General features: G+C 29.1%; 50 protein-coding genes and 1 tRNA gene (2 of these 51 cut by a window edge). 19 read left to right on the forward strand and 32 right to left on the reverse strand.

All coding sequences use genetic code 11. The features are described 5' to 3' along the window. The 8 genes from Q0731_RS07335 to Q0731_RS07370 all read right to left on the reverse strand — a co-directional run. Positions 1-126 carry the 5' end (the start) of a cryptochrome/deoxyribodipyrimidine photo-lyase family protein gene (locus tag Q0731_RS07335; RefSeq protein ID WP_299061983.1) on the reverse strand. It extends 1,365 nt beyond the left edge of the window, so the window shows 126 of its 1,491 coding nt (coding positions 1-126); it begins with the start codon at positions 124-126; its stop codon lies beyond the left edge, outside the window. Then, positions 116-1,648 (reverse strand): cryptochrome/photolyase family protein, encoded by a 1,533-nt coding sequence (locus tag Q0731_RS07340; RefSeq protein WP_299061985.1) that lies wholly within the window; start codon positions 1,646-1,648, stop codon positions 116-118. Before Q0731_RS07340 ends, Q0731_RS07335 begins: the two co-directional genes overlap by 11 nt. Positions 1,649-1,746: 98 nt before the next feature. Beyond that, entirely contained in the window at positions 1,747-3,057 is a 1,311-nt protein-coding gene (locus Q0731_RS07345) for a DASH family cryptochrome (RefSeq protein WP_299061987.1), read from the reverse strand. Next, positions 3,027-3,167 (reverse strand): DUF2256 domain-containing protein, encoded by a 141-nt coding sequence (locus Q0731_RS07350; protein WP_299061989.1) that lies wholly within the window; start codon positions 3,165-3,167, stop codon positions 3,027-3,029. Before Q0731_RS07350 ends, Q0731_RS07345 begins: the two co-directional genes overlap by 31 nt. Positions 3,168-3,169: 2 nt before the next feature. Next, positions 3,170-4,591 carry an SDR family oxidoreductase gene (locus tag Q0731_RS07355; RefSeq protein ID WP_299061991.1) on the reverse strand — a complete coding sequence of 474 codons (1,422 nt, stop codon included), beginning with the start codon at positions 4,589-4,591 and terminating at the stop codon, positions 3,170-3,172. 9 nt (positions 4,592-4,600) lie between these two features. Next, positions 4,601-5,221, reverse strand: a complete 621-nt coding sequence (locus tag Q0731_RS07360) for a flavin reductase (protein WP_299061993.1) — start codon at positions 5,219-5,221, stop codon at positions 4,601-4,603. Further along, positions 5,221-6,525 (reverse strand): AarF/ABC1/UbiB kinase family protein, encoded by a 1,305-nt coding sequence (locus Q0731_RS07365; RefSeq protein ID WP_299061995.1) that lies wholly within the window; start codon positions 6,523-6,525, stop codon positions 5,221-5,223. Before Q0731_RS07365 ends, Q0731_RS07360 begins: the two co-directional genes overlap by 1 nt. A 28-nt stretch (positions 6,526-6,553) precedes the next feature. Then, the gene (locus tag Q0731_RS07370) at positions 6,554-7,210 is read right to left on the reverse strand and encodes a TetR family transcriptional regulator C-terminal domain-containing protein (protein WP_299061997.1); all 657 of its coding nucleotides are present in this window, start codon (positions 7,208-7,210) and stop codon (positions 6,554-6,556) included. A gap of 152 nt (positions 7,211-7,362) precedes the next feature. On the opposite strand from Q0731_RS07370, the gene Q0731_RS07375 reads away from it, so the two are divergent. Further along, positions 7,363-8,451, forward strand: coding sequence for a formylglycine-generating enzyme family protein (locus tag Q0731_RS07375; RefSeq protein ID WP_299061999.1), 1,089 nt, complete (start codon positions 7,363-7,365; stop codon positions 8,449-8,451). Between the two features lie 7 nt (positions 8,452-8,458). On the opposite strand, the gene Q0731_RS07380 is transcribed toward Q0731_RS07375, so the two are convergent. The 4 genes from Q0731_RS07380 to kduI all read right to left on the reverse strand — a co-directional run bounded on the left by Q0731_RS07380 (position 8,459) and on the right by kduI (position 12,933). Then, a complete protein-coding gene (locus Q0731_RS07380) occupies positions 8,459-9,763 on the reverse strand; it encodes a sugar MFS transporter (protein ID WP_299062001.1) in 1,305 nt (434 codons plus the stop codon). Positions 9,764-9,980: 217 nt separating this feature from the next. After that, entirely contained in the window at positions 9,981-11,156 is a 1,176-nt protein-coding gene (locus Q0731_RS07385) for a DUF4861 family protein (protein WP_299062004.1), read from the reverse strand. 122 nt (positions 11,157-11,278) lie between these two features. After that, a complete protein-coding gene (locus Q0731_RS07390) occupies positions 11,279-12,073 on the reverse strand; it encodes a gluconate 5-dehydrogenase (RefSeq protein ID WP_299062007.1) in 795 nt (264 codons plus the stop codon). A 17-nt stretch (positions 12,074-12,090) separates the two neighbouring features. Further along, positions 12,091-12,933, reverse strand: coding sequence for a 5-dehydro-4-deoxy-D-glucuronate isomerase (gene kduI / locus Q0731_RS07395; RefSeq protein WP_299062010.1), 843 nt, complete (start codon positions 12,931-12,933; stop codon positions 12,091-12,093). Between the two features lie 158 nt (positions 12,934-13,091). On the opposite strand from kduI, the gene Q0731_RS07400 reads away from it, so the two are divergent. Beyond that, entirely contained in the window at positions 13,092-14,129 is a 1,038-nt protein-coding gene (locus Q0731_RS07400) for a LacI family DNA-binding transcriptional regulator (protein WP_299062013.1), read from the forward strand. Between the two features lie 44 nt (positions 14,130-14,173). Here Q0731_RS07400 and Q0731_RS07405 read toward each other — a convergent pair whose 3' ends face one another. From Q0731_RS07405 to Q0731_RS07415, 3 genes are all read right to left on the reverse strand, one after another. Beyond that, complete coding sequence (locus Q0731_RS07405) at positions 14,174-14,419, reverse strand: GIY-YIG nuclease family protein (protein ID WP_299062016.1); 246 nt, start codon at positions 14,417-14,419, stop codon at positions 14,174-14,176. 87 nt (positions 14,420-14,506) lie between these two features. Continuing rightward, a complete protein-coding gene (locus tag Q0731_RS07410; RefSeq protein ID WP_299062016.1) occupies positions 14,507-14,752 on the reverse strand; it encodes a GIY-YIG nuclease family protein in 246 nt (81 codons plus the stop codon). Positions 14,753-14,801: 49 nt separating this feature from the next. Further along, positions 14,802-14,876: transfer RNA gene (locus Q0731_RS07415), tRNA-Pro, on the reverse strand. Between the two features lie 125 nt (positions 14,877-15,001). Here Q0731_RS07415 and Q0731_RS07420 point away from each other — a divergent pair. The 4 genes from Q0731_RS07420 to trxB all read left to right on the forward strand — a co-directional run bounded on the left by Q0731_RS07420 (position 15,002) and on the right by trxB (position 19,929). Then, on the forward strand, positions 15,002-17,299 hold the full coding sequence (locus Q0731_RS07420) for a TonB-dependent receptor (RefSeq protein WP_299062019.1): 2,298 nt from the start codon (positions 15,002-15,004) through the stop codon (positions 17,297-17,299). A gap of 20 nt (positions 17,300-17,319) precedes the next feature. Next, on the forward strand, positions 17,320-18,429 hold the full coding sequence (locus tag Q0731_RS07425) for a PQQ-dependent sugar dehydrogenase (protein ID WP_299062022.1): 1,110 nt from the start codon (positions 17,320-17,322) through the stop codon (positions 18,427-18,429). Between the two features lies 1 nt (position 18,430). Beyond that, complete coding sequence (locus Q0731_RS07430) at positions 18,431-18,859, forward strand: cytochrome c (RefSeq protein ID WP_299062025.1); 429 nt, start codon at positions 18,431-18,433, stop codon at positions 18,857-18,859. A 122-nt stretch (positions 18,860-18,981) separates the two neighbouring features. Continuing rightward, entirely contained in the window at positions 18,982-19,929 is a 948-nt protein-coding gene (gene trxB, locus Q0731_RS07435; RefSeq protein ID WP_299062028.1) for a thioredoxin-disulfide reductase, read from the forward strand. A 291-nt stretch (positions 19,930-20,220) separates the two neighbouring features. On the opposite strand, the gene Q0731_RS07440 is transcribed toward trxB, so the two are convergent. From Q0731_RS07440 to Q0731_RS07475, 8 genes are all read right to left on the reverse strand, one after another. Continuing rightward, positions 20,221-20,667: a KTSC domain-containing protein gene (locus tag Q0731_RS07440; RefSeq protein ID WP_299062031.1), complete on the reverse strand. Its 447-nt coding sequence runs from the start codon at positions 20,665-20,667 to the stop codon at positions 20,221-20,223. Positions 20,668-20,748: 81 nt separating this feature from the next. After that, positions 20,749-21,264, reverse strand: a complete 516-nt coding sequence (locus tag Q0731_RS07445) for a hypothetical protein (RefSeq protein ID WP_299062034.1) — start codon at positions 21,262-21,264, stop codon at positions 20,749-20,751. A gap of 256 nt (positions 21,265-21,520) precedes the next feature. Further along, entirely contained in the window at positions 21,521-22,417 is an 897-nt protein-coding gene (locus tag Q0731_RS07450; RefSeq protein WP_299062037.1) for a septum formation inhibitor Maf, read from the reverse strand. A gap of 174 nt (positions 22,418-22,591) precedes the next feature. Then, entirely contained in the window at positions 22,592-24,400 is a 1,809-nt protein-coding gene (locus Q0731_RS07455) for an acyl-CoA dehydrogenase family protein (protein ID WP_299062040.1), read from the reverse strand. A 45-nt stretch (positions 24,401-24,445) separates the two neighbouring features. After that, positions 24,446-24,808 (reverse strand): four helix bundle protein, encoded by a 363-nt coding sequence (locus Q0731_RS07460; protein WP_299062043.1) that lies wholly within the window; start codon positions 24,806-24,808, stop codon positions 24,446-24,448. Between the two features lie 39 nt (positions 24,809-24,847). Beyond that, on the reverse strand, positions 24,848-26,038 hold the full coding sequence (locus tag Q0731_RS07465; protein WP_299062046.1) for an acetyl-CoA C-acyltransferase: 1,191 nt from the start codon (positions 26,036-26,038) through the stop codon (positions 24,848-24,850). Positions 26,039-26,117: 79 nt separating this feature from the next. Then, positions 26,118-28,520, reverse strand: a complete 2,403-nt coding sequence (locus Q0731_RS07470) for a 3-hydroxyacyl-CoA dehydrogenase/enoyl-CoA hydratase family protein (protein WP_299062048.1) — start codon at positions 28,518-28,520, stop codon at positions 26,118-26,120. Positions 28,521-28,533: 13 nt separating this feature from the next. Beyond that, entirely contained in the window at positions 28,534-28,992 is a 459-nt protein-coding gene (locus Q0731_RS07475) for a MarR family transcriptional regulator (protein ID WP_299062052.1), read from the reverse strand. Positions 28,993-29,169: 177 nt separating this feature from the next. On the opposite strand from Q0731_RS07475, the gene Q0731_RS07480 reads away from it, so the two are divergent. The 9 genes from Q0731_RS07480 to Q0731_RS07520 all read left to right on the forward strand — a co-directional run bounded on the left by Q0731_RS07480 (position 29,170) and on the right by Q0731_RS07520 (position 36,721). Beyond that, positions 29,170-30,102, forward strand: a complete 933-nt coding sequence (locus Q0731_RS07480) for an ATP-binding cassette domain-containing protein (protein ID WP_299062054.1) — start codon at positions 29,170-29,172, stop codon at positions 30,100-30,102. A gap of 1 nt (position 30,103) precedes the next feature. Next, positions 30,104-31,423 carry an ABC transporter permease gene (locus Q0731_RS07485; protein WP_299062057.1) on the forward strand — a complete coding sequence of 440 codons (1,320 nt, stop codon included), beginning with the start codon at positions 30,104-30,106 and terminating at the stop codon, positions 31,421-31,423. 4 nt (positions 31,424-31,427) lie between these two features. Further along, positions 31,428-32,303 carry a mechanosensitive ion channel domain-containing protein gene (locus Q0731_RS07490; RefSeq protein WP_299062357.1) on the forward strand — a complete coding sequence of 292 codons (876 nt, stop codon included), beginning with the start codon at positions 31,428-31,430 and terminating at the stop codon, positions 32,301-32,303. 3 nt (positions 32,304-32,306) lie between these two features. Continuing rightward, complete coding sequence (locus tag Q0731_RS07495) at positions 32,307-33,179, forward strand: DUF6268 family outer membrane beta-barrel protein (protein ID WP_299062059.1); 873 nt, start codon at positions 32,307-32,309, stop codon at positions 33,177-33,179. Then, positions 33,179-34,342 (forward strand): sigma-54 dependent transcriptional regulator, encoded by a 1,164-nt coding sequence (locus Q0731_RS07500; protein WP_299062062.1) that lies wholly within the window; start codon positions 33,179-33,181, stop codon positions 34,340-34,342. The genes Q0731_RS07495 and Q0731_RS07500 overlap by 1 nt, the downstream gene beginning before the upstream one ends. 11 nt (positions 34,343-34,353) lie before the next feature. Beyond that, a complete protein-coding gene (locus Q0731_RS07505) occupies positions 34,354-35,061 on the forward strand; it encodes a class I SAM-dependent methyltransferase (protein ID WP_299062065.1) in 708 nt (235 codons plus the stop codon). 151 nt (positions 35,062-35,212) lie between these two features. Continuing rightward, positions 35,213-35,854 (forward strand): peroxiredoxin, encoded by a 642-nt coding sequence (locus Q0731_RS07510; protein ID WP_299062067.1) that lies wholly within the window; start codon positions 35,213-35,215, stop codon positions 35,852-35,854. Positions 35,855-35,921: 67 nt separating this feature from the next. Further along, a complete protein-coding gene (locus Q0731_RS07515; protein ID WP_299062359.1) occupies positions 35,922-36,230 on the forward strand; it encodes a thioredoxin family protein in 309 nt (102 codons plus the stop codon). A 233-nt stretch (positions 36,231-36,463) separates the two neighbouring features. Next, positions 36,464-36,721 (forward strand): hypothetical protein, encoded by a 258-nt coding sequence (locus Q0731_RS07520; RefSeq protein WP_299062070.1) that lies wholly within the window; start codon positions 36,464-36,466, stop codon positions 36,719-36,721. Between the two features lie 75 nt (positions 36,722-36,796). Here the strand turns inward: Q0731_RS07520 and Q0731_RS07525 are convergent, their stop codons facing one another. Next, positions 36,797-37,243: a hypothetical protein gene (locus tag Q0731_RS07525; protein ID WP_299062073.1), complete on the reverse strand. Its 447-nt coding sequence runs from the start codon at positions 37,241-37,243 to the stop codon at positions 36,797-36,799. Between the two features lie 79 nt (positions 37,244-37,322). After that, on the reverse strand, positions 37,323-43,943 hold the full coding sequence (locus tag Q0731_RS07530; RefSeq protein WP_299062075.1) for a carboxypeptidase-like regulatory domain-containing protein: 6,621 nt from the start codon (positions 43,941-43,943) through the stop codon (positions 37,323-37,325). Positions 43,944-44,114: 171 nt separating this feature from the next. On the opposite strand from Q0731_RS07530, the gene Q0731_RS07535 reads away from it, so the two are divergent. Further along, the gene (locus Q0731_RS07535; protein WP_299062078.1) at positions 44,115-45,467 is read left to right on the forward strand and encodes a Mur ligase family protein; all 1,353 of its coding nucleotides are present in this window, start codon (positions 44,115-44,117) and stop codon (positions 45,465-45,467) included. Here Q0731_RS07535 and Q0731_RS07540 read toward each other — a convergent pair. From Q0731_RS07540 to trkA, 4 genes are all read right to left on the reverse strand, one after another. After that, on the reverse strand, positions 45,464-46,564 hold the full coding sequence (locus Q0731_RS07540) for a nucleotidyltransferase family protein (protein WP_299062081.1): 1,101 nt from the start codon (positions 46,562-46,564) through the stop codon (positions 45,464-45,466). The two genes, Q0731_RS07535 and Q0731_RS07540, sit on opposite strands and share 4 nt — an antisense overlap. After that, positions 46,554-47,693, reverse strand: a complete 1,140-nt coding sequence (locus tag Q0731_RS07545) for a hypothetical protein (protein WP_299062084.1) — start codon at positions 47,691-47,693, stop codon at positions 46,554-46,556. The genes Q0731_RS07540 and Q0731_RS07545 overlap by 11 nt, the downstream gene beginning before the upstream one ends. Before the next feature lie 97 nt (positions 47,694-47,790). Beyond that, on the reverse strand, positions 47,791-49,293 hold the full coding sequence (locus tag Q0731_RS07550) for a potassium transporter TrkG (protein WP_299062088.1): 1,503 nt from the start codon (positions 49,291-49,293) through the stop codon (positions 47,791-47,793). A gap of 1 nt (position 49,294) precedes the next feature. Further along, on the reverse strand, positions 49,295-50,641 hold the full coding sequence (trkA, locus tag Q0731_RS07555) for a Trk system potassium transporter TrkA (RefSeq protein WP_299062090.1): 1,347 nt from the start codon (positions 50,639-50,641) through the stop codon (positions 49,295-49,297). A 114-nt stretch (positions 50,642-50,755) separates the two neighbouring features. Here trkA and radC point away from each other — a divergent pair, with 114 nt between their 5' ends. The 3 genes from radC (at position 50,756) to Q0731_RS07570 (ending at position 53,727) form a co-directional block, all read left to right on the forward strand. Continuing rightward, positions 50,756-51,442: a DNA repair protein RadC gene (gene radC / locus Q0731_RS07560; RefSeq protein ID WP_299062094.1), complete on the forward strand. Its 687-nt coding sequence runs from the start codon at positions 50,756-50,758 to the stop codon at positions 51,440-51,442. A gap of 75 nt (positions 51,443-51,517) precedes the next feature. Beyond that, on the forward strand, positions 51,518-52,822 hold the full coding sequence (locus tag Q0731_RS07565; RefSeq protein ID WP_299062096.1) for a polysaccharide deacetylase family protein: 1,305 nt from the start codon (positions 51,518-51,520) through the stop codon (positions 52,820-52,822). Next, positions 52,822-53,727 carry a hypothetical protein gene (locus tag Q0731_RS07570; protein WP_299062098.1) on the forward strand — a complete coding sequence of 302 codons (906 nt, stop codon included), beginning with the start codon at positions 52,822-52,824 and terminating at the stop codon, positions 53,725-53,727. Before Q0731_RS07565 ends, Q0731_RS07570 begins: the two co-directional genes overlap by 1 nt. A gap of 130 nt (positions 53,728-53,857) precedes the next feature. On the opposite strand, the gene Q0731_RS07575 is transcribed toward Q0731_RS07570, so the two are convergent. The 3 genes in view from Q0731_RS07575 to Q0731_RS07585 are tightly spaced (at most 3 nt apart) and all read right to left on the reverse strand, a layout consistent with a single transcriptional unit that may run on beyond the window. Then, the gene (locus Q0731_RS07575) at positions 53,858-55,444 is read right to left on the reverse strand and encodes an asparagine synthetase B family protein (RefSeq protein ID WP_299062107.1); all 1,587 of its coding nucleotides are present in this window, start codon (positions 55,442-55,444) and stop codon (positions 53,858-53,860) included. Next, entirely contained in the window at positions 55,441-56,553 is a 1,113-nt protein-coding gene (locus Q0731_RS07580; protein WP_299062121.1) for a CapA family protein, read from the reverse strand. Before Q0731_RS07580 ends, Q0731_RS07575 begins: the two co-directional genes overlap by 4 nt. A 3-nt stretch (positions 56,554-56,556) precedes the next feature. Further along, positions 56,557-57,671 carry the 3' portion of an oligosaccharide flippase family protein gene (locus tag Q0731_RS07585; RefSeq protein ID WP_299062124.1) on the reverse strand. The gene runs 127 nt beyond the window's last position, so only the last 1,115 of its 1,242 coding nucleotides appear in the window; its start codon lies off the right edge, out of view — the gene reads right to left on this strand; its stop codon occupies positions 56,557-56,559.

The following is a 57,671-nucleotide window of genomic DNA, read 5'->3' on the forward strand; positions in this document are numbered from 1 at the left end:
TTCAAAAACATACATAAAAAGGACACGTTTATTAGATTTTAAAGCATTGTAAATTGCTTCATTATCTTGCAAACGCAAATCGCGTTTAAACCAAACAACATGTATTTCTTCTTTATTAATATTCATCTAAATTTTCTATAATATGGTTCGCTTTTTTCTTAATTTTTAACCTGTCTTCTGATGACATTTTGTTTAAAACACTATACATCATTTTCATTCTAAAATTAGAGGCTAATTTTTCTTGTTTTTCCTCTAAAAAATTCCAGTAAAGTGAGTTAAAAGGACAAGCATCGTCTTCAAATTTCTTGGTTTTTTTATAGTGACAAGCATCACAATAATTTCCCATTTTATGAATATAACTTCCACTAGAAACATAGGGTTTTGTGGCTATTTTTCCTCCATCTGCAAACTGGCTCATACCTCTTGTGTTTGGTAATTGAACCCATTCAATAGCATCTACATAAATCCCTAAATACCAAGCGTCTATTTCATCTGGGTGTATTTGTGTTAACAATGCAAAATTACCTGTAACCATCAATCTTTGAATGTGATGTGCATATCCGTTTTCTAAAGAATTGTTAATGGCATTTTTAAGGCAATTCATTTTGGTTTTACCTGTCCAGAAAAAGTTTGGTAATTTATTTTTATTTTCTAAAAAGTTTTCTTTTTTGTAGTCTGGCATCAACATCCAATACATACCTCTCATGTATTCTCTCCAACCTAAAATTTGTCTGATAAAACCTTCTACTTGGCTAATGTCTATTTCATTAGGCTTTTCTCTGTAAGTTGCTAGTGTTTTATCAACAATTTCTTTTGGTGATACCATTTTGGTATTCATTGCAAAAGAAATTCTACTATGAAAAAGATATATTTTATCTGTGTGCATTGCATCTTGATAATCGCCAAAATGTACCAATAAATGTTCACAGAAATACTCTAATTGTACTAAAGATTGTTCTCTAGAAATAGGATATTCAAAATATTTTGGGTTGATGTTTCCTATGGATTTTACACCTGCTTTTTCAAGATCATTTAGAATATCTGTAACATTATTATCAAAATTAATTTCTTGTGGAATTAAAACATCGCCTTTCCATTTTTTACGATTGCTGGCATCAAAATTCCATTTTCCACCTTCAGGTTGATTGTCAATCACCATAATTTGATGTTTTTTACGCATATTTCTGTAAAAACTCTCCATCAAAAACTGTTTTTTACCCTTAAAAAACGTCTTTAATTCGTCTCTTTCTGTGTAAAAATGCTCTGTAGAAAAAACTTCTGATTCAATTTTTAAGGTTGATGAAAAATCATTCAGTTGTTTGTCTAATCTGTATTCATCTGGCGATAAATATTCAAATTTTTCAATAGCATGTTTTTCAATTAAAAGTGATAAGTTTTCGACTAAATTTTGCGTATTCTTTTTATCATTTATAGTTAAATAAATAACCTTGTGATTTGCTTTTTCTAGTTCTGATGCAAAATTTCGCATCGCCGCAAAAAAACCAACAATTTTTTGAATATGATGTGTTACATAATCCGTTTCTTGACGCATTTCAAAAAGACAATAAATAGCAGTATCATCCATTTCTTGAAACCAAGAATGTTTGCTGTTTAATTGGTCTCCTAGAATTAATCTTAATTTTTTCATGTAATCTATATCTTTACTGCAAGTTCTAAAGAACCTTTTAGTTATTTGTTAGGTTTGTGAATTAAACCTACAAGGTTTTGAAAACCTTGCAGGGGTATTTAAAACAATGTCTTGTCTAACCACATTTTTCTAAATTTATAATTGGCATCATAACGTTCTGCTTGCAATTGTGTGTTAAATTTTCTGTCTCTAGGATCGTTTCCAACTCCTGCAACATACATCCAATTGCCATAATTGCTATGCACATCATAATCTATTAAAACAGATTCAAAATAAGCAGCACCAATTCTCCAATCTAGTAATAGTTCTTTGGCAAAATAAGAAGCTACATTTTGTCTACCTCTATTACTCATCCAACCTGTTTCTTTTAATTCTATCATATTGGCATTTACAAAATCGTCTTTTGTTTCGCCATTAATCCATTTATTAATGTCTTTTGGGTAGTTGTACCATTTGTAATCTTTGTCTAAAATTCCGCCAATTTTAAATATTTTGTCATTGTATTTTAACGAAATATATTTAAAGTAATCTCTCCAAATCAATTCGAAAATTACCCAATAAGTAGATTGATTTGCACCAAATTCAGCTTCATATTCCTTAATTTTCCAGTAAATAGTTTTGGCAGAAATACTGCCATTTGCTAACCAAGCAGAAAATTTTGTAGAGTAATTTATACCTACTAAACCATTTCTAGTTTTTTTGTAAAAACCTACTTTTTTAGTTTTAAAAAAATAATCGTTTAATCTTTCTAAAGCTTCATTTTCTCCGCCAGAAAATGGGAAAGCTGTTTTGGGTGGGGTTTCAAAATCGTTAAAACCTAATTCTTTTAAAGTCGGAATTTCAGTTGTATCTTCCAATAAATTTTCACGAGAAAGTTTAGAAATCGATACTTCCTTCTCAATAGAAACTGTTTTTTCTAATTTCTTTCTAAAAACAGTAAATACATTTGGAATTTTAGAAAAATCTTTAGAAACCAAATCTGGATGATACAAAAATTGATCATAATCTTCCACAAATGAAATAGTTGTAGAAATACTATTTTTTATTGCCTTGTTGGTTTCAATCTCTTCTTTTGTCCATTCTTTTTGAGTGTAGATTGCATCCACAGAAAAAACATCAATAATTTCTGATATTTTATTTTCTGGATTTTTAAAATAGGTAAGAAGTGTAATATTTAAATCGGCTAAATTGTTTTTTAAATTAGTAATCGTTTCAATTAAAAATTTTGTTCTAAATTTTGCTGTTTTTTGAAATCCAAATACATCCGTTTTAAATTGCTTTGGATCAAAAAAGTAAATAGCGATTACTTTTTTATGATTTTCTACTGCTTTTTTTAATGAAATATTATCATTTACACGCAAATTATTACGAAACCAAACTAACCCTGTATTTTTTTGTTGCTGCTGCATTTTTTACTACAATATTTAACATTTTCCCAGTTTTTCTCCCATTTTTTTCTCCAAGTAAAAGGTCTGTTACAAACCACACATATTTTATCTGGAAGATATTGTTTTTTCAAAATTATTTATTAATGTTATTAATCATTCCATTAAATACAAACCAATGAAAAGGCATAACTGCATACCAATATAATCTACCAGCCAAACCATGAGGTCTAAAAGTAGCTGTTTGTTTTAGGTTGCCTTCTTCTATTTTAAACTCTAACCAAGCTTCTCCTGGTAAAATCATTTCTGCATAGAGTAGAAGTTTGCCTTTTTCTTTATCAGCATAAATAACACGCCAAAAATCTAAAGCATCACCTGCATTTAATTCTGTTGGATGTCTTCTTCCACGCCTTAAACCAGCTCCACCAAAAAATTGATCTAAAAAACCACGAATTTTCCATAGAAAAGTACCATAATACCAACCCGTTTCTCCACCAATTGCCCAAATTCTATCTAAAGCATTTTCTTGATTCTTTACTTTTCTAGATTTAAAATCTTTAAAACAACCATGTTTAGGCACATTTATAAATTCATGTACATAATTCTTTAATTTACCACTACTTATATAGGAGTCTTTCCAACTAGAAATAATACTATTTTGTTTAATCTTTACAAAAGCAAACTCTACAGCTTGCTTATAAGTCATAGGTTTTACATTTAAAATTGTATTGATATTACTTTTTTTACCAATCACTTCTACACCCATAGAATTTACCAAAGAACTTGCTAGTTTGTAAGAAGTAGAGGTTACAAAATACAACCAATAAGAAGAGAGTTTTGGCGTCATAACAGGCACTGTTAAAATCCATCTTTTTAGTTTTCTTACTTTGGCAAACTGTAAAAGCATTTCTTTATAAGTCAAAACTTCTGGTCCAAAAACATCAAAAGATTGGTTGTAGAGTTCTTTTTTATCAATGGCTCTGTGTAAAAAAGATAAAACGTCTCTAATGCCCAAGGGTTGTGTTTTGGTATTTAACCATTTTGGGGCAATCATAAAGGGTAGTTTTTCTACAATATCTCTAATGATTTCGAAAGAAGAGCTACCAGAACCTACAATAATACCAGCTTTAAAAGTAGTTAAAGCATATTTTTTTGAGGCTAAAGTGTTTTCTACATTTTTACGAGATAGTAAATGTTTAGAAAGTTTGGTGTCATTTGTTATTCCGCTTAAATAAATTACTTGTTTTAGTTGAGATTTTTTGGCAAATCGTTTAAAGTTAAATGCACATTTTTCTTCTAATACATGAAATTCTTTAGCAGAGTTAGACATTGAGTGTATTAGGTAGTAAGCAATATCAATATCTTTAGGTATGTTTTCTAAACTTTCTGCATTTAGAAAATCAGCTTCAGCTAAAACAATGTTTTTTCTATCTTTAAAATAATTTTGAGCTCTTTTTTTATCTCTAACAGCACAAACCACTGTATGTCCATCATTTAGTAACAACGGAATTAACCTTTTGCCAATATAACCTGTTGCACCTGTTACTAAGATTTTCATATATTATTTCTACATTTTTTTAGGTCTTTGGTAAGACAATTGCGTTTTAAATTTAGGAATTGCATACGTATCTAAACCATTAATAGTAGCAATATTTCCTTCTGATAAATTGATCAATCCATCATCTTGTAACAGTTGATCTTTTACATATAATTCCTGAATTTCAGCAACAATTAATAGTACATTATTGGAAGCAACATATACTTCTTCTATAAATTTCATACTCAGTTGTACGGGGCAATTTTTTACAAATGGGGCTTTAAAATTGCCTTTATATTCTTCTTCTAAATTGGTCATGTTAAATTCAGAAACATCACTTTTGTATTTTGCAGATGTATGATGAGCATCTTCAATAATACCTTCATAAATATGATTGATGGTAAAAACACCAGTATCTTTTATGTTTTTATAAGTATCTCTTGGCACTGTTGTAGGTCTTAAAATAAAACCCAAAGTTGGTGGTTTAGAACCTAAATGAGTTACAGAACTAAAAACAGCTACATTTGTAATGCCATCTTCAGATATTGAGCCCAATAAGTTGGCAGATTTAAAACCAGAACAACTATTGATGAGGTTAATTTTATATATTTTATCCAAATTTTGGATGTCGTCAAAAGTAAAAAATGCCATTAGTAAGATAAATAATTATTAATTTTTACGTTTTTCGCTTTCAACTCGTGCATTAAATTATACAAACCAAAAAAAGTTCTATTAATATAAATAAAGTGTTTTGAACCTCTATTTCCATTCATACTTTTAATCTCAGTGCTTTTAGCATACTTTGCACCTAAGTCAGATATTTTTCCAAAGAACTCTTCATCAGAAAAATCAAATACATCTTTATTAAAAGGTTGTGTAAATAAGCTTAATAATTCGTGAAAGATAGCCCTAAAAAATACTAATTCCTCCTCAGTATCGTCTTGTCTTAAAATTTCTAATTCATATAATTTTTTCTCAAAAAATACAGGGTCTTTTAAGTTTTCTGCGTTAGCCAATTCAAAATAAGGTACATAAAATTCATTTGGAATGGTTTTCATACAGCCAAAATCAATCACAATGAGTTCGTTTTCTGGGGAAATCATAAAATTCCCAGGATGTGGATCTGCATGTACTTTTTTTAGATTATGAATTTGAAACATATAAAAATCCCATAAAGCTTGTCCTAATTGGTTTCTAACCTCTTGGTTTTCTGTAGAAAATTGAGATAAATGAACTCCATTCATCCAATCCATTGTAATAATCCTATCAGAAGATAATTCTGGATAATAATTAGGAAAACTTAGATTTGGTATGTGTTTACAAGCTTCTACAATAGCTTGACTTTGTTGTACTTCTAAAATATAATTCGTTTCTTCTTCTAGTTTGTTTTCTACTTCTTTAAAATATTTATCTGAGTCTTTACCTCTAATATTAAACATTTTAATAGCAATAGGTTTTACCAAAGATAAATCTGATGCAATACTTTCTGCAACTCCAGGATATTGAATTTTAACAGCTAGTTTTTTACCCTCCTTTTCTGCTCTGTGCACTTGTCCAATACTTGCTGCGTTTACAGAAACAGTATCAAATTTATCATAAATGTCATTAGGATCTTTACCAAAATATTTTTTAAACGTTTTTGTTACGAGTGCAGGAGATAATGGAGGTACAGAAAACTGTGAAAGCGAAAATTTATCTACATAAGCTTCTGGCAAGATGTTTTTTTCCATGCTCAACATTTGGGCTACTTTTAAAGCACTTCCCTTTAATGTTTTTAAACCGTCATAAATGTCTTCTGCATTGTTCTCATTTAAACGAGTCTTGGCTTCAACTTCTGTTTTGGTAATTTTATCACCATAATATTTTAAATAATTTACACCAATTTTAGCTCCTGTTGAAACTAATTTAGAGGCACGCTGAATTTTTGATGTTGGTATGGAATCTATCGTTTTCATAGTTATTTGTTTTTAGTGGATTTAAATTTTAATTAAAATTCACTTTTTCTTTTAGGATAAATTTCCCAAAATCGATAATACTTTGTAAAGGTTTAATATCCATCACATCAAAACGAGCATTGATAGATTTTTCTATAAAAATATCTGTTTTTTCAAAAGAAGGAGAAACATCATCTAACCAAAACTTCATGGTAATTACTAAATGCATCCAAGAAGATTCATTTATAGATTTGTTCTGTATTTTTTCTAAAGTTTCTTGCTTTAGTTCAATTCTTTCAATATTTAAAGCTTCTACATATTTTGTATAATTAGCCCTTAAATGTTTTAAAGACTTTAATTTTTTCAAATCTTTTTTAGAGCTATCTAAGGCATAGACAACATAACTTCTGTTAGCAGTTAAAATCTCAAAAAAAGTAAAGTAAAAACTTAATAATTTATTTCTAGCATCGTAATTTTCATAATCTTCACTTTTTGCTAATACTTTTATAGTATGATGAAAAAATTCTGAAAAAACTGCATCTTCAATAGCTTCAAAAGAGCCATAGAATTTATAAAAATCTGCTTCTTCAAAATTATTTTCTTTAGCAAAACTAAAAACAGATTTTGGTTGATGATTATTTTCTAAAACATACTCCATATACCATGAAATTATATTGTCTTTAGTAATGTTTTTCTTACGAGCCATAATTCTTAAATTTTAGGTAAAGATACAAATGTTTAATGTATTTTTATTTTTGTTAAACAATAATTTTATGTTAAAAAGTAAATCATTTTTAACGAGGTAATTTAAAGATAAATAGAATATCTATATTTGTTTAAAAATACAAAATTTTAAAGATGAATATTCATTTAAAAGCGATTTTATTACCAATAATAACAGTTTTGTTTTTTGTAATTGGTTGTGATAAAAAAAGTAAAGAGGCAGAAAAAGTTGTAAAAAACACAACTTTTGATAAAGAAATTGAGGCTCCAAATGAAATGGTTTGGGTTGCTACAAAAACTTTTTTAATGGGTGCTAAAAAAGATGACAAATATGCAATGATGAGAGAGAAACCTTCTCATAAAGTTACAGTTGATGGTTTTTTTATGGATGTACATGAAGTTACAAACAAGCAATTTAGAAAATTTGTAGAAGCAACTAAATACATTACTGTTGCAGAAAGACCCATAGATTGGGATGAAATTAAAAAGGATTTACCAGCAAATACTCCTAGACCAGCAGATTCAATTCTGCAACCAGGAAGTTTAATTTTTAACAAACAAGCAAAAGGAATTGTTTCTATGGATAATTATACCCAATGGTGGAAATGGCAATTAGGTGCAAATTGGAAACAGCCAGAAGGTCCTGGAAGTTCTATTGATGGAAAAGATAATTACCCAGTTGTTCATGTTGCTCAAGAAGATGCTCTAGCATACTGTAAATGGTCGAATAGAAGATTGCCAACAGAAGCAGAGTGGGAGTCTGCAGCTCAAGGAAAATTTGAAGACAACATTTATACATGGGGTAATACTTATGATAATTTAATTACAAATGCGAATACTTGGCAAGGAAAATTCCCTACAGAAAATAAGTCTGAGGATGGTTTTGAGTATATTTCGCCTATAAAATCCTATCCAGCAAATAGTATTGGTTTGTTTGACATGGCAGGTAATGTTTGGGAAATGACTTTAGATTTATTTAATGTGAATTATTATAAATCATTAGATCCAAATATTGTTTACAAGAATCCTAAAGGTGCAGATAAATCATACACACCAAGCAATCCTTATCAAACTGAATATGTAATGAAAGGTGGTTCGTTTTTATGCCATGAATCTTATTGTGCAAGTTTTAGAGTTTCTGCTAGAATGGGCATGGAACCAAATTCTGGATCAGACCATATTGGTTTTAGAACCGTTGCAACGAAAGAGATGTTAATGAAGTAACTATTTGTTACTTACTCCATTTTTTTATTTTATGACCCCAGATAGCAAATAAAAGAATAATTACATAACAAGGAATTAAAATGAAGTAACTATTAGTAGATGCTATTGCTGTAGCATCTGTTTCTAAAAAACCATTACTAATTAACTCTAGTTTTTTTGCATCAACAATTTTACCGTATAAAGGAGGAATAATTGCTCCCCCTGAAATAGCCATAATTAATAAAGCAGAACCTGTTTTTGTAAATTTGCCTAAACCATCTAAAGTTAAAGGCCAAATTGCTGGCCAAACTAAAGCATTTGCAATTCCTAAGGCAGCTACAAATAAAACAGAAGTGAATCCTGTTGTATTAAGAATACATAAACTAAAAACGATTCCTAAAATGGCACTTATAATTAAAGCTGTTTTCTGTTGTACAAATTTAGGTATTAAGAAAACCCCCAATGCATATGTTGCAACCATCGCCATTAAAGTATATGTTGTAAAATATTTTGCTTCTTCACCAGTAAAACCTAATGATATTCCATAAGCTATAATCGTATCTCCAGCAATTACTTCTGCACCCACATAAACGAATAAAGCTAATACACCCAACCATAAATTAGGGAATTGAAAAATACTTGTTTTAGCCGTTTTACCTTCTTCAACAATTGCTTCTTCATCTGCTTCTACAACCGGTAATGGTGCTTTTCTTATTAAAATACCTAATAAAAAAAGTATAATTGCCATTATTACATAGGGCATAAAAACACTATCGGCCATTGTGTCTAGTAGAGTATTTTTTTCTTCTAATGTTGCCCCAGTTAATTTCTCTTTTGTTTCATCAATTCCAGAAAGTAATAGTGCTCCAAAAATTAAAGAACCTAAAGCACCTGCAATTTTATTGGCAATTCCCATAATTGCAATACGTTTAGCACCACTTTCTATAGGACCTAAAATTGTAATGTACGGATTTGATGCTGTTTGTAAAATGGTCATTCCAACTCCTTGAATAAAAATACCTGCTAAAAATACCCAATAGGTTCTTGCTTCTGCTGCAGGTATAAAAACCAAAGCACCAATTGCCATAATTATCAATCCTAATGACATTCCTTTTTTGTAGCCAATTTTATTTAAAATATAAGAAGCTGGCAATGCCATTACAACAAAAGAGATATAAGAAGCAGAGGCTACCAAATAAGATTGGGCATCTGTAAGTTCGTTGATCGTTTTCATAAACGGAATTAGAGCTCCATTAATCCAAGTTACAAAACCAAAAATAAAAAATAAACTAGCAATAATTATGATTGCTGAGGTATTGTTTTTTTGCTGCATAGTTTTATTTTTTTAGTTAGTTTTTTTGGTTAAAATTTAAAAATTAAAGTTATACTTTTTAATGTATTTTTCACACTTTATTTTTTAAAGTTACTGTTTTTGCTTTTTTTTTGAAATATAATGGTGAAAAAGAGTTTTAGTTTTAAAATTTAAACTTGTTTTAAATAGAAAAGGGATTGTAGTAATACAATCCCTTTTCCAGTTTTTTTAAATTTTATTATTGAATACTGACTTCTAGAGGCGTATTAATTTGTTTAGAAAAGATAGTTAAATATTCTTCCCAATCTCTTTTGTTATCAAACTGTCCGCTTTTTTTCCAACCAAAACCTGCATAATAAATAACTTTATCATTGCTTACATTTAAATGTGCATAAGCAGCACTTAAATCTTTATTTTCAACATTATATTGTTCGAAACTTTTAAAAGTATTTTTATCAGCAATGATAGCAGTGCCTAATTCAGAGTCTGCATGAGGTTGCCAGTAACTAACCCAACCAATTTCTGAGTTTCCAGAGACTTCTCCGTCTTTTTCATGCAACGTTAAGCCAGCAGAAATGGTTTCTGTACCAGAAATATTTGTAGAAAACTTAGATAAATTACTACCTAAATCTAAACTGATTGTTTTAGATTCAGTGATTTTTTTACCTGCGGCATCCCAATCTTCATATTCTAAATAAAAACTAGTTCTTAATGGTCCTGTTGTAATGGTTCTCCATTTTGTGTAGTTTTTAGATAGATAAAAAATGGTATCAACTTTTACTGCAATACCACCAACTCCACGACTAACACCTACATGAAAATTATCTAATCCTTCACCAGTATCTTTATGGTAACTACCTGTTTTATCTACCAATGTTTCTTTGTACCATTTATTAATTACAGGATATTCAACCCTTTTTAGCCAAGCATCAACTCCACTTGATAAAGTAGGTTGAGGTAGATTATTTTCTGCTCTATATTGCGCATTTGGGCCATAAACTCTAAAAGCGACTTTATTGTTTTCCCAAGTATAATCGTCTGTTCTTTCTGGTACAAAACGCGAGTAACATAAGTTTTCTGCTTTTGGTTTTTCTGATGCTGAAATGTTTACAACTTCAAAATTTACTTCAGAATTAGCCGCTATTTTTGGTTGAAATAAAATTTCATCCATTGTACCATCTCCATCTAAATCTACCAATTGCGTTACTTCTAATTTATTTGTTTTTTTATTTTTGATACCAACAGTAGAAAAATCATCAACATTTAAAGTGGAAAGTTTAATTTCTAGAACCTCAAAAGTACGCTCAAAATCTAATGAATTTTTTACGGTTATAATTGTTGCTTTTTTTTCTTCAGAACAAGAAAATAAAGCAGCAATAACTAATAAATAAGATAGTTTTTTTATTGTTTTCATTTTTTATTATTTTTAGTAGATGATAAAAATGTTATATAATAAGACCTGTCAGGGTTCATAAATCTAACAGGTCTAAAAACTGTGACTGTCAATTGCTAACTAAAAACTGACAACTAATTTTACTAATCTTCGTTTGCAGGTTTACCAATAGTTGCTAAAATACCACCATCTACATAAACAACTTGTCCGTTTACAAAATCACTAGCTTTAGAACTTAAAAAGATGGCTGCTCCTTGTAAATCATCTGGGTCACCCCATTTACCTGCAGGAGTTCTACCAACAATAAAATCGTTAAAAGGATGCCCATCAACTCTAATAGGTTCTGTTTGACTTGTTGCAAAATAACCAGGACCAATTCCGTTTGTTTGAATATTAAATTTTGCCCATTCTGTAGCCATATTCTGAGTCAACATTTTTAAACCTCCTTTTGCAGCAGCATAAGCACCTACAGAGTTTCTACCCAGTTCGCTCATCATAGAACAAATATTAATTATTTTACCGCTTTTTCTGGCAATCATTCCTTTTACAACATGTTTAGAAACAATAAAAGGAGCTACTAAATCTACATCTACTACAGCTTTAAAATCTGCAACTTCCATATCCACCAAAGGTGTTCTTTTGATGATGCCTGCATTGTTTACCAAAATATCAATTACACCAACCTCTGCTTCAATTTTAGCAATGTTTTCTTTTACAGCGTTTTCATCTGTAACATTAAAAAGGTAACCATAAGCATCAATTCCTGCAGCTTTGTATGCTGCAACTGCTTTGTCTAATTTTTCTTGTGATGAATTTCCGTTTATAATAACTTTAGCACCTGCATTACCTATACCTGTTGCCATTGCCATACCTAAACCATGGGTTCCTCCAGTAATTAAGGCTATTTTTCCTGATAAATCAAATAAATTAATCGACATATTTTATATTTTGATGATTATCTTAATTCGTTAATTTTACAATGATCCATATCGCCATAATCTAAATTTTCACCTGCCATTCCCCAAATAAAAGAATAACTACTTGTACCAGAACCTGAGTGAATTGACCATGGAGGAGAAATTACGGCTTCGTTATTGCCTATCCAAACATGCCTTGTTTCTGTAGGCTCTCCCATAAAGTGACAGACAGCTTGGTCTGCAGCTACTTCAAAATAGAAATACACTTCCATTCTTCTATCATGAACGTGAGCAGGCATTGTGTTCCAAGAACTTCCTGGTTTAATTGTTGTCATTCCCATTTGTAATTGGCAAACATCTACAACAGAATTTACAATGTATTTTCTTAATGTTCTAGCATTTGCAGTTTCAGGAGATCCTAACTCAATGGTTTCAACATCATCTCTACCAATTTTTTTTGTTGGAAAAGCTTTGTGAGCTGGAGTAGAGTTTAAATAAAATAACGCAGGACTTTCATCAGAATCACTCGAAAATTCAACATTTTTGTTTCCTTGGCCAACATACAATGCTTCTTTATGCTCTAAAACATATTCAGTTCCATCAACAATAACTTTTCCTTTTTGTCCAATATTTATAATACCTAATTCTCTTCTATCTAAAAAGTTTTCAGATTTTAAAGAATCAATAGTTTCTAGTTTTAAAGGTGATTTTGTAGGTACAGCACTTCCTGTAATAAAACGGTCGTAATGAGAATACACTAAATTAATAGTATTAGGAACCATTAAATTATCTATTAAAAACTCTTCTCTAATTCTTGCTGTATCATAATTTTTTACATCTTTTGGGGATGCAGCATATCTTGTGCTATAGTTTGTACTCATAATGGTTTTATTATTTTAAATAATTTTAATTTATTCTTTGATATCATACAAAAATAAGAAAAAATTATTAAAATACAATCGATTGTATTTTAATAATTTATATTTGCTTTTTAGAAAGATAAATTTTTATAACAATATCACAGATTACTTTTCTACGGATGGATAATAAAGAAGTAACTATACATGACATTGCATCAATTTTAGGAATTGATAGCTCTACTGTTTCAAGAGCTTTGAATGATAGCTCTAGAGTTGCTAAAAAAACGAAAGATAAAATTTTAGAAAAATCAATAGAATTAGGCTATCAAAGAAATCATTTAGCTTCTAATTTAAGAAAAAGTAAAACATTTACTTTAGGAGTAATAGTACCAAGAATTTCCCGTCAATTTTTTTCTAATGCTATTGCAGGTATTGAAGAAACAGCATTTAAAGCTGGTTATACTGTTGTTATTTGTCAGTCTTTAGAATCATTTGAAAGAGAAGAGAGTATTATCAACTCGCTTTTAGCCAATAGAGTAGATGGGGTTTTAATTTCTATATCTATGGAAACTAAAAATTATGAGCATCTAGCAGGATTAAAGCAAAGAAATATACCTTATGTTTTTTTTGATAGGCATTGTAAGATTCCTGAAAATAGTAATGTTGTTATTGATGATTTTAAAGCTGCTTATAAGGCAGTAGAGCATTTAATTGATAATAATTGTAAAGAAATAGCACATTTTTCTGGCCCACAAAATTTAGAAATTTATAAAAATAGATTTAAAGGGTACAAAGCAGCTTTAGAAAAATACAACATACCTTTTAGGGAAGAATTAGTTATTTCTTCTAGTTTAATGGAAAACAATGGAAAAGAAAATGTAATAAAAATGTTAACGTTACCTTACAAAGTAGATGGATTGTTTTGTGCAAATGATGTTGTTGCAATAGGAGCGATGAAGTACTTAAAAGAAATCAATATTAAAATACCAGAAGATTTTGCTATTGTAGGTTTTAGTAATGAGTCAATTTCATCAGTTATAGAGCCAGGATTAACCACTGTAAATCAGTCTGGTTTAAAAATTGGTAATGTTGCTGCTAATTTATTAATTGATAAAATTTCTAATGAAAGTAAAAGAAAAAATCACGAAACAATTATAGTAAAAACAAATTTAATTGAACGTAAATCTTCATTAAGAAAAAGCGATATAAAATCATAAATCTAAACTGTGTGTCAGGATTATAACCTACGACCTTCACGCTTTCAGCGTGACGCGATATCGTTCAAATATCTTTTAGCACCTCTTTTTTTTATTTTTCTTTCTAATTTCAGAGCTTCAGATTTAGTATTAGTTTCTAAATGATAAATTAATTTCCAATCTTTAGTATTGCTGGTAAATCCCTTATGATTATATAAATGTTCTTCTAGTCTTTCATCTACAGTTTTCTTTGTGTAACCAACATAATGTTTTTGCAATTTCTCCGAAAAAAGAATATAAATAGTAAACATATCTTTAAAAATTAAAAAAAGCCAAAATCTATGGATTTTGGCTTTTTAGTCGGGGTGGCAGGATTCGAACCTGCGACCTTCACGCTTTCAGCGTGACGCGATATCGTTCAAATATCTTTTAGCACCTCTTTTTTTTATTTTTCTTTCTAATTTCAGAGCTTCAGATTTAGTATTAGTTTCTAAATGATAAATTAATTTCCAATCTTTAGTATTGCTGGTAAATCCCTTATGATTATATAAATGTTCTTCTAGTCTTTCATCTACAGTTTTCTTTGTGTAACCAACATAATGTTTTTGCAATTTCTCCGAAAAAAGAATATAAATAGTAAACATATCTTTAAAAATTAAAAAAAGCCAAAATCTATGGATTTTGGCTTTTTAGTCGGGGTGGCAGGATTCGAACCTGCGACCTCCTCGTCCCAAACGAGGCGCGATGACCGGGCTACGCTACACCCCGAAAATTATTCACTAATTTGAAGATTGCAAATATACTTTTTTTATTGATTTTTTAATTAAAAATTTTAAGAAATATTTATTATTTCAAAATGCTACTTTTACATACTTAATTTGAAATTATTTTTTTTGAAAGTTGTAAATAAAAAAATTGTAATTATTGTCTTTTTCTTGCAAACTGCTATTGGTTTTAGTCAGTATTTGGTGCAAGGTAAAGTAGTAGATCAAAACGGAGTTGCATTAAAAGGTACTTCAATAATAAATACCACAAGTGGCAAAATTGCAACGTCTAATTTTGAGGGAATTTTTAATCTTGAAGAAGAAGGTGAATATATTTTCCAGAAGAAAGGGTATCAGTTAAATACAATAGAATTAAAAAGCAATCAGTTTAATATTATACAATTATCTTTAAATTCTTTTGAGTTGGATGAAGTTATTGTAAATGCAAACCATATTCCGCAGAAATTAAAAAAAGCAACAGCTACAATAGCTATTATTTCACAGAAAGATATTCTAAGATCTAACAATACAGATTTTGCACCAATTTTAAATAGAACACCAGGTGTATTTATGCAAAATGGAGCCTTAAATACCAATAGAATAACCATTAGAGGAATTGGCGCAAGAAATCTTTTTGGAACTTCAAAAATTAGAGCCTATTTTAAAGACATACCTTTAACAAATGGAAGTGGAGAAACAACTTTAGAAGATTTTGAGTTAGCCTCTATTGCTAATTTTGAAATTATTAAAGGAGCAGCATCTAGTATTTATGGTGCAGGCTTGGGAGGTGTTATTCAGCTTAAACCTAAGAATGCTTATTTAAACGAATTTAGTTTACAGCCAGAATTTTCTGTGGGTTCTTTTGGTTTGAATAAAAGTATTTTAACGGCTAATTATGGTGGAAAACAAAATGCATTTAAAGCGGTTTATAGCAATACAGAGAGTACTGGATTTCGTGAAAATAATCAATATAACAGAGAAACATTCACTGTAAATTCTAATCACTACATTAATAAAAATAACGAACTTACTTTTTTAGCTAGTTATGTAGCTTTAAAAGCTTTTATACCTAGCTCTATTAATGAAGAAACGTTTAGAGAAAATCCAGAATCGGCTGCATTTACTTGGAAAAGAGCACAAGGTTTTGAAGACTCTAAAAGAGGTGTTTTTGGTGTGTCTTTAGATCATAAAATTAATAACAACTTAAAATTAATATCTTGTGTTTTTACTTCTTTTAGACAAAATTATGAGCCTAGGCCTTTTAATATTTTAGAAGAACAAACATTTGCTTTAGGAGCTAGAAGTCGTTTTTTGGGAAATCATAAAATTCTTAAAAAAGAGGTAAGTTGGACGTTTGGTGCAGAAGTTTTTAACGATAGATATAGATCTAAAACTTTCGAGAATTTATATCAAGATTTTCCTCCGGAAAACGGAAGTGTGCAAGGAGAATTATTATCTAATTTTAAAGAAAATAGAAGTTATTACAATGTTTTTGCAGAAGCAAATTATCAGTTTTCAACAAAAACAACAGTTAAAATTGGTATTAACTTAAATGAAACTTGGTATAAACTAACAGATCGTTTTGAGATTTCAGAAAATAATCCAGATCAATCTGGTAATTTTTCTTTTAAAACTATTGTTTCTCCAAAAATTGGGATATCTCATTTATTTTCAGATAATTTAAGTGTTTTTTCTAGTATTAGTCATGGTTTTTCGACTTTATCATTAGAAGAAACATTATTACCAAACGGACAAATAAACACAAATTTACAACCAGAAACAGGTTGGAATTTCGAAATTGGAGCAAGAAGTAACTTTTTAAATAACCGTTTACTTTTAAATGTTTCGCTTTTTCGATTAAATATTAAAAATTTGTTGGTTTCCAGAAGAACTTCAGAAGATGAATTTATAGGAATAAATGCAGGTAAAACGCAGCATGATGGTTTAGAGGCTGAATTGTTGTATAAATGGGTTGATAACAAAAACTTAGCCATAAGTTCTTACCTAAATGTTACTGCCAATAATTTTATCTTTAAAGAGTTTATAGACCATGAAAATAATTTTTCTGGAAATGATTTAACAGGTGTACCTTCTTCTATTTTTAATGCAGGTGTAGATTTTAATTTTCAGAAAGGTTTTTACGGAAATATAAACTATCAATATGTGGGTAGCATGCCAATTACAGATGCAAATAGTTTGTACTCTGATGCTTACAGATTAACCAATCTTAAAGCAGGTTATCTTTTTAATTTGTTAAAAGAAATAAAGATAAACGCATTTTTTGGAGTAAATAATCTTTTTAATGAGTCCTATGCTTCTCAAATATTAATAAACGCCTCTAGTTTTGGTGGTAATGCTCCAAGATATTTTTATCCTGGGAATCCTATAAATTATTTTGCAGGAATAAACTTTAATTATCTTTTTTAACGTAATTTTAAAAATAAAAAATGAAACACACGTATTTATTATTATCATTTCTTTTTATGGCTTGTTTTTCTAACGCGCAAGAAACAGAAATAAGCGAACCTTCAGCAACAAATTATACCACAGAAGTTGTGGTACCAGAATTAAATATTCCATGGGGATTTACATTTCTGCCAGACAATTCTATTTTAATTACAGAAAAATCGGGGGAATTAATTCATTTTAAAGATGGCAAAAAAACAAGTATTGCTGGCATGCCAGAAGTAACTGTAAGAGGACAAGGTGGTTTGTTAGATATAGAATTACACCCAAATTTTAAACAAAATAACTTCATTTATTTTACGTACGCATCTTCAGAAGGCACAGAAAGAGGTGCAAATACTACTTTAATGAGAGCTGTTTTTAAAAATGGCACTTTGTCTAATCAAAAAGTATTGTACAAAGCATATCCTAATAGTAGAAAAGGCCAACATTTTGGTTCTAGAATTGCTTTTGATGCTCAAAATAGAATTTATTTTTCTATTGGAGATAGAGGAAATAGAGATGTAAATCCGCAAGATATTACCAGAGATTGTGGTAAAATTTATAGGTTGAATGATGATGGAAGTATCCCTAAAGACAATCCTTTTGTGGGAGTAGAAAATGCAAAAGAAGCAATTTTTACTTATGGCAATAGAAATCCACAAGGTATGGAAACCAATCCGTTTACAGGAGAAATTTGGGCGCACGAACATGGGCCAAAAGGTGGAGACGAAATAAACATTATCAAAAAAGGAAAAAACTATGGTTGGCCTGTAATAAGTTACGGAGTTAATTATTCTGGAACAAAATTTACAGATATTACAGCCAAAGAAGGTATGGAGCAACCTTTGCATTATTGGGATCCATCCATAGCACCAAGTGGTATGGCTTTTGTAAATTCTAATATATATCCTAATTGGAAAGGTAATGTATTAATAGGTTCTTTAAAGTTTAAATACATTGCCAATTGTTATTTAGAAAACGGAAAAGTAGTAAAGGAAGAAAAAATTTTAGAAGATATTGGTAGAGTGCGTTCCATAGAACAAGGTAATGATGGTTATATATATGTAGGTGTAGAAGGTTTAGGAATTGTAAAAATAAAAACAAAGTAAGATGAAGGTTTTAAGTTTATATGTTTTTTTAAATGTATTTTTCTTTTCATTTGTTTCAGAAAAAGAAATTTATAATGATGTAGTGCAAGAGACTTCATTACAGCAAAGTATTAAAAGAGGTAAAGAAATTTATGCAGATATGTGTGCAACTTGCCATTTACCCAATGGACAAGGGGTGCCAAAAGTGTATCCGCCTTTGGCGAAATCAGACTATTTAATGGAGAAAAGAGAAGAAAGTATTAGAGCTATTAAATATGGTTTGCGTGGCAAAATTGTGGTAAATGGAGTAAAATACAGAGGCATAATGTCTAACTTAGGTTTGTATGAAGATGAAGTTGCAGATGTTATGAATTATATTACTAATTCTTGGGGAAATAAAAACCCAAAAATGGTTACAGAAGAAGAAGTAAAAGAAATACAGAAAAAGTAAAATTCATTACCTTTCAAAAAATGCATCAATTTTTGTTATAAACTAATTGCAATTATTCATACATTTTTGTGGTGTAAACAAATCAAAAAAAATACATTTGTATTTTAAAATTAAGAAGGATTATGTCAGAAAATATCGAAAAAATAAAATGTTTAATTATTGGTTCTGGTCCTGCAGGTTATTCTGCTGCAATTTATGCTGCTAGAGCAGATATGAAACCAATAATGTATACAGGAATGCAAATGGGAGGTCAATTAACAACTACTACTGAAGTTGATAATTATGCTGGTTATAAAGATGGAACTGATGGAACAGCAATGATGAATGACTTTAAACATCAAGCAGAGCGTTTTGGAACAGAAGTCCGTTTTGGAATGGTTACAAAAGTTGATTTAAGTGATAAAGTTGGTGGAGTTCACAAAGTAATTGTGGATGAAACGAAACATATAGAAGCAGAAACTATTATTATTTGTACTGGAGCAACTGCAAAATATTTAGGTTTAGAAAGTGAGCAACGTTTAATTGGTGGAGGTGTTTCTGCTTGTGCTACTTGTGATGGTTTTTTCTATAAAGGGCAAGATGTAGTTGTAGTTGGGGCAGGAGATACTGCTGCAGAAGAAGCCACATATTTGGCTAATATTTGTAATAAAGTTACACTCTTAGTGCGTAAAGATTATATGAGAGCTTCTAAAGCGATGCAGCACAGGGTAAATAAAACTGAAAATATTGAAGTATTATACAATACTGAAGTTGATGAGGTTTTAGGTTCTAATGTTGTTGAAGGTGTAAGAGCAATTAATAATCTAACAAAAGAAAAGCATGACATTGCTGTTACCGGAATTTTTATAGCAATTGGTCACAAACCAAATTCAGATTTATTTAAAGGTGTTTTAGATATGGATGAAACAGGGTATTTAATTACAAAAGGTAAAACGACCAAAACAAAGTTACCTGGAGTTTTTGCTGCTGGTGATATTCAAGATAAAGAATACAGACAAGCAATTACAGCTGCAGGTACAGGTTGTATGGCTGCTCTAGATGCAGAGCGTTATTTAGGTGCTTTAAAATAAGCAATTAAATTGCATTTTTATAAAACAAAAAAGAGATTACTTTTAAAAGTAATCTCTTTTTTATTTTGCTATGAACCCTGTCAGTTCGAGTTATTCTGCTTTTTTGCGGAATTGTATCGAGAACATTTTAGTAGACTGGTTTTCAATTAACTTATTATAGATTCCTGCTTGTGCAGGAAGGACATTTTTAATTTACATTCCAATTGTTTCATTTCGAAATGAGCCTTTTTAGGCGGTTGAGAAATCTCATAGTTTAATTTCGAGGTATTTAAATTTTAAATAACTTTAAAATTAAACTTCTACAGAAGCTTTCATCGATTTTCTGTAAAGAAATTTGTTGAAAATATTTCTTTTTCCAAAATTATTCATCGATTTTGCATTTACAAATTTCCCAAAAAGCACTTTGCTCACACCAAAATATTCGTATTTATTACCATCTGTAAAAGTAACTTCTAACAGCATACTTTTATGGTGCCAATCTGCTACTTGAAACTCTGTAATTGTTTTTTTATAAGCCTCTAAGTTTGCCTCTTTAGTTTCTGGAGCAATACTTACTAAAAAATGATACCCATCTATAATTTGAGTACTCATAATGTCTGCTTCTTCTTTTTTAGCTTCGTCTGTAAATTTATCTGGATGCCACTCTTTTACCAAACCTCTGTAAGATTTTTTTAATTCCTTTAAATCTATTGGACCTTCTACATTAAAAAGCTTTTTATATTCTTTAATACGTTTCATTTCTTTGTTTTCAAATTGCGTGCAAAACTACTGATATTAAATTGATTAAAATTTAAAATGAGAGATATTTTTAATGAAATATTATTCAATTGGTATAAGTGTTAAACTTGTCCATCTTCCTCTGGAGAAAGCAAAAGAATCATTTTCAGGAATTTTTAGGTTAGAATGTGAGTTAAATTGGACTTCTAAAACGGCATCTTTTTTTAATTTTACGTTTTTAACAGTAAAAATTGAAGGTTCATAATCTATTTCTGTTGCTGAATTCTGAAAGACCTTTAAAAGACTATCATTTACAAAAATTTTGTAGAAAGATTCACCATCAGTTTCTTTTAAGGTAGTTAGATCTATGTCATAAAGACCACTTTTTCCTTTAAAAACTGTATTTGCTGCAGAAAATAAATTCTTATAAATAACTGCGTTTATTGCCAATGCATTTTTCTTTTTATGTTTGTAAAATGGTGCAATTCCTTCTCTTTTTACAGGGTTAAAATCTGTAATTGCATTTAAAACTATTTTTTTGCTTTCGTTTCTTTTTTTTGTTTGGCAAGAAACGAATAGTAATGTAATAATGAATAAAGAAAGTTGTATGGTTTTCATAATATTTTTCATTTAATACTTAAGTGATTTTAGTGCAAGTTATTATTTATTTATAATAATTTTGTGAAAATGTAGGAGAAATCTTAAAAAATAATAAGTCAAAAATAGACAACATTACATTGTTATATTTTGGAATAAATTCGTTTGAATAATCTGTAAAGAATTGATAAAGTAATCATGTTTGATAAGCTACAAAGGATGAATGCTTTTGTAAATTCATCTAACATTTAGTAATAAATTTTAGTTGTTATGATTTTTATAAACCAAGCTCTTTTCTTTCTTTAGTGTCTGTAACTCCGTTTTTGCTCCAATAAGCAGATTGTATGGTTTTAATTTTTGTTGCTTTTGTAGTTAGTTCTTTTCCTCTTTGTGTAAAAGTTTCTTCCCAAGATTCTATGGTGTAAGGAAATTCTTTGGTAAGTTGTATGGTTAATTTTCTTTTTAAAGTGGGATAAGAAACCGAAAAGTACATAAAACCATCTTTTTCAATTAAATTGATGGTGGCATTATAGGCTTTAATTTCTTGATGATTTAATCCTAAAAACTCAAAAGAAGGAATTACTTTATAGTTTCCTGTTTTTATTGAAGCAGGATTTATTCTTAACAAGTTCCAAAAATCATTCTCTAAAACTTCTTTTTTAAGTGATAGATTTCTATCAGCATTGCTCTCAAAATAAGAGAAAAATTTAATTTTAAAATCTTCTCTATTATTTAATTGCATAAATGTATTTCCACACCATTCTTGAGCAGAAAAAGAAATTTTAATTGCTTTTTTGTTGATGTCAATAGGAGAGAAGGTACTTGTCATTATAGCATAAGGATAAATTCCTGTAGTATATTTTTTAGTGCTATTCAACTTTAAAATGGGTACATTTTTTTTATTCTGATAATCTGCTTTTACTTGTTTTTGAGGAAGAAAATCTTCGGTAACAAAAATGTTTACTGCAGTTCCATCATAAATTTGCCCATATCTAGCTTGCGTTAATTTATAAGAAGTTATTTCTGCTTTGCCAGCATACCAATAGTTATTAAAATTTTTATGTTTTTGTTGATTCTCAATTTTTGTAGTTATTGAATCATTCTTTTTTTCTGGTGATTTAGCAGTGCAAAAAATAAAAAGAAGACTTGTAATTAGTAAAGTATAGCTATTCATAAAACGTTTCATTTATAATAAATTAAAACACTAATTTACAATAAAAAAAGACCATCAGAAAAAATGATGGTCTTTTAAACAAACAACTAATTCTTAAAACTTTGATTTTTAAGAAAATTTTAAATAATTTGTCTTTACAGACATTTCGACTGCGCTCAATAAGACATATTAATTTTAGAAGCAGTATTTATTTTCTGCTTTTACTTTTTCTGCAATTTCGTTACGTAAATCTACAATATCTGGGTAATTTGTATATTTAGTAAAACGTTTTAGACCCATTAACATCATGCGTTGTTCATCTCCTTCAGCAAAAGAAATAATACTTTCTTTTCCTTTTTCTTCAATTTTATCTACTGCATGATACAAGTATAATTTAGACATTGCAATTTGTACAGATTGTTCTTTTTCGCTGGTGCGTTTTACATTTTTTTCTGTTCTTAAAATGGCAGATTCTGCCATGTAAATCTCAATTAAAATATCTGCAGCAGAAATCAATAATTGTTGATGCTCTTCAATTTCTGGTCCATATTTTTGCAATGCTGCACCAGCAACCATTAAAAATGTTTTCTTCAATTTAGCAATCATTTCTTTTTCTTCAGCAAACAACTCTGAGTAATCTGGCGTATCAAAAGAAGGAATTCCCATTAAACTATTGGCAACTTCTGTGGCAGGTTCTAATAAATCTACATGACCTTTCATCGCTTTTTTAATCAACATACCCACAGAAAGCATTCTGTTTATTTCGTTTGTACCTTCGTAAATTCTAGCAATTCTAGCATCTCTCCATGCAGATTCCATAGGTGTTTCTTCAGAAAAACCCATTCCACCAAAAATTTGAATTCCTTCATCTGCACAGTTTTGTACATCTTCAGAAACGGCAACTTTTAAAATAGAACATTCTATTGCATATTCTTCTACACCTTTTAATTCTGCTTCTTGATGCGTGTTACCAGCTGCTACTCTTAAATTAATTCTATCTTCTATATCTTTTGATGCTCTATAAGTTGCAGATTCGCCAACATAAGCATCTGTTGCCATTTCTGCTAATTTTACTTTAATAGCGCCAAAATTTGAAATAGGCGTTTTAAATTGCTTACGTTCTGTTGCGTATTTTACAGCAGTTGTTATAATTCTTCTTTGAGAATCTAAACAAGCCGCAGCTAATTTAATTCGTCCAACATTTAATGCATTCATAGCAATTTTAAAACCTTCTCCTCTGCCTGCTAACATATTTTCTACGGGCACAACTGTATCATTAAAAAATACTTGTCTTGTAGAAGATGCTCTAATTCCTAATTTATGTTCTTCTTCACCTAAGGTTATACCATTGGGTTTATCTTTATCAAATTCAATAATAAAACCAGTAATGTTTTTATCGTTTTCAATACGAGCAAAAACAATCATTAATCGACAAAATCCTGCGTTAGAAATCCACATTTTTTGTCCGTTGATTTTGTATGATTTTCCATCTGCAGAAAGTTCTGCAGTAGTTTTCCCTGAATTTGCATCAGAACCAGCTCCAGGTTCTGTTAAACAATAAGCACCAAACCATTCTCCAGTTGCTAATTTTGGAACGTATTTTTGTTTTTGTTCTTCTGTTCCATACAAAGTAATTGGCATAGTTCCAATACCCGTATGTGCACCAAATGCAGTACTAAAAGAACCTGTTCCAGAGGAAATATAATCGCATGTTAATACAGTTGAAACAAAGCCCATACCTAAACCACCATAAGCATCAGGAACAGCAACTCCTAAAAAACCTAATTCACCAGCTTTACGCATTACTTCTTCAGTTAAAGCATAATCTTTTGCTTCAAATCTGTTTTTATGCGGAATGATTTCACGATCATTAAATTCCATTACAGCTTCCTTCATCATTTGTTGCTCTTCAGAAAAATCTTCTGGAGTAAAAACGTCTTCGCAATTTGTTTCTTTTACAAGGAATTGACCACCTCTTAGAAGATTTTTTTTTGATGTTTCCATTTTTTTTTGATTTAGATTATAGAAGAAAGAAAATAGAGAAAAGACTTAATTTAGTCCGTTTTTAAACCCCATTGTCATTCTCTGGAATTCTTCTATTTTATCTTCAAGTTTTTTTAATGTTTCGTTATTTAAATATTGTCTATGTTTTGCTACTAATAGTTGTGTTCCTAATTCAAAGGAAGAACCTAATGAAATATCTAAAAAATGACTAAAAGATTTATTTGTTCTTGCTGAACCTTCTGCTATATTGCTTGGCATTGATATAGAGCATCTACTCATTTGAGAACTTAAATCAAATTTTTCATGCTTTGGGAAATTTAGTAAGATGTCAGAAATATCATTTGTAATTTCCAACCCAAGTTTCCAAATTTTTAAATTTTTATAATTATGTCTCTGTTTAGCACACATTTTGGTCTATTTTCTCTTTTCTATTTTCTTTCATCTTTTTTATGAAAGAAACTCAAAAACCCCAGCAGCACCTTGTCCTGTTCCTACACACATAGTTACCATTCCGTATTTGTTTTTCATGTTACGCTTACGCATTTCATCAAACAATTGCACAGATAATTTTGCGCCAGTACAACCCAAAGGATGCCCTAATGCAATTGCACCTCCATTAACATTTACAATTTCTTGATTCAAATCTAACTCACGCATAACTGCTAAAGATTGAGAAGCAAACGCTTCATTCAATTCAATTAAATCGATATCGTTTTGTTGTAAACCTGCTTGTTTTAAAACTTTAGGAATTGCAGCCACAGGGCCAATTCCCATAATTCTGGGCTCTACACCAGCAGCAGCATAATTTACCACTCTTGCAATTGGTTCAATATTTAATTCTCTTACCATTTCTTCACTCATAACCATTACAAAAGCTGCACCATCACTCATTTGAGAAGAATTTCCAGCAGTTACACTTCCACCAGCAGCAAATACAGATCGAAGTTTTGCTAATACTTCTTTTGATGTTCCTGCTCTTGGACCTTCGTCTTTAGTAACTGTATATTTTTTGGTTTCTTTCTTTCCGTTTGCATTTAAAAAAGTTTGTTCAACTTCAATAGGCACTATTTGGTCTTGAAAACGATTTTCTGCTTGTGCTTTTAAAGCTTTCATATGAGAGTTATATGCAAATTCATCTTGGTCTTCTCTAGAAACTTTAAATTGGTTAGCAACTGCTTCTGCAGTATTTCCCATTCCCCAATAATAATCTGCATGTCCATCTTTAATGGTATCGTAATTTAGCTCTGGTTTAAAACCTGTCATTGGTACAGAGCTCATGCTTTCTGCACCACCTGCAATAATACAGTCTGCCATTCCTGCACTAATTTTTGCAGCAGCCATTGCAATGGTTTCTAGTCCTGATGAACAAAAACGGTTTACAGTAACTCCAGGAACATCTACAGAATTTAAACCGATTAAAGAAATAAAACGTGCCATGTTTAATCCTTGAGAACCTTCTGGCATTGCATTACCAACAATTACATCATCTATACGTTTTACGTCTAAATTTGGCAGTTCTTTCATCATATGCTGAATTGTTTCTGCCCCTAATTCGTCTGCACGTTTAAAGCGAAAAACACCTTTTGGAGCTTTTGCTACTGCAGTTCTGTATGCTTTTACTATGTATGCTGTTTTCATTTTTTTTTGTGATTTTTAGATTATTTGATTTTTAGATGTTTAGACTTCTAACAATCGAGAAATCTAGTAGTCTAATAATCTAATTTCTTAGTGGTTTCCCAGTCTTTAACATCGCTTGAATTCTCTCTAACGTTTTACGTTCTGTACAAAGTGATAAAAATGCTTCTCTTTCTAGATCTAATAAATATTGTTCTGTAACCAGTGTTGGTTCAGATAAATCTCCACCAGCCATTACATATGCCAGTTTGTTGGCTATTTTCATATCATGGGCACTTATATATTTAGAATGTTCCATAGCATCTGTACCTACTAAAAACATACCTAAAGCTTGTTTACCTAAAACTCGTACATCTTTTCTAGTAACAGGTTGTGTGTAACCACTTTCTGCCATTAATTTTGCATGTGCTTTTGCAGTAGCAATTTGTCTGTCTTTATTTACTACAATAACATCTTTTCCTTTTTGAAGCAAGCCTAAATCAAACGCTTCATAAGCAGAAGTAGAAACTTTTGCCATACCAATTGTTAAGAAATTTTCTTGTAAAATGTTTAATTCTACGTCTCCTTTTTGAAAAGAATCTGATGCTCTTAAAGCCATTTCTTTAGAGCCACCACCACCAGGAATTACTCCAACTCCAAATTCTACTAATCCCATATAGGTTTCTGCAGCAGCAACTACTTTGTCTGCGTGTAAAGAAATTTCGCAACCACCACCTAAAGCCATTCCATGAGGTGCAGATATTGTTGGAATGGATGAATAACGCATACGCATCATAGTATCTTGGAAATATTTAATGGCGTAATTTAATTCGTCATATTCTTGCTCTACAGCCATCATAAAAATCATACCAATATTGGCACCCACAGAGAAATTTGCAGCTTGATTACCAACCACCAAACCTTGAAAATCTTTTTCTGCCAAATCAATTCCTTTATTTATTCCTGCTAAAACATCACCACCAATTGTGTTCATTTTAGATTGGAACTCTACGTTTAAAATCCCATCTCCAATATCTTCTATAACAACACCAGAATTTTTAAAAACTTCGTTAGATTTTCTAATATTATCTAAAATAATAAATCCATCTTGACCCGGTTTTTTAGTTTGAGATTTAGAAGGAATATCATAATAAAAAGTTGCGCCTTCTTTTACAGAATAGAAAGACGTAGAACCTGCAGCTAACATTTCTGTTACCCAAGTTGCAGGTTCATTTCCTTCAGCTTTTAGAAGCTCAATACCTTTTTCTAATCCAACTGCGTCCCAAATTTCGAAAGGACCATTTTCCCAACCAAAACCAGCTTTCATTGCATCATCAATCTTATATAATTCATCAGAAATTTCTGGAATTCTATTCTGAACATAAGCAAACATTGCCCCAAAGTTTTTTCTATAAAATTCTCCGGCTTTGTCTTTTCCACCAACTAAAATTTTAAATCTATCAATTGGTTTGTCTATTGTTTTTGTTAATTCTAAAGTTGCAAATTTTGCTCTTTTTTTAGATCGATATTCTAAAGTATCTAAATCTAAAGTTAAGATTTCTTTTTTGCCATCAATTACAGATTTTTTGTAAAAACCTTGTCCAGTTTTACTTCCTAGCCATTTATTTTCCATCATTTTGTTGATGAAATCTGGAAGTTTAAATAAATCATGCGCTTCATCATCAGGACAATTGTCACAAATACCATTAGCAACGTGTACCAAAGTATCTAAACCAACCACATCAACCGTTCTAAAAGTGGCAGATTTTGGGCGACCAATAACTGGGCCAGTCAATTTATCTACTTCCTCTACAGTTAAACCCAATTCTTTTACTTGATGAAACAACGATTGGATTCCGAAAATTCCGATTCTGTTACCAATAAATGCAGGAGTATCTTTTGCTAAAACCGAAGTTTTTCCTAAGAACTTTTCCCCATACATCATTAAGAAATCTGTAATTGCTGGTTTACAATCTGGTCCAGGAACTACTTCAAACAATTTTAAATATCTTGGAGGATTAAAAAAGTGTGTAACAGCAAAGTGTTGTCTAAAATCTTCACTTCTGCCTTCATTCATAAATTTGATAGGAATTCCAGAAGTATTAGAAGAAATAATAGTTCCAGGAGTTCTATGTTTTTCTAGTTTTTCGAAAACTATTTTCTTAATGTCTAGTCTTTCAACTACAACTTCCATAATCCAATCTGCCTCTGCAACTTTGGCAATATCATCTTCTAAATTACCAGTAGTAATTCTGTTGGCAAATTTTTGATTGTAAATAGGAGATGGTTTCGATTTTAAAGAAGCCTTTAAAGCATCATTTACCAATCTATTTCTAACAACTTTATCTTCTAATGTTAGTCCTTTTGCTTTTTCTTTATCGGTTAATTCTCTTGGAACAATATCCAATAACAGCACTTCTACACCAATGTTTGCAAAATGGCATGAAATACCACTTCCCATTATACCTGAGCCAATTATCGCTACTTTTTTAATTCTTCTAGTCATTAGTTCATTTGTTTTAAACGGCTTTATTACTAATTTCTTTATAGATTTCTCTATCGGCAATTAATTTATTTATGGTTTCTGTTACTTTAAAAAAACCTTCTAGTTCTTTTGGTGTAACGTGTTCTCTAATTTTTTCGTTAAATTTAATTACGTATTCCTTAGATATTTTACGCATTTCTTTACCATAATCAGTAAGTTTAATAATTACACTTCTACCATCTTCTGGGTTTTTTTCTCTAGAAATAGCACCTTTATCTTCCATGCTTTTTAGAATTCTAGAAAGACTTGTTGGTTCCATTCCCATTAAAGGACCTAAAGCTGTAGAGGGTGTTCCTTTTTCTTTATCAATATTTAATAAAACAAAAGCGGTTGACATTGTGCTGTCATGCATTGCTGCTTGCTCATTATACACTTTTGCAACGGCTTGCCAAGTAGCTCTGAGCTCATGATCTATTGATTTTAATTTTTCCATGTTGTCAAATATATAAAAATATATTATGCATGCATAGTAAATCATAAGAAAGTTATGCATGCATAGTAAATTTTAACAGAAAATTTGATATTAGGTTGATGGCATACAAACACTAATAAATAGAAAATATGTAAGTTTGTATCCACTTGAAACTTTCAAGAAAACCAACAAAATTCGATGAGTAATTTATTAGAAATCAACAATGTTGTAAAAAAATATGGCGATTTTACGGCATTAAATAATGTTTCATTACACATACCAAAAGGAAGTGTTTTTGGCTTATTAGGACCCAATGGAGCAGGAAAAACTTCATTAATCAGAATTATTAATCAAATTACAATGCCAGATGCTGGATCTATTATTTTAGATGGAGAAGTTTTAGCACCAAAACATATAGCACAAATTGGTTATTTGCCTGAAGAACGTGGTTTGTATAAGTCGATGAAAGTTGGGGAACAAGCATTGTATTTAGCTCAGTTAAAAGGGTTGACTAAGTCAGAAGCAAAAACACGCTTAAAATATTGGTTTGATAAATTTGATATTTCTGCTTGGTGGAATAAGAAAATTGAAGAACTATCTAAAGGAATGGCACAAAAAGTACAGTTTATTGTTACGGTAATGCACAATCCTAAATTATTAATTTTTGATGAGCCTTTTTCTGGTTTTGATCCTATAAATGCTCAATTAATTGCCAAAGAAATTTTACAATTAAGAGATGAAGGTGCAACAATTATCTTCTCAACTCACAGAATGGAATCTGTAGAAGAAATGTGTGATGAAATTGCTTTGATTGATAAAGCTAACAAAATTTTAGATGGTAAATTAGCTGATATTAAACGTAAGTTTAGAACGTTTACCTATCAAGTTGGTTTGCTTACCAATCATCCTACAGAGGTTGAAGAAAAATTAAAAGAAAGATTTGAAGTTTTTCCATCAAAATTTAAATTATTGAATAATTGTTTAACTTTAAACGTAAAATTAACACAAGGAAATTCTGCTAACGATTTGTTATCATTTTTAACAAGTAGGGGAGAAGTGCAGCATTTTGTGGAATTGATACCAAGTGCAAACGATATTTTTATTCAGGAAGTAAAAAAGAATAGTTACTAAAATGAGCAAGTTAAAACTAATAATTCAGCGAGAGTTTATTGCTAAGGTTCGTAATAAATCTTTTATTATCATGACTTTTTTAAGTCCGGTTTTAATGATTGGAATGGGGGTTTTAATTTATTTTCTGACGCAGAAAAATGATAAGAAAGTAAAAAAAATCGTTTACGTAGATTATTCAGAAATATTCTCTAAAGAAGATTTTAAAGATTCAAAAACAGTCCATTATTTAGATTATACAGCTTTAGGAATTGAAGAAACAAAGCACAAAGTTAAGGTTGGTAAATATTATGGAGCCTTAATTATACCCAAACAAGATAGTTTAGAATTGCTATCTAAATCTATTGAGTTTTATTCTAAAGATACTCCATCAATGTTTATTGTCAATTCTTTAGAAAGGAAAATAACGTCTAAAATTAGAAATAAAAAACTGACGTATTTTAATATTGATTTAGATAAAATAGAAGCATCTAAAATTGATACAGAAATAAAAATGATCAATTTTTCTGGAGAAGAATCATCAGAATTAATAAATATTTTAAAAATAGGTATTGGTGCAATTGCAGGGTATTTGTTAATGATGTTTGTAATTATTTACGGCAATTCTGTAATGCGAAGTGTTATTGAAGAAAAAACAAGCAGAATTATAGAAATTATGATATCCTCAGTAAAACCCTTTCAATTGATGTTGGGTAAAATTATTGGCAATGCAACTGCAGGTTTATTACAGTTTTTTATTTGGGGAATATTACTTTTTGTAATGATTACAGTTGCTTCTGCTGTTTTTAATATTGATGTAGTAGAAATGCAAGCAGCAAAAGTACCGGCAGAACAAATGGAAATGGTTAAAGATGTTACTTCTGGCAATCAGGCTCAAATTGTGATACAAGAAATATTAAAACTACCAATTTTAAAAATATTTGTATTATTCATTTTTTACTTTTTAGGTGGTTTTATGCTATACAGTTCATTGTATGCAGCAATTGGTGCAGCAGTAGATAGTGAAACCGATACGCAACAATTTTTATTACCTGTAATGATGCCTTTAATTCTTGGTTTTTATGTTGGTTTTACAACTGTTATCAATGAGCCTGATGGCACTATTGCAGTACTTTTTTCTCACATTCCATTTACAAGTCCTATTGTAATGTTAATGCGAGTTCCATTTGGTGTTTCTTGGTTAGAATTGTTACTTTCTATGGCATTATTATTGGTTACCTTTGTAATAATGGTTTGGTTAGCAGCCAAAATTTATAGAGTTGGTATTTTAATGTATGGTAAAAAACCTACGTATAAAGATTTGTATAAATGGCTAAAATATTAAGATGATACAAGATACATTAGAACAAGTAAAAGATACAATTACAGAAGAAGCTAATAACGTTTTAGACTATACGTTTACCATAAGTAAAGAAATTTCTATTACTGTAAAAGGTTTAATTCTTATAACTTTGGCTTTGGTTTTGGCTTCTATATTATTAAAATATATTAGAAGATTTTTAACTAGAAAATTACCCGTGAATGATAAACAAAAATTTGTAACTGTTTTTACGTATTTAAGAGGTTTTGTTTTTTTAATTATTTTTTTAATTGGAATGCATTTTTCTGGCGTAAATGTAACCGCAGTTTTTGCAGCTTCTGCAGCTCTATTAATTGGTGTTGGTTTGGCTTTACAGACCCTTTTTCAAGATATTATTTCTGGTATTTTTATATTAGTTGATCAATCTGTACATGTTGGTGATATTATTGAACTAGAAGGCAAAGTAGGTAGGGTTTTAGAAATTCGTTTAAGAACAACAAGAGCTGTTACCATAGATAATAAAGTATTGGTAATACCAAATCATTTATACCTTACCAACATTTTATTTAATTGGACAGAGAATGGTACAGAAACTAGAGAGTTTGTTGATGTTGGAGTTGCTTATGGCTCTGATGTTGAACTGATAAGAGAAATTTTGTTGCAAATTGCAAAAGCACAGCCTAAAGTTTTAGAACACCCAGAACCAAAGGTTTTATTTACCGATTTTGCAGATAGTTCTCTTAATTTTAGAATATCCTTTAGCTTAAACGATAGTTTTGATGTGCGTTTTACACAGAGTAACATTCGTTTTGAAATAGACAAAGCGTTTAGAGAAAATAATGTAACAATTCCTTTTCCTCAGAGAGATGTACATGTTTATGCACAGAAATTAGAGCCTAAATAAATAATGTCAAAAATAAAAATTCTATTTTTTTTGATGTTGATAAGTGTAACTATAAATGCACAATTAACAGATTTAGCTAGGCTAGAATATTCTTTTATTCCTAAAACTAAATCTGAAGATAGATATACAAGAATTAAAGCAGCATTTAATTATCCTATTCAAATAAAAAAAGATAATTATTTTTTGGTAGGACTAGAGTATAATAGACTTTTTATTGAATTAGAAGATCAATACCCTTTTGATCCTTCGTTATTAAACAAAGCTACAATACTAGATTTAAACTTTGTTTATACCTATAAAATAAATAAAAAATGGAGAACAGCATTTAAAGTAACTCCTAGAATATCATCTACTTTATCAAAAAAAATAACTGGCGATGATTTGTTTTTAAACGGAGCTATATTTTTTATAAAAAACAGAACAAATGATGATGAGGTTACCAAGCCTTATCGATTAATTTTAGGATTAACTTATAATACAACAACAGGAATTCCATTTCCACTTCCTTTTATAAATTACAATAGAAAAGTAAATGAAAAATGGTCTTACACTTTGGGAGTTCCTAAAATGAATTTAAAATACAATATCAATAAAAAAAATAGTTTACAATCTTTTGCAGGTTTAGATGGCTATTTTGCTAATTTGCAAGAACCAATTTTAATAAATAATAAACAAGCTAATAGTATTTCATTATCTGTTTTAGTAGCTGGTTTAGGATATGAACATCAGTTTACAAAACATTTATTTTTATACACTTACAGTGGATTTACTTTTAGACTAAATAATGTGTTAAGAGATAGTAATAGAGATAACTTATTAACGTTAGATAATTTGAACGCCTTTTATCTAAGAACAGGAATTAAATTTAAAATATAATGTCAAAAATATTAATTATAGAAGATGAAGCTGCTATTAGAAGAGTTTTAATAAAAATTATTTCTGAAGAAAATGAAACCTATAATGTGGAAGAAGCAGAAGATGGTTTGTTAGGAATTGAAATGATTAAAAATAACGATTACGATCTAATTTTATGCGATATTAAAATGCCAAAAATGGATGGAGTTGAGGTGTTAGAAAAAGTAAAAAAAATAAAGCCAGAAGTGCCAATTATAATGATTTCTGGTCATGGAGATTTAGATACAGCAGTAAACACAATGCGTTTAGGAGCATTTGACTATATATCTAAACCACCAGATTTAAACCGACTTTTAAATACGGTAAGAAATGCTTTAGACACCAAAACGTTAATTGTAGAAAACAAACGACTCAAGAAAAAAGTAAGTAAAAGCTACCAAATGATTGGTAAGAGTGATGCCATTTCTCACATTAAAGATATTATTGAAAAAGTTGCTGCAACAGATGCAAGGGTTTTAATAACTGGGCCTAATGGAACAGGAAAAGAATTGGTTGCCCACTGGTTACACGAAAAATCTGATAGAGTTAAAAAACCAATGATTGAGGTAAATTGTGCTGCAATACCATCAGAATTAATAGAAAGTGAGCTTTTTGGACATGTAAAAGGTTCTTTTACAGGTGCTAATAAAGACAGAGCAGGTAAGTTTGAAGCAGCAAATGGAGGAACCATTTTTTTAGATGAAATTGGTGACATGAGTTTGTCTGCTCAAGCAAAAGTGCTACGTGCTTTGCAAGAAAATAAAATTCAACGTGTAGGCTCTGATAGAGATATAAAGGTAAATGTTAGAATTGTTGCTGCTACTAATAAAAATTTGAAAGAAGAAATTGCACAAGGTAGGTTTAGAGAAGATTTATACCACAGATTAGCCGTTATTTTAATTAAAGTACCTTCTTTAAATGATAGAAGAGAAGACATTCCTTTATTGGTAGACTTTTTTACGAATAAAATATCTGTAGAACAAGGCACACCTAAAAAAGAATTTTCTGCTGCAGCAATTCAGTTATTACAAGAATATGACTGGACAGGTAATATTCGTGAGTTAAGGAACGTTGTAGAACGTTTAATAATACTTGGAGAAAAAGAAGTTTCTGCAAATGATATTAAATTATTTGCAAGTAAATAAATTTTAAAAAAATGGCTAAAAAAAAGTACATATACTCAAAACTTACTACAGAAAACAGCTCTTTTTTTAAGCGATTTACGCATAACAAACGTTTTACAAAAGCTTTGAGCTTAACAAACCTAACTAAAGAAACTAAAATTTTAGATTTTGGTACAGGTGATGGACACTTTTTAAATCTAATTTATAATGAAGATACCTCAATAGTTTATGGTTATGAGCCAATTAAAGAGATGTTTACTCAGTTGCAAAGTAATATTGATAACAAAGAAATTAAATTAATCAATCATTTAGATGAGGTTTCTAATTTAAAATTCGATGTAGTTTATTGTTTAGAAGTGTTAGAACATTTTTACAAAGACTATCAAATTTATTTGTTAAATCAAATTAAAAATCAATTGGCAATTAATGGTTTGGTAGTTGTTTCTGTGCCAATTGAAGTAGGTATTGCTTCTTTTATAAAAAATACAATTAGGGTTGCTATTCAACAATTTGAGAGAGATACAAATTTTAAAAATATGGTAAAAGCACTTTTTTACAGGCACGTAGATAGAAGTACAGAAGGTAATTATATCTTTTCTCATATTGGTTTTAATTACAAAACGTTAGATAAAATTTTTAAGGAAGCAGGTTTTACTATCGTTAAAAAAGATTTTTCTCCTTTTAAAATATTACGTGGTTTAAATTCTCAGGTATTTTATGTATTGAAAATGAAACAATAAGCAAAATATTTAAATTTTAAAATAAGTATCGATAAAGTTGATGGAAAGATAAGAACTTCCCATCAACTTTTTTTTCTTAAAAAAAACTCTCTAACTATCTTTGTATTGTAATAAAATAACAGATTATTAACTATACAAATTAAGAAAAAAAATGGCAACAGCAGTTGGTAAACAATTCCCAGATTTAAATGTAGATGCAATGAACGAAATGGGAGACACGTTCAAAGTAAATGTTTTAGAAGAAGCAAAAAAAAATAACAAAAAAGTATTATTATTTTGGTATCCAAAAGATTTTACATTTGTGTGTCCTACAGAATTACATGCTTTTCAGGCAGCTTTAGGAGAGTTTGAAAAAAGAAATACAATTGTAATTGGTGCTTCTTGTGATACTCCAGAAGTACACTTTGCATGGTTAAGTCAAGCTAAGGAAAATGGAGGTATTGAAGGTGTTACCTACCCACTTTTAGCAGATAGTAATAGAAACTTATCATCAATATTAGGTATTTTAGATATTACCAATGAAACTTATGATGAAGTTACAGGAACTGTACAAGTAGAAGGAGATAATGTAACTTACAGAGCTACCTATATTATTGATGAAGAAGGTATTGTACAACATGCAAGTATTAACAACATGCCTATTGGTAGAAATGTTGGTGAATATTTACGTTTGGTAGATGCTTTAACGCATGTACAGGAAAAAGGAGAAGTTTGTCCTGCAAACTGGGAAGAAGGTAAAGATGCAATGTCTGCTAATGCAAAAGGTACAGCAGCATATTTAGCAACTCATTAAATTTTATGAACCTCATTTAAATCCTTCCTTTTAGGAGGGATTTAAAATGAGAAAAATCAAAATTATTATGGTACAAGAATTAAGCGAAGATACGCTAGTAAATATAATTGCTGATAATAAAAAAGTAGTGGTTCAATACTCTGCAACTTGGTGTGGAAACTGTAGAATTATGAAGCCAAAATTTAAAAAATTATCTTCAGAAAACGAAGATGTGGTTTTTGTAATTGCTGATGCAGAAAAATTTCCTGAAAGTAGAAAATTAGCAGATGTAAGTAATTTACCAACGTTTGCAACTTTTGTAGATGGTAAAAACGTAAATCAAACGCAAACAAATAAGTTTGATGTTTTAAAGGAATTGGTAAACGAAGTAATTTAATTACTGACAAACTGAACTTATTTCAGAATATCAGTCTAATATTAATTTAACTGATTACAATTACACAAACGATTTGTCAGTCTGAGCTTGTCGAAGACTTTTTTTAATCTTTAAACATCCTTTGATAAGCTCAGGAAGACATTTTGATTTTTAATTGTTTTATGATATTTAAAATCAAATTTGGTCCTATTAATTAAACAGATTCCCGTTTTTTGGAATAATAAATAAAAAAAATGAAATTACCTGTAATAAAACACCTTACTACTTTTATCGAAGAAAACGATCAAGATTATGTGTTAGAAACTATTGAAACTTTAGAAGCATTAACAGAAGTTCCTTCTCTAAAAGATGAGGAATTAGATGTGATAGGAGAGTTGATTTCTAATATGTATGGAGCTGTAGAAGTAGATAAAATGATAAAAGAGGGCACACCTAAAAAAGAAGCGTTAAACGCTTTTATGAAACGTGTATTAGGTTCTATAGATTCATAAATAATACTTGCTTTTAGTAAAATAAAAATCCCTAGTTTTTAAACTAGGGATTTTTGTTTTGAAATTATTTGATAGTTAAAACTGATATCTTACAGATAACGCAATATTTGAGTTTAACCCATCTAAGCCTCCTGCAATTGCAACTTCTGGTCTGTAATCTAAAGAAAGTAAAAGAGGTATATTAAAACTATACTCAATACCAATTACACCAGCACCAAAAACACCAAGGCCATCAGCATGTACAATTCCTGCACCAACACCAGCATACCATATAAATGGTTCTTCTAAAACCCAACCCCATTGATATAAACCTGTTGCTTTAAAGTTTGCAAAGGTATTTGCTAAACCTAAGTCTATTTCTAAACGTTGATTTTCTCCTAAAAATTTTTGGTAAGAAATTTCTCCTCCAGCTCCATCTCCACTAGCAAAACGTAAACCAATTGAATGACCATATCTGTCTTGTGCATTGATAGATAAACCAGCAGCTAAAACAAAACCAAAAATTAAAATTATTTTCTTCATAATTTTTTCTGTTTTTAAAATATTTTTCAAAATTACAACCATTCAACCTTAGCAGCAAAATATTGAGTAAAATCTTTTGTTATTCTGTTACATTAATTCTAACACCTTTAGAATGACTGCTAAATTCTGGAGCATACATACTTTGAATCGTTGTAATTCCGTTGCTAAAATTACCAGCATTATTTACTCTTACATCATATTCAAAAACATACACTCCTTTTGGTAAACGATCAAAAAAGAAATTTGTTGCAGCATCTTTTGTACTTTCATAATAACCTAAATTGTCTTGCCATTTGTATTTAGAGATTACATTAATAGGTTCAACACCAGAAGCTCTCATATCTTTCATGTGAATAAATTCCATATTTCTGTCACTTCTTAATTCGATTCTTACTGTAATTAAATCGCCAATTTTTATGGTTGATGAATCTCTAATTTCTTGCAATTCTTTGCCAGTATCAGAATTTACCTTTAAGAATAGTTTTTTGTTCAGTTTCAGCGGAGTTTCAGCAGTTGTAATTTTGTCTAAATCTTCAAAATATTGCCAATACAAACCTCCCCAAGCAATTCCGTTTCCTTTTTTACTGATGGTAATTTCGCCCATTTTTGGATTGATTTCATGATCATTCCAAGAAGTTTTAAAATAACCTGTTCCAGCTTCAATTTTTACATCATCCAACTTTGTTGGATCTATTTTTTTATTACCAATTGTAATGTTTACCATTTCTGTAACACTTTTACTTTGCTCAGTATTGGTAGATATCCAGTCACTTCCATTCAATAACAAAGCATAGACAGCTTCTGTGGTTGCTTTTGTAGTTTTCCATCTATTGGTTTGCTTGTTTTTTAGCAACCAAATTTTAAGATTATCAATAGTTGTAATATCATTTTCAATTTCAGAAAAAGCCTCAATAAGAAGTGCTTGTGTTTCTACAGGAGCTTGGTAATAGTAATAACCAGCAGTGTTAGATTTCCAATACATGCCTAATTCATTAGAAGTAATTGAGTTTTCTTTTAATGATTTTAGAATTTTATTTGCAGCCTCTTTTTTATCATTTCTAAATAATAATAAAGCAATTTGACCCTTTGCATACAAATTATACTCATTCCAATAAGTTGCTGTTTGGCTTTGGTAATAATCAACTGCTTTTTGTAGTGCATCATCCAAAGAAATATCAGCATAAAAACTACGCATATATAAATACTGAATTGTAAAATAGCCTAAATTATTTTTTGCTAAATATTCTTTATATGCTTTTTCTCCTTTCTTTTTACTCTTTGCTTTTTGTTTATTTTTTTCTGCTCTTTCTAAAAGTTTTTTATATTGTTCTAACAGTTCATCATCTAAATACTTAACAGATTTTTCAATCATTTTTTTGGTTGATTTGTTATAATCATTAACCCCTAATTTAGATAAATGACCAAAACCAGTTGCAATATGTTGAGTGATGAACCTACTTGCATATTTACCACCTTTAAACCAAGGAAAACCACCAGAATTCATCTGAATATCTTTTAACTTATTGATAGCTTTTTCTTGTTCATTTTTCATTTTATTTAAATCGAATAATAAAGCAATTCGTTTTTTTTGCTCGGTTTCAGATTGCGCATCTCTAAGCCATGGAGTTTCTTGAATAATCAATGATTTTAATTCTTGGTTTTTCTCTAAGTTTGATAAAAGAGCATCAGAAGATTTCCACACATTAAAGACTTCTTGAATCCTTGGGTTAGAATTTGCGACAAAACTTGCCAAGGTATTTGCATAATATCTTGCAAAGGTTTGTTCTGCACATTCATAAGGATACTCCATTAAATAAGGCAAAGATTGGATTGCATACCAAACTGGGTTTGATGTCATTTCTAACGTTAATTGATGGTTTTTTAAAGTTGATGAGGTGTTGCCTTTTAGCTTATTTAACGTAAATGTTTTGGTTTGATTAGAACGAACCCACATTGGTAAAGTTTCTGTAACCAACATTCTGTTAGATAAAACAGGCAATACATTTTGTTCTCCATCAGAAAAATCACCAGCTTTTGCTACAATTTTATATTGTACAACTTGTACCGTTTTTGGAATTGATAAGTTCCAAGAAACGCTGGTATTACCCTCTTTATCAACAGAAAAATTTTTGTTAGCGTTTAAGTTTTCTAAATCTGAGTCAATTTCTTTTCCTGTAATTGCATCTGTTAAAATCAGTTTTGCAAAACCAGATAATTCATTGTTTGTTAAGTTGGTAATTTTAGCAGACAATGTAATTTTATCTCCTTCTCTTAAAAACCTTGGTGCATTTGGCACTACCATTAATTCTTTTTGAGTAACAGTTTGTAGGTTTTTTGTTGCTGATTTCAATTCATTAGTATGAGCTAATAATTGTAATTTCCAACGAGTTAAAGCTTCTGGCATTGTAAAAGAAAAACTGACTTGCCCTTTTTTATCTGTTTTTAATTGAGGAAAAAAGAACGCGGTTTCGTTAAAGTTTTTACGAGCTTTTACTTGAGATAGTTCTTTGTTTAGTTTTGCCTGACCTGATTTTGTAGTGATAATAATAACACCATTTGCTCCTTTTGCTCCATAAATAGCAGTTGCTGCTGCGTCTTTTAAAACAGTCATACTTTCAATATCATCGAAATCAATCTCTTTGATATCAGTAGCAACACCATCTACTAAAACTAACGGATTTTCAAGACCATTAAAAGAAGCTTGACCACGAATATAAATTTGTTGATTATTGTTGCTAGGAATTCCACTGCCTTGAATCGATGTAACACCTGGAATTGTGCCTTGTAAACTTTCGGAAACTGAATGAACAGCAGCAGTCCTACTACTTTTCCTTTGAGCTCCATAACCAACAACTACAACTTCATCTAAATGTGCTGCACTTTCTTTAAGTTTTATGTTGATGTTTGTTTGGGTATTTACAAGAAATTCTTTCATTTCAAACCCTATATAGCTAACTATTAAAACATCTCCCTTTTTAATTTTAATTGAATAATTACCATCAAAATCTGTAGTTGTGCCAAATGTTGTACCTTGTATTACAACAGAAACTCCTGGTAAAGGCAAACCATCTTCATCAGAAATAGTACCAGTAATTGTTCCGTCAAAATCGGTTCTAATACTATTTATTTTGTTTTTTGTAGTTCTTAGATATTGTTGATTTTTCCATCGATTATTATTCAAACTAAAACCAAACCAATTATAAGTGTCATAAGAAATAGCAGGAAACCCAAAATATCTTTTTTGGTTGTTTTTGATGCTAAAATTGATGTTCCCAAAACTTTGGTTGGCATTACTTACCCCATAAGAATAATACCTAGGTTTTGCAGTTATAGGGTTAAATTGCCAATTATGTGATTTAAATTCATCTAAAGAAGCATCATACATAGAAGCTAAAACTTCTGCTGTAACAGCATTATTTTCATCATTTTTAATGCTAAAACTCCAAGTTTCTTCTTGTCCTGGTTGTAATTTGTCTCTAAAAATATTGGTTTCAATAGCAATAGATTCTTGTTTTTCAGTAACGTTGATTAACAAACTACCACTTTTAAAATAATTGTAGTTTACAAAGTGATATTTTACTGCAAAACCTCCAATATCATCTTTATTTACTGGTATTTTTATTGTTTTAGTTTCATTATTTAATTTAATTAAACGAGTTTCAATAATTTTATGATTCTTCTCTATCTGTACAACAACAGTATTATTTTTTGATGCAGAACCAATACTAATTTCAACAGTATCATCAATTGTATAAAAAGTTTTATCAGTATTTATTACAAACAATTTATTGTCTGCTATTTGTGTATCTTTAGTAGAGAAAACAGTAAATCTATGCTCATCCTTTACAGCTTGTCCAAATGTATCTTCACTTTCTAAAATGGCAATGTATTTACCAGAAACCCAATCTTTAATAGTCGATAGTTTTAGCTCTTTTGAGGTTTCTGTATTAAAATTTTTATTGAAAACCAATGCCCCTTTTTTCCAGTTTTTTTCATCAGCTTCATCTTCAGAATAAGGCTCGTTTGGAAACAAAGTTCTAAATGTATTCTCAGAAATATCTTGATAATCAGGAGCATTCCAAGGTCTTTTTCTTAGCGGATTTTTAGGAGCTTTTAACTTGTAAATTTTTACAGTTCCTTTTGCTGGCACAAACTCGCCATTTAGGTTTTTTGTATCCACTTTTAAAAGCGTTTCTTTTTGGTTTTTATCAATTTTATCATCTAAAGAAATGGTTGCCAATAAAGAATGATAACCTACGTTAATAATCGTAGTTGCTGAGCGAGTTTCTCCATTAATATCAGTTATATCAGCAGTAATTTCATAATTAAAAACAGGAAGACTTCCTTTGTCCACAGTTTCATCTGGCATTGCTTTAAAAATAATTTCAAATTCCCCTTTTTCATTGGTATTACTTTCTCCATTAGTAATTTCTTGAGAGCTAGAGCTTGGGTTGGGTCTTCTCCAATAATACCAACTTGGGTATTGCACTTTTCTATGCACTCTATATACTACTTTTGCATCGGTAATATTTGCCCCAGAAAAAGCTTTAGCAAAACCATTTACAGTAATTGAATCGTTAATTTTAAAACTTTCTGTAACAGGTTTAAATTCTGTTTCAAACTTAGGTCTTTTGTATTCTTCAACAGAAAATTTGATGGCATTATTATAGTCAAAATCAAAATCTTCGTTGTCATAAAACTTGCTGTCATGCTCAAAGCTTTCATCAACTTCAATAGAAAACTCGCCAGTTAAACCATTGTTTGGAATTATAAATTCTCCAGCAACAGAACCAAATTCGTTCAATTTTAAATCTAATGTTTTTACAATTTGATTATTTACATCATATAAGGTAACTTCTACAAATTCGTTTTTAAAAATTTCAGATTTGTCTCCTTGTTTTTTAATTACAATGGCTTTAAAATAGACAGTTTGCCCTGGTCTGTAAATACTTCTATCTGTAAAAATAAAGGGTTTTATCTTTATTTCTTGGTTGCTGTTTCTATAATTTTTGCTGTTGTTTTCATATAAATAATGATTCCCAAAAGTTGCAATATCTTCTTTTGTAGCGACTGTTATTTTTACATTTCTATAAGTTTCATCACTTTTAAAAGAAGCAAAACCCAATTTATTTGTTATCAATTTTTTATTGATGAAATTCAAATTTTTAAAGACTTTGTTTTTTAAATGAATTTTGGCATTTTTTATTGGTTTTCCGTTATTTCTATCCACAATTTGATAATTGTAGGTTTCTCCAAAATTATTTTCAATTAAAGTTAGGTTTGTAACTTGCATTACAGCTGTTCCATAAACGCTGTTATCGTTTAAATCTTTGTTTTCAGAGGCAGTAATTAGGTAAGTTCCGTTCTTAAATTTCGGTACAATTACTTCTGTTTTATGTTGCAAATAATCTTCTTTGTTTCTTAGTTTAGCATTCCAATTAGTTACTTTTTCAAGAGATTTAAAAAAAGTGATTTTTTCTTCTAAATCATATATTTTATGATATTTTTCTAATTGTTCTGTTGTTGTTTTATAAGCAATAAAAAACAATTGGTCAATGTTTTTATAACTGATTAATAATCTAGAATTTATATTAATCGGAATGTTTTTTTCTGCGGTAATAGAAAGTGATTTTGTTTTAATTTGATTCTTTAGAATAGAACAATTTTTTGCACCTAAAGTTTCTGGAAAATCATTCATTATTTGATTACAAATTGTAATTGCAAGTTTGTTTTTAGAGTTGTTTTTATAATTTTTTGCAATTTCAAAAGCATATAAACCACTTAATTTATTGTTTTTTAATTGCTCTTTTGATGTTTTTAAAGTTGATAGATAAATGGCTTCTTTATCACTAAAAGTTGCATGTTGTTTTACAAAGTTTAATCTATGGATATCAATATCAACTAAAGCATCTAAATTATTTTCTTTTAAATGAAATTCAATTAAATTCTGATAGATTTTTAAGCTATTAAACTGTAAAGATAAAGTGTCTTTTGTAGTTAAATTTACCTTAGAAAAAGAGTTGTAATCACTTAAATAAGCTGGATTATCAATAATAAATTGATAAGAAGGTTTTGTAATTGAAGTTTCTGAAGATTTGTAAAAATCTAAAGCATTGTTTGCTAAAAAATCGTATAAAGTAGGTCTGTATTTTTTTGAATCTTTTACAATGGATAAAATAGCTGCAAAATCTATAATATTAACATTTTGAAGCTTGTTTGAATCCTCTAAAGAAGCCTTAAAATAGGTGTGAATTTCTTTAAATAAGGTGTCTAAATCCCAAGTTCTAAAATCATTTACATCAACTTTATTTGCAGTTTTTGTTCTATTGTAAAATTTATACCTATTTTCAGTAAAATACTGCCAATACAAGTTTGCTAAAACATTTTCTAAAACATTTTTGGTTGGGAATTTACTTTTTGCAATATGTTTTTTAAAAGAGTTAATTACTTTTAATTGTGCATCTTCTTCTAATACTAAAGAAAACTTACTTTTATAAAAAAGCGATTTTACCAATTGAGGAGCGTTGTTTTCTTTTTCTGCTTTTGTGTAAATTTCATCGACACTTTTTAAAGCCGATTTTGGTAAGTTATCAATTTCAAACTTTTCTACTTCTAGCCAAAGATTCTTGTAAGATTTTTGGGCATAAGAAATTGAAGAGAATGCAAGAATAATTAATAATGTTGTTGTAATTTTTTTCATAATCCTATTGTTTTGTACTATCAAAGCACGCATAAATTAAGATGTAAATCAACTTAAAATTAGTAAACAGGTGGTTTCAATGCGTAAAACTATTTTTTAATTGAGTTTCGTTCTAAATATAATCAATATTGTTAGAAGCTTTTGTATTTTTACTTTTTAAAATTTTGATCCATGAAAATTCATTTTATTGCAATTGGAGGCAGTGCAATGCACAACTTAGCCATTGCTTTACACCAAAAAGGATACCAAGTTTCTGGTTCTGATGATGCTATTCACAATCCTTCTAAATCTCGCTTAGAAAAATACGGATTATTACCAAATGAATTTGGATGGTTTCCAGAGAAAATAACATCAGAGTTAGAGGTTATTATTCTTGGGATGCATGCTAAAAAAGACAATTTAGAATTGTTAAAAGCACAAGAATTAGGATTAAAAATTTATTCGTATCCAGAATTTTTATACGAGCAATCAAAAAACAAGACACGTGTTGTAATTGGTGGTTCTCATGGAAAAACTACGATTACCTCTATGATTTTACATGTGTTGAATTATCATGAAAAAGAAGTAGATTACATGGTTGGTGCACAATTAGAAGGTTTTGAAACCATGGTGCATTTAACTCAAGAAAACGATTTTATTGTTTTAGAAGGCGATGAATACTTGAGTTCTCCAATAGATATGCGTCCTAAATTTCATTTATATAAGCCAAATATTGCTTTGTTAAGTGGAATTGCTTGGGATCATATCAATGTTTTTCCCACTTTTGAAAACTATGTAGATCAGTTTAGGGTTTTTACTGATGGAATGGTAAATGGAGGAAGTATGATTTACAATGAAGAAGATGCTATTGTTAAAGATGTTGTAGAAAATTCAGAAAATCACATTAAAAAATACCCATATACAACACCAAAATATTTTATAGAAAACGGAACAACATTTTTAGAAACAAATGAAGGTAATTTACCTTTAGAAATTTTTGGCAAACACAACTTACAAAATTTAGCAGGAGCAAAGTGGATTTGTCAACACATGGGCATTGATGAAGATGATTTTTATGAGGCAATTGCAAGTTTTGCAGGAGCAAGTAAACGTTTAGAAAAAATTGCAGAAAATAATACGACCGTTATTTTTAAAGATTTTGCACATTCTCCTAGCAAAGTTGCTGCAACCACAAAGGCTGTAAAAGAACAGTATGCAGAAAGAACAGTTTTAGCATGTTTAGAATTGCATACGTATTCTAGTTTAAATGCTGAATTTTTAGCAGAATATAAAGGAGCGTTAAATGCAGCAGATAAAGCAGTGGTTTTTTACTCTCCTGATGCAGTTAAAATTAAACAATTAGAAGAAGTAACCACAATACAAATTGCCAATGCTTTTGAACGTGAAGATTTAATTATTTATACCAATCCTCAAGAATTTAAAGAATTTTTGTTTAGTCAAAATTTTGATAAAACAGCACTTGTGTTAATGAGTTCTGGAAATTACGGAGGTTTAGATTTTGAAGAAGTTAAGAATTTGGTTTAGTTTTTTTTAAAACCTAATTGTTTTAATTTTTCTTGTTGCCAATTTTTATCAAGAGTTCTTTTAATTAACCAATTTCTGTGAGTTTTATCAAATATTGATTTGTAAATAATTTTTAATCTAGCTTTTAAGAAAAGCTTTCTTTCAGTTCTTTTATAATTTTTGTTTCTAACTTTAGAATCATTTAACTGTTTATTAAAAGTAGATAGATAATTTTCTATTTCTTTTGTAGACTTATATTGTAAAGATGTAGTTTTATTAAAAACAATAAAACAACTAGCTAAAAAGAAGTTTAAAGGTAATTTTAATTTAGATAAATTATTAAAAATAATATTTGAATTTAATTTTTTAGAGAGTAAAAAAACATCATAAGCATTTCTTAATGCTATATTTTTATAATAAATACCATCATCATTAATTTGTTTTGCTATTATTGATAAGGCTATTTGATTTTCAAAACTCATAACATTCACGTTATTTATATTTTGGGCATCTTTTTTTATTAAAGAATAATTAAACTCATCTGCATATTTTTCAATTAGTAATTCTTTATGTATTTCTACAGCTGCAATCCTGTTTTTCTTTTGTAATCTAGGGTAGTGTTTAAAACTAATTGGGTCATAAGCATCTTTATGTACTCTAGTATATCCAAAATCAGTTATTAATTTTATGGCTTTAATATATTCTTCTTTTGAGAAAATAAAATCAATATCACCAACCATTCTCTCACCAATATCTTCATACAATCCTTCTAGAAGATTTCCTGTTCCTTTTAAGAAAATTGGTGTAATGTTATTTGATAATAATAACTCGTTAATTTCTTTGGCTTGTTCAATAATTTGCTGATTTCTTTCTCTATTTAAATCAGTTATACGAACCATATAATTGACTAGTTCTTCTGGTACATAATCCAAAAAATTGGCTTTTTTTAAATTGCAATACAAGGCAGGAAAAACAAAATGAGCTGTACTTAATTTCACAACAGCTTCCCAGTCTATTTCTTTAGTTTTTAACTGGTTTTCAATTATAATGTTGTTCTTTTCTTCATGATTAATTGTTAAACATTTTCCAATAAAAAATAAAGTTTCTTTATAATTCATTATTAAAAATTTTAGAAACTGTTTTTATCATTTCATCATTTTTAGAATAGGTAAGTTGGTAGCAATTTAAAGAATCAAACCAATTTAAAAACATTTGGGCATTTTCTTTTTTTGGTGACAACCAAGAATCTGGAACTAATTGCATAAAAGCATCAATTTTTGAAATTTTTTCAAAAGCTAAATTGGCATCTTTTTGATATTTTATAAAAACCAATTCATTACATGGTAAGTGACTAAAATAATTATCATTATTTGGTTTTAAATAACGAACAATTTTGTTTAATCTTTTAAAATGATATTCTGCAGTAGTTTCTAATTCTGGATAAATAGGAAGTAAAGTATGTAAGCTACTTTTTTTAATTGAAATGGCTGCAGGAAAACTATATACTTCTTTTTTATGAGCATCCATAGGTACAAAATCATCAGCCAAACAGGTAAAACCATTTGCTTGTAACAATGCTAAAGAAGTGCTTTTTCCGTTTCCAGAATCGCCTAAAAATAAAATTGCTTTTTTGTTATTGCTAACAGCAGAAGCATGAAAAACACCCATCCACTTATTTTCTTCTTTTTGATGAATTTTCTGAATAAATTCCATAGAAAACTTTCCTTGAAAATAATGAATATCATCACGACTCCAAGCACCAATTAATTCTTTATCAACTTTTAAAAAAATGTACTTATTTTCTATAAATACATCAAATTCATAATCAAAATTACTCGTATTTTTAATACTTAAATGTGCAAATTTTGGATGAACAAAAGCAAGTTCTGTTTCACTTAAAAAAGAGACCTTAAAAACAACGTTATTTACTTTATAATACTTTATAAATTCAAATGATTTTGGTGTTTTTATATCTCTATAATCATTAATTAATTGAGATTTAATTTTACTTTTTGGTTTGTAAGTTTTTTTTTCTAAGTCTAAAACAAAATCGATTGTTTTATCTAAAGGAACACCTAGTTTTTTAGACAAAGCTTCTGCAATGTCATTTACAGAAATTCCTTTACTTAATCTTTTTAAAATATCTGCTGTTGTATTTTCTAAAACTAAATATTCATTACTGTTTTCAAACCAAACAATAGTTTTATCTTCAACAGTTTTGTACAATAAATTTGATGGACTTTTCATAAATACTAAAAGTAGTTATTTTATTAATTAAATAAAAAACACGTAAAAATTAAAGAAGTTTAAAGTGTATTTTATGGTGTTAAAAGATTTAATTAGACTAGTTTTTACGCCAAAAAAATGGCGTAAATAAAATTAATACTGTAAACAATTCTAATCGTCCTATGAGCATTAAAAATGAACAAAACCATTTTGCAACATCTGTTAAATGGGCATAGCTATTTACAGGACTTACACTACCAATTGCTGGGCCAATATTACCTAAAGAAGAAGCTGCTGCACCTAATGCAGATAGAAAATCCAATCCCATTAAAGTTAATATTACAGAAGCTAAAACAAAAATAAGCATGTAAATAATAAAAAAAGATAAAATATTAAATACAATAGTTTGAGGTATTGTTTTTCCGTCTAACCTAACAGGTACAATTGCGTTTGGGTGTAAGGCTTTTTTAAACTCTAAAAAGCTATTTTTAAGCATAACAACATGTCTTACTATTTTTACACCACCACTTGTAGAACCTGCAGAACCACCAGTAAAAAATAAAGCAAAGAAAATACCGGTTGCAAAAAAGTTCCACATTGTAAAATCTGCCGTTACAAAGCCTGTTGTTGTTACAACAGAAGTTACCATAAATAAAGAATGTCTAATGGCACTTTCTACTTTTCCAAAAACCATTGGGTGAGTAATTGTTGTTTGTAAATTAGAATCTTGAAAAAAGATAATTATAATTGCTATTATTGAAGATACACCTATAATTCCGAAAAAGTAATATTTAAATTCTTCACTTTCAAAGACTCTACGAATTTTTCCTTTTAAAGCAAAATAGGTTAATACAAAGTTGGTCCCTGCAATCAACATAAAAATAAGAATAATGTATTGTACAAAAGGTAAATTGTTGTAGAAAGCTACACTGTTATTTTTGGTAGAAAAACCACCTGTGCTCATGGTTGCCATTGCATGATTAATAGCGTCAAACCAAGTCATACCAGCAACTTTTAATAATAAAAATTGAGCTAGCGTTAGTGTAACGTAAATCAAATACAATCGTTTTGCGGTATCTGTAATTCTTGGATGTAATTTATCTGTTGATGGTCCAGGAGCTTCAGCCATAAAAAGCTGCATACCTCCAATACCTAACAAAGGTAGTATTGCAACTGTAAGTACAATAATTCCCATTCCACCAATCCAATGGGTGGCACTTCGCCAAAATAAAATCCCTTTTGGCATGGATTCTATGTCTAATAAAATAGAAGAACCTGTTGTTGAATATCCTGATATTGTTTCAAAAAATGCATCTGAAATAGCAGGTATTGTACCAGAAAATAAATAAGGCAGCATACCTGTAAAAGATAGAATTAACCAACCAAGTGTTACAATTAAATACCCATCTTTCTTTTGAATATTAGTGCTATTGGGCTTATTTAAAAAGAAAAGTAAAGCACCAATAATTATGGTTACAATTCCTGCATTTAGTATTCCCCATTTTGCATCTTCATTATGAAAAGCACTAAAAGGATAGGCAATAAACATAAAAAAACCGTTTAAGATTGCAGTAATCCCTAAAAAACGATATATTATTTTGGTGTTTAAAGTACTCGTCATATTATTTAAATAAACGTTCTACAGCACTTACTGCTTCTGGCAAGCAGAATACTATTACTTTATCACCAATTTTAAGTTGTACATTTCCAGTAGCCATAATTGCTTTTTCATTTCTAATAATACCTCCTAAAACAGCTTCTCTTGGTAAACTTAAATCTTTTATTGGTTTCTCTGTTACTTTAGTTTCTTTTTGCACTTCAAATTCAAAAACTTCTGCATCTATATTATGTAAATTAGCAATTGCTAAAATTTCTCCTTTTCTAATATGTCTAAAAATATTACTTGCTGCAATTAATTTTTTATTGATTAAAGATTGAATTCCAATAGTTTGAGAAATATCGATATAATCCATATTTTCAACCAAAGCAATGGTTTTTTTTACACCTTTAGATTTAGCCACTAAACAAGACATAATATTGGTTTCAGAGTTTCCTGTAACTGCTATAAAAGCATCTGTTTCTCTAATGTTTTCTTCTTCTAAAAGTTCTAAATCTCTACCATCACCATGAATAACTAACGTATTATTTAGTTCTTCTGCAAGTAATTCTGCTTTTTCTCTGTTTTTTTCAATTAATTTAACTTTAAAATTGTCTTTACAAAGGTTACGAGCCGTTTTTTCTCCAATACTACTACCACCAAGAATTATTACATTTTTAATATCGAATTGTTTTTTACCTATAATAGGATACAAATCTTTCATACTATAATTAGGAACACAAAAGTAGACTTGGTCATCTAATTGATAAACAGTGTCTCCTCTTGGAATAATAGTCTGGGTAATATTTTGTCTTTTAATAGCAATGGTTGTAAAATCTACCTGAGGAAATTGTTGTTTTGCCTCTCTCACTGTTAAATCTAAAATAGGAGAATTATAAGCTAACGCAGTTCCCATCACATTAAAAACACCACTTTCAAATGCTACAGTATCATTAAATGAAGATTGATTTAACAGCATTTTAATTTCATTTGCCGCTAATTCTTGAGGCGAAATCATAAAATCTAAACCAAATTTTTCAAAATCGACTTCACAATCTTCTAAAAATTCTGGGTTGTCTATTCTTGCAATTGTTTTTTTTGCTCCTAAAGATTTTCCAATCACTGAAATTGTAAAATTCGTATTCTGACTATCTGTAACTGCTATTAATAAATCAGCAGAACTAATGCCAATTTCTTTTAGTAGTTTTATAGAGGTAGCATCTCCTTTTTTGGTAATAACATCTAAATGATTGTTAAGATATTCTAGTTTTTTTCCATCAAAATCTATGATGTAGGTATCTTGAGATTCGTAAGAAAGAAGTTTAGCTAAGTGAAAACCAACGTCTCCAGCTCCAGCTATGATAATTTTCATATTTTAAAATATAGGTAATAGCTTACAAATATATAAAGAGTTTTGCAGCAAATGCAAATAAAATATAGTTTTCAATCTCTTTAAATGATTTTTGTATTTTTATAGAAAAACAAAATGGAAAAGTTAACTATAAAATCTTGGGCTTTAGATGATAGGCCAAGAGAAAAACTATTAGCAAAAGGAAAAGGATCACTTTCTGATGCAGAGTTAATAGCAATTTTAATAGGTTCTGGCAATAGAAAAGAAAGTGCAGTAGCATTATCTAAAAGAATATTACAATCTGTAGCTGGTAATATTAATGAACTTGCAAAGTTATCCGTAGAAAAATTAACTACTTTTAAAGGAATTGGTGAAGCAAAAGCAATTGCAATAATTACAGCTCTAGAAATTGGTAAAAGACGCCAAATAGAACTTGCTTTAGAAAAACAAAAAATTACCTGTAGTAAAGATGGCTTTAAAATGATGCAACCTGTAATTGGCGATTTAGAACATGAAGAATTTTGGGTACTTTTTTTAAATAATTCTAACAAAGTTTTAGCAAAAACTCAAATAAGTAAAGGTGGTTTAACAGCAACTGTTGTAGATGTAAGAGTGTTGTTTAAAAGAGCATTAGAATTAGTTTCTGTGGGGCTTATTGTTTGTCATAATCATCCTTCAGGAAAATTGTTACCTAGTAATGCAGACAAGCAACTAACTCAAAAAATTAAACAAGCAGGCAATACTTTAGATATAAAATTGCTAGATCATTTAATAATTACTGAAAAATCGTATTTTAGCTTTGCAGACGAAGGCCTTTTATAGTCTTCAGTATTCAGTAGCAGTTTTCAGTGAGGTGCTGACTGAGTACTGCTACTAAATACTGCCACTAAACAAATAATGATACTCGTTTATACACATTCAATTACCCCTAGAATTCGCTATATTTTTAAGCATATATTTACAAGAACGTTATCGATTCCTGTTGATTTTACTTCTAAAGTAGAAGAATTTGTAGCACATAATGGTCCTAAAATGACTTATACAAAAACACCTTTAGGAAATGAGTTTTTTGTAAAAAGCAACGATTTATTGTTTGAGCAAGGTGTTAATGATATGGAAATTTCTGTCCAAAAATGGGATGATGTGCCTTGTTTTTTTAAAACGGGTTCAAAGTCTACCATTCCTTATGATATTTTTGCAGCAAGTTTTTATTTAATTACAAGGTATGAAGAATATTTACCACATGTAAAAGACATTCATGGGCGTTATACTGCAGAACAAAGTTTAGCGTTTAAACATCGTTTTTTAGAAAAACCAGTAGTTGATATTTGGATCTATAAATTTTTAGACGTTTTAAAAGAAAAATTCCCAGATTATGGATATCAAGAACGTGCCTATGAATTTATTTCTACGATAGATATTGACAACGCCTATGCATACAAGTATAAAAGTTTAGTGAGAAGCGTTGGAGGTTTTTTTAATGATATCCTACACTTTAAAATTTTAAATGTTTGGAATCGCTTTGCTGTAACCTTTAACATTATTAATGATCCTTTTGATACTTTTCAAAGAATTTTAAAAGCTAAAAAACAACAAGATGTTAAAACTATTTTCTTTTTTTTAATTGGAGATTATACCACTTTTGATACCAATGTTTCTGCTTCTAAAACCAAGTTTAGATTGTTAATCAAAGAAATGGTAGATTATGCAAGAGTGGGTTTGCATCCCTCTTATTTTACGATGCACAACGCAGCTTTATTAAAAAAAGAAAAAGAGCGGTTAGAGGGTATTATTAACATGCCAATTCAAAGATCTAGGCAACATTATTTAAGATTTAGTTTGCCAGAAACCTATCAAAATTTAATCGATTTAGAAGTAGAAGAAGATTATTCTATGGGGTATGCAAGTACTGTTGGTTTTAGAGCAAGTACTTGTACACCATTTTATTTTTATGATTTAGATTTCGAAATTCAAACACCTTTAAAAGTGTTTCCTTTTGCTTTGATGGATACTACTTTAAATGATTATATGAAATTGACTCCAAGACAATCTTTAGGAAGAATTAGAGATTTGAAAAATGAAGTAAAAGCAGTAAATGGTACTTTTATAACATTATTTCATAATGAAGCTTTAAGTGATTATTTACGATGGAAAGGCTGGAAAAGATTGTATGAATCTATGATTAAAATAGCAATTTCATAATGATTAACTACGTTAAAAGAAAAGATTTAGATGTTCTTAAATATGATGCTTGTATAGAAAACTCTTTACAATCTAGCGTCTATGCATTTTCTTGGTATTTAGATATTGCTGCAGACAATTGGGATGTTTTGGTTTTAGATGATTATGAAGCTGTAATGCCAATTCCATGGAAACAGAAATATTTTATAAAGTATGTATATCCTCCTTTTTGGTTAATTCAATTAGGTATATTTTCTGTTGATATTGTTGATGAAAACGAATTTTTAATAGCCTTATTTAGTGAGTTTAAATTTGTAGAAACTAGAACAAATACAAATAACTCTTTTTCTATGTTTAACGCTTATGAAAAAGAAAGACAATTACAAGAGCTAGATTTAAAAAGACCTTATGAGGCTATTTTTGCTAACTATAGAAAAGATAGAAGAAAAGATGTTGCTAAAGCCATAAAATTAGATTTAATTGAAAAATGGAATGACAATCCAAAGAAATTAATTAATTTATTTAAAAACAATGTTGGTAAACGAACTCCAGGTATCATTGAAAAAGATTATGTTAGTTTATTGAAATTATTAGAAAAGTGTATTGAAAAAAAGGTAGGAGAAGTACTTTCTGTTTACGATAGTGAAAACAATTTAGTGGCTTCTGGTTTTTTTCTAAAATATCAGAAAAAGGTAACGATTTTAGTATCATCAACAGATTTTAAAAACAGAAAAAACGGAGCAAATACTTTTTTAATTGATAGAGCAATTTATAAGTATGAAAACAATTTTGATGTGTTTAATTTTGGAGGTTCTTCTATGGTAACTATTGCTAAATACTTTATAAGTTTTGGAGCATCTACAGTAAAATATCAGTATTTAAAATATAATAAATTACCTTTTTTATTAAAGTTGATGAAAAAGTAGAATTATTATACTCTTATTTTTTTTAAAAATTAGCTTTAAAATCTTCTTTGCAAATGTTTTTTCTACTTTTTAATGTTCGCTAAAAGTATAAATAATAGTACTTTGTTTTTTTGTTTTTAAAGTATTAATTTTATTCTTTTTTAGAAAAATATAAATACCATTGCGTTATTACTTCGTTATAGTTTTTTGATAATCGCTGTACTTTTACCCCTTTCAATTTTAGCCAATTTAGCATTTGATTTGTAATAGCTTTGTAATAATGCCAATCATTTTTTTCTAATATTTTCTGTTTTACATAAGTTGGTAAAATAGGTTTTATTTTATCTTTTATTTTTTGAATGTAAATTATTTTTTCTGAGGGTTGTATTTCTGTTTTAAAGCATACATTATAGGGTTTAAAATAATTATTGATTAACACATCGTCAAAAAGAATTTTCATTAATTTATATTTAACTGGTACTTTTTTAAAGAAATCCAACAGTTCTTTATCCCAAAAAGGAAATCGGTGTTCAAACCCAAAATAAGTATAAAAGTTAGCAGAATTAAAAATGTATTTTGCAATTTTTTCTTTTAGATCATAATCTTCAAAAACAGAGGAAGGTATTTTTCTTTTATAATTGCCATCAATTTGAATTAATGTTTTTTCAATTTCTTGTTTGATGACTTTTTTAGCTGATTTAGAAAGTTGATGGTTAGAAAATTTTTTAGAAATAAGTAAACTTATAATTTTTGTTTTCTTTAAACCTTCAGGAATTACTTTTAAAAACTGACTTCCACCTAAGAAATCTCCTGCATAACCAGGTACAAAAATAGAATTTAGAGCAATCAGTTTGTTTTCTTTTAAATACTTTACAGCAAAATATTCTTGTAAATAGGGCATTGAAGATAATTTACCTGCAAAATGAGCATATTTTTTAAACGCATCTGTTTCTAGGTAATTTTTAATTATTTTAGAATTATACTCAATAAAAAACCATTGAAAACCTAAAGCTTTTGCTGTTTTTTTTGAATTCTCAATTTCAAAACTATTTTTTCTACCATAAGTATAACAAACTACATTTTTATAGTTGTGCTTTTTTAGCATTACAGCAATTAATCTTGAGTCAAAACCACCACTTAAAGGCACAACAATTGTTCTATTATTCAATGATTCTACAAATCTACCAAATGCGTTTTCAAAAGCAATAGTTGCTTTTTCTTTTAGCATTGAATATGGGTTTGAACTCTCTTTTTCAATAGCATAAGTATAGAAAAAATCACGTTCAATTATTGTATCATTTTTAACAATTAAATATTCACTTGCTTGTACTTGATGTACCTTTTGTAATAATGTTTTTTTACCATGAGTATGATTTGTTGCCTTGAATTCAATTTCTGAAAGGGCATCAAAATTATTAAGATTAAAGGTGTTTTTTAAATAAAAGATATCATCACTTAAAAACAATTCATTATTTTGTAAAGTATAAAATACAGCAAAAGACCTTGTAATATCTGAAGCAATAAAACTGTTTTTTTCAGTATTTATGATGATTGTAAAAACACCATTTATCGTTTTTAAAAAATCTTTAAAATTTGTCTTGGTTTTTATTTTTGAAAGATAATCTATGGCTTTCTGTTTTTCATAAAAATCATTTTTTATATAAAAATATCCCTTAAAAGAGATTGTATCGGTTTTAGACCAAGAAAAACCAAGATTATTGTTTAAGGTAATGTTCATGAAGTAAACTTCTTTTTTATTCTAAAAATTAGTGCATTAGCATATAAAGAAAACATATAATTGTCTTTTAAAATTGCATAAACTTTACTGTAAAATTTTTTTGATAATAGAATTTTGATAAAAGATTTGTTTTGTAAATATTCTTTATTGTCTCTAAACTCCACTAATTTAGGGTTTTCTTTTCTAAATAGAATTCTGTAGGCTTCTTTTTGCCATTTCTTTTTATAATTTGAAAAGTCAGATAATTGATTTATTTTTTTTGCAAATTTTTCGAAATCAACCGAATCAATTTTTCCTTTATTTATAATAAAAGGAACAAAACTAAAAGTAAAGTTTTGCTTTGTAAAATGTAATTTTAACAAAGCACTATGATCAGTACCTTTATGGGGTTTATGGTTTTGTAAGTCAAAAATAAAATTACCTAAAGAATAAAAAATAAAAGTATTTTTATACTTTTCATAGCCTTGAAGTGTGTGAGAGTGATGAGCAATTACACAGCTAACGTTTTTTAATGCTGCAATTTTTTTTAAAAACTTTCTTTTAACAGGTGAAGGGTATAAGCTATATTCTTCTCCTCCATGAAAATTTACAATGATAAAATCGACTTTATTCTTGTAAATATGTACTTGTTTTTTTAGCCTAGAAAATTCATCAGCATTAAAAAGTTGCCCATTATTAATTTTTGTAGGGTTGCATTTAGCGATTCCAAATAAAGCTATTGAAATGGAATCTTTTTTTATAATTAATGGAGTAATTGCTTTTTCTTTTGATACATCTGCTCCAAAATAGCTGCATTTTTCATTTTTAATTTCCGATAAAGTATCTTTTAAGCCTAAATCGCCATAATCTAATATGTGATTGTTGGCTAAGTTAAATACTGAAATATTTTTTTTGTGTAAATAGTTGATGGTTTTTACAGGGCTTTTAAGTGGTGTGCTTTTGTTAAAAATGGTATTAATATTTGTTGTAGGGCCTTCTAAGTTGCCTACAACAAAATCAGATTTTAACAATTCATCAGCAATCTCATCAGAAAAAATTGTAGCATTTGATTTTATCTTTTCTTCAAAAGAGCCAGTTATACATATATCTCCAGTAAAAGTTAAAATCATAAATTATTTATAAGCATTTCTGTACTTATTTTCAGTTTTAGAAATTTTGAAAAAGTAAATAAGAATAAAGATATTAAAAACGACACCAATTCCTGAAAATAAAACGAGTGAAATAATAATATCATTGTAAAAATAATAACCGATATAAAATGCTAAAAAGCGAAAAATTAAAAGAAAGATATCATAAAAAAGAATCACTTTTTGTTTGTTTAAAATAACAATTAAACTAGTAATGGGTGAGCTTAAAAACATCATAAATAACCAAGGAATTAAAATCCTTAAATACGTGCCAACATCTGTCCATTGTTTTCCAAAAACTATATCTAAAAAATAAGATAGAAAGAATAAAGGAATAAAAATAAGTAAAGAAATTTTGAGTAAATTAAAACAAGTTTTTTTAACAATTTGGTATAAGTTTTCTTGCTTATTATAAACTTCTGTGGCTTTATTAAAAAACACTTGACTTACAGAACTCTGTACAATTCCACTAGGAGCTTTACCAACTTTAATTGCCAAGCCATAAATACCAGCTAAAGAAAGGCCAAAGTATTTGGTAATTAATAGTACAGGAATTTCATTAGAAAGGGTATTTAAAAAGTTAATTAAAGTATTAAAAAGAGGTATGTCTTTATATTTCTTAGTTAAAAGAAGCATTTTATTCAAAGAAATTTCATTTTTAAGTCTGTAAATAGCCGTGGATGATTTTTTTATTAGAAATAGAATTTGTGTTAATTGACCTACAATCATTCCAGGAATTAAACCTAAATAATTAAAAGAGCTAGCACCAAATGCAATCTGGCTAGCACTCATAACAGACGCTTTTGTAATATTTCCATTAGCAATATTTTTAAATTTTTTAGCTCTATTGTTCCAATATTCTAAAGTGGTAATACAACCAAGAAATAAATTGCTTAAGGGAATTAAATAAATAAAAAATGAGAGTTTCTGAATTTCAAAGAACGCTAAAATTTGGTTTTTAAAAATGAGTATGATTAGTAATGAAAGTATACTAGTTAATAAAACAACTACTAATGATAAAGCAAAAACATTCACAGCATCTTCATCCTTTTTAGGTAAAACAATGGCTACTTCAAATTGTAAAGAAATAATAGGTTTTA

Origin of the sequence: uncultured Polaribacter sp. (assembly GCF_947497695.1) — a bacterium.
Classification (GTDB): Bacteria; Bacteroidota; Bacteroidia; order Flavobacteriales; family Flavobacteriaceae; genus Polaribacter.

Coding starts and splice junctions, on each gene's coding strand:
- Q0731_RS07405 (WP_299062016.1), bottom strand. CDS start 14,419: ATGTTTACTATTTATATTCTTTTTTCGGAGAAATTGCAAAAACATTAT.
- Q0731_RS07460 (WP_299062043.1), bottom strand. CDS start 24,808: ATGTGTGCTAAACAGAGACATAATTATAAAAATTTAAAAATTTGGAAA.
- Q0731_RS07530 (WP_299062075.1), bottom strand. CDS start 43,943: ATGAAAAAAATTACAACAACATTATTAATTATTCTTGCATTCTCTTCA.
- Q0731_RS07425 (WP_299062022.1), top strand. CDS start 17,320: ATGAAACACACGTATTTATTATTATCATTTCTTTTTATGGCTTGTTTT.
- Q0731_RS07565 (WP_299062096.1), top strand. CDS start 51,518: ATGATACTCGTTTATACACATTCAATTACCCCTAGAATTCGCTATATT.
- kduI (WP_299062010.1), bottom strand. CDS start 12,933: ATGAGTACAAACTATAGCACAAGATATGCTGCATCCCCAAAAGATGTA.
- Q0731_RS07580 (WP_299062121.1), bottom strand. CDS start 56,553: ATGATTTTAACTTTTACTGGAGATATATGTATAACTGGCTCTTTTGAA.
- Q0731_RS07375 (WP_299061999.1), top strand. CDS start 7,363: ATGAATATTCATTTAAAAGCGATTTTATTACCAATAATAACAGTTTTG.
- Q0731_RS07340 (WP_299061985.1), bottom strand. CDS start 1,648: ATGAAAAAATTAAGATTAATTCTAGGAGACCAATTAAACAGCAAACAT.
- Q0731_RS07360 (WP_299061993.1), bottom strand. CDS start 5,221: ATGGCATTTTTTACTTTTGACGACATCCAAAATTTGGATAAAATATAT.
- Q0731_RS07510 (WP_299062067.1), top strand. CDS start 35,213: ATGGCAACAGCAGTTGGTAAACAATTCCCAGATTTAAATGTAGATGCA.
- Q0731_RS07365 (WP_299061995.1), bottom strand. CDS start 6,525: ATGAAAACGATAGATTCCATACCAACATCAAAAATTCAGCGTGCCTCT.
- Q0731_RS07470 (WP_299062048.1), bottom strand. CDS start 28,520: ATGACTAGAAGAATTAAAAAAGTAGCGATAATTGGCTCAGGTATAATG.
- trkA (WP_299062090.1), bottom strand. CDS start 50,641: ATGAAAATTATCATAGCTGGAGCTGGAGACGTTGGTTTTCACTTAGCT.
- Q0731_RS07450 (WP_299062037.1), bottom strand. CDS start 22,417: ATGAATAGCTATACTTTACTAATTACAAGTCTTCTTTTTATTTTTTGC.
- Q0731_RS07485 (WP_299062057.1), top strand. CDS start 30,104: ATGAGCAAGTTAAAACTAATAATTCAGCGAGAGTTTATTGCTAAGGTT.
- trxB (WP_299062028.1), top strand. CDS start 18,982: ATGTCAGAAAATATCGAAAAAATAAAATGTTTAATTATTGGTTCTGGT.
- Q0731_RS07525 (WP_299062073.1), bottom strand. CDS start 37,243: ATGAAGAAAATAATTTTAATTTTTGGTTTTGTTTTAGCTGCTGGTTTA.
- Q0731_RS07480 (WP_299062054.1), top strand. CDS start 29,170: ATGAGTAATTTATTAGAAATCAACAATGTTGTAAAAAAATATGGCGAT.
- Q0731_RS07475 (WP_299062052.1), bottom strand. CDS start 28,992: ATGGAAAAATTAAAATCAATAGATCATGAGCTCAGAGCTACTTGGCAA.
- Q0731_RS07410 (WP_299062016.1), bottom strand. CDS start 14,752: ATGTTTACTATTTATATTCTTTTTTCGGAGAAATTGCAAAAACATTAT.
- Q0731_RS07500 (WP_299062062.1), top strand. CDS start 33,179: ATGTCAAAAATATTAATTATAGAAGATGAAGCTGCTATTAGAAGAGTT.
- Q0731_RS07400 (WP_299062013.1), top strand. CDS start 13,092: ATGGATAATAAAGAAGTAACTATACATGACATTGCATCAATTTTAGGA.
- Q0731_RS07545 (WP_299062084.1), bottom strand. CDS start 47,693: ATGAAAAGTCCATCAAATTTATTGTACAAAACTGTTGAAGATAAAACT.
- Q0731_RS07495 (WP_299062059.1), top strand. CDS start 32,307: ATGTCAAAAATAAAAATTCTATTTTTTTTGATGTTGATAAGTGTAACT.
- Q0731_RS07515 (WP_299062359.1), top strand. CDS start 35,922: ATGGTACAAGAATTAAGCGAAGATACGCTAGTAAATATAATTGCTGAT.
- Q0731_RS07520 (WP_299062070.1), top strand. CDS start 36,464: ATGAAATTACCTGTAATAAAACACCTTACTACTTTTATCGAAGAAAAC.
- Q0731_RS07345 (WP_299061987.1), bottom strand. CDS start 3,057: ATGCAGCAGCAACAAAAAAATACAGGGTTAGTTTGGTTTCGTAATAAT.
- Q0731_RS07570 (WP_299062098.1), top strand. CDS start 52,822: ATGATTAACTACGTTAAAAGAAAAGATTTAGATGTTCTTAAATATGAT.
- radC (WP_299062094.1), top strand. CDS start 50,756: ATGGAAAAGTTAACTATAAAATCTTGGGCTTTAGATGATAGGCCAAGA.
- Q0731_RS07445 (WP_299062034.1), bottom strand. CDS start 21,264: ATGAAAACCATACAACTTTCTTTATTCATTATTACATTACTATTCGTT.
- Q0731_RS07440 (WP_299062031.1), bottom strand. CDS start 20,667: ATGAAACGTATTAAAGAATATAAAAAGCTTTTTAATGTAGAAGGTCCA.
- Q0731_RS07390 (WP_299062007.1), bottom strand. CDS start 12,073: ATGTCGATTAATTTATTTGATTTATCAGGAAAAATAGCCTTAATTACT.
- Q0731_RS07505 (WP_299062065.1), top strand. CDS start 34,354: ATGGCTAAAAAAAAGTACATATACTCAAAACTTACTACAGAAAACAGC.
- Q0731_RS07380 (WP_299062001.1), bottom strand. CDS start 9,763: ATGCAGCAAAAAAACAATACCTCAGCAATCATAATTATTGCTAGTTTA.
- Q0731_RS07465 (WP_299062046.1), bottom strand. CDS start 26,038: ATGAAAACAGCATACATAGTAAAAGCATACAGAACTGCAGTAGCAAAA.
- Q0731_RS07575 (WP_299062107.1), bottom strand. CDS start 55,444: ATGAACATTACCTTAAACAATAATCTTGGTTTTTCTTGGTCTAAAACC.
- Q0731_RS07385 (WP_299062004.1), bottom strand. CDS start 11,156: ATGAAAACAATAAAAAAACTATCTTATTTATTAGTTATTGCTGCTTTA.
- Q0731_RS07550 (WP_299062088.1), bottom strand. CDS start 49,293: ATGACGAGTACTTTAAACACCAAAATAATATATCGTTTTTTAGGGATT.
- Q0731_RS07430 (WP_299062025.1), top strand. CDS start 18,431: ATGAAGGTTTTAAGTTTATATGTTTTTTTAAATGTATTTTTCTTTTCA.
- Q0731_RS07355 (WP_299061991.1), bottom strand. CDS start 4,591: ATGAAAATCTTAGTAACAGGTGCAACAGGTTATATTGGCAAAAGGTTA.
- Q0731_RS07540 (WP_299062081.1), bottom strand. CDS start 46,564: ATGAATTATAAAGAAACTTTATTTTTTATTGGAAAATGTTTAACAATT.
- Q0731_RS07370 (WP_299061997.1), bottom strand. CDS start 7,210: ATGGCTCGTAAGAAAAACATTACTAAAGACAATATAATTTCATGGTAT.
- Q0731_RS07455 (WP_299062040.1), bottom strand. CDS start 24,400: ATGGAAACATCAAAAAAAAATCTTCTAAGAGGTGGTCAATTCCTTGTA.
- Q0731_RS07535 (WP_299062078.1), top strand. CDS start 44,115: ATGAAAATTCATTTTATTGCAATTGGAGGCAGTGCAATGCACAACTTA.